Annotated in this window: 46 protein-coding genes and 1 pseudogene (2 of these 47 cut by a window edge); 13 read left to right on the top strand and 34 right to left on the bottom strand. The window is 67.8% G+C overall.

The window, feature by feature from the left end; translation table 11 throughout:
• Positions 1-296 carry the beginning of a diacylglycerol/lipid kinase family protein gene (locus OG804_RS28745; protein WP_328391763.1) on the bottom strand. 643 nt of this gene lie to the left of the window's left edge, so 296 of the gene's 939 nt are visible here — the first part of the coding sequence; the start codon lies at positions 294-296; its stop codon lies off the left edge, out of view.
• The gene (locus OG804_RS28740; protein ID WP_328398797.1) at positions 293-1,870 is read right to left on the bottom strand and encodes an FAD-binding oxidoreductase; all 1,578 of its coding nucleotides are present in this window, start codon (positions 1,868-1,870) and stop codon (positions 293-295) included. Before OG804_RS28740 ends, OG804_RS28745 begins: the two co-directional genes overlap by 4 nt.
• Positions 1,871-1,989: 119 nt before the next feature.
• Here OG804_RS28740 and OG804_RS28735 point away from each other — a divergent pair, with 119 nt between their 5' ends.
• The gene (locus OG804_RS28735; protein WP_328391762.1) at positions 1,990-2,607 is read left to right on the top strand and encodes a TetR/AcrR family transcriptional regulator; all 618 of its coding nucleotides are present in this window, start codon (positions 1,990-1,992) and stop codon (positions 2,605-2,607) included.
• A gap of 79 nt (positions 2,608-2,686) precedes the next feature.
• The gene (locus OG804_RS28730) at positions 2,687-4,240 is read left to right on the top strand and encodes a glycerol-3-phosphate dehydrogenase/oxidase (protein WP_328391761.1); all 1,554 of its coding nucleotides are present in this window, start codon (positions 2,687-2,689) and stop codon (positions 4,238-4,240) included.
• A gap of 1 nt (position 4,241) precedes the next feature.
• Here OG804_RS28730 and OG804_RS28725 read toward each other — a convergent pair whose 3' ends face one another.
• Positions 4,242-4,763: a GNAT family N-acetyltransferase gene (locus tag OG804_RS28725; protein WP_328391760.1), complete on the bottom strand. Its 522-nt coding sequence runs from the start codon at positions 4,761-4,763 to the stop codon at positions 4,242-4,244.
• Positions 4,760-5,362: an isochorismatase family protein gene (locus OG804_RS28720; protein WP_328391759.1), complete on the bottom strand. Its 603-nt coding sequence runs from the start codon at positions 5,360-5,362 to the stop codon at positions 4,760-4,762. Before OG804_RS28720 ends, OG804_RS28725 begins: the two co-directional genes overlap by 4 nt.
• A 144-nt stretch (positions 5,363-5,506) precedes the next feature.
• Between OG804_RS28720 and OG804_RS28715 the strand changes: the two genes are divergently transcribed.
• The 3 genes from OG804_RS28715 to fdhD all read left to right on the top strand — a co-directional run bounded on the left by OG804_RS28715 (position 5,507) and on the right by fdhD (position 10,531).
• Positions 5,507-6,634, top strand: a complete 1,128-nt coding sequence (locus OG804_RS28715) for an FHA domain-containing protein (RefSeq protein WP_328391758.1) — start codon at positions 5,507-5,509, stop codon at positions 6,632-6,634.
• 763 nt (positions 6,635-7,397) lie between these two features.
• A complete protein-coding gene (locus OG804_RS28710; protein WP_328391757.1) occupies positions 7,398-9,707 on the top strand; it encodes an FdhF/YdeP family oxidoreductase in 2,310 nt (769 codons plus the stop codon).
• Positions 9,704-10,531: a formate dehydrogenase accessory sulfurtransferase FdhD gene (fdhD, locus tag OG804_RS28705; RefSeq protein ID WP_328391756.1), complete on the top strand. Its 828-nt coding sequence runs from the start codon at positions 9,704-9,706 to the stop codon at positions 10,529-10,531. Before OG804_RS28710 ends, fdhD begins: the two co-directional genes overlap by 4 nt.
• Before the next feature lie 93 nt (positions 10,532-10,624).
• On the opposite strand, the gene OG804_RS28700 is transcribed toward fdhD, so the two are convergent.
• Entirely contained in the window at positions 10,625-11,797 is a 1,173-nt protein-coding gene (locus OG804_RS28700) for an FAD-dependent monooxygenase (RefSeq protein ID WP_328391755.1), read from the bottom strand.
• Between the two features lie 108 nt (positions 11,798-11,905).
• Between OG804_RS28700 and OG804_RS28695 the strand changes: the two genes are divergently transcribed.
• Positions 11,906-12,652 (top strand): TetR/AcrR family transcriptional regulator, encoded by a 747-nt coding sequence (locus OG804_RS28695; RefSeq protein ID WP_328391754.1) that lies wholly within the window; start codon positions 11,906-11,908, stop codon positions 12,650-12,652.
• A gap of 74 nt (positions 12,653-12,726) precedes the next feature.
• Here OG804_RS28695 and OG804_RS28690 read toward each other — a convergent pair whose 3' ends face one another.
• Both OG804_RS28690 and mihF read right to left on the bottom strand, forming a co-directional pair.
• Positions 12,727-13,173: a nuclear transport factor 2 family protein gene (locus tag OG804_RS28690; RefSeq protein ID WP_328391753.1), complete on the bottom strand. Its 447-nt coding sequence runs from the start codon at positions 13,171-13,173 to the stop codon at positions 12,727-12,729.
• 174 nt (positions 13,174-13,347) lie between these two features.
• Positions 13,348-13,662 carry an integration host factor, actinobacterial type gene (mihF, locus tag OG804_RS28685; protein ID WP_030523251.1) on the bottom strand — a complete coding sequence of 105 codons (315 nt, stop codon included), beginning with the start codon at positions 13,660-13,662 and terminating at the stop codon, positions 13,348-13,350.
• A gap of 453 nt (positions 13,663-14,115) precedes the next feature.
• Between mihF and OG804_RS28680 the strand changes: the two genes are divergently transcribed.
• Positions 14,116-14,493: a nuclear transport factor 2 family protein gene (locus OG804_RS28680; RefSeq protein ID WP_328391752.1), complete on the top strand. Its 378-nt coding sequence runs from the start codon at positions 14,116-14,118 to the stop codon at positions 14,491-14,493.
• A gap of 199 nt (positions 14,494-14,692) precedes the next feature.
• Positions 14,693-15,262 (top strand): carboxymuconolactone decarboxylase family protein, encoded by a 570-nt coding sequence (locus tag OG804_RS28675; protein ID WP_328391751.1) that lies wholly within the window; start codon positions 14,693-14,695, stop codon positions 15,260-15,262.
• A gap of 50 nt (positions 15,263-15,312) precedes the next feature.
• Here the strand turns inward: OG804_RS28675 and OG804_RS28670 are convergent, their stop codons facing one another.
• The 6 genes from OG804_RS28670 to OG804_RS28645 form a co-directional block, all read right to left on the bottom strand.
• The gene (locus OG804_RS28670; protein WP_328391750.1) at positions 15,313-15,771 is read right to left on the bottom strand and encodes a hypothetical protein; all 459 of its coding nucleotides are present in this window, start codon (positions 15,769-15,771) and stop codon (positions 15,313-15,315) included.
• 101 nt (positions 15,772-15,872) lie between these two features.
• Positions 15,873-17,153, bottom strand: coding sequence for an ATP-dependent Clp protease ATP-binding subunit ClpX (clpX, locus tag OG804_RS28665; RefSeq protein ID WP_328391749.1), 1,281 nt, complete (start codon positions 17,151-17,153; stop codon positions 15,873-15,875).
• A 365-nt stretch (positions 17,154-17,518) separates the two neighbouring features.
• A complete protein-coding gene (locus tag OG804_RS28660) occupies positions 17,519-18,184 on the bottom strand; it encodes an ATP-dependent Clp protease proteolytic subunit (RefSeq protein WP_328391748.1) in 666 nt (221 codons plus the stop codon).
• A gap of 88 nt (positions 18,185-18,272) precedes the next feature.
• Entirely contained in the window at positions 18,273-18,863 is a 591-nt protein-coding gene (locus tag OG804_RS28655; protein WP_328398795.1) for an ATP-dependent Clp protease proteolytic subunit, read from the bottom strand.
• 705 nt (positions 18,864-19,568) lie between these two features.
• Positions 19,569-20,945 carry a trigger factor gene (gene tig / locus OG804_RS28650; RefSeq protein WP_442941656.1) on the bottom strand — a complete coding sequence of 459 codons (1,377 nt, stop codon included), beginning with the start codon at positions 20,943-20,945 and terminating at the stop codon, positions 19,569-19,571.
• A 290-nt stretch (positions 20,946-21,235) separates the two neighbouring features.
• Positions 21,236-21,811, bottom strand: coding sequence for an FKBP-type peptidyl-prolyl cis-trans isomerase (locus OG804_RS28645; RefSeq protein ID WP_328391746.1), 576 nt, complete (start codon positions 21,809-21,811; stop codon positions 21,236-21,238).
• A 336-nt stretch (positions 21,812-22,147) separates the two neighbouring features.
• Between OG804_RS28645 and OG804_RS28640 the strand changes: the two genes are divergently transcribed.
• From OG804_RS28640 to OG804_RS28630, 3 genes are all read left to right on the top strand, one after another.
• Positions 22,148-24,610, top strand: coding sequence for a phosphoketolase family protein (locus tag OG804_RS28640; RefSeq protein ID WP_328391745.1), 2,463 nt, complete (start codon positions 22,148-22,150; stop codon positions 24,608-24,610).
• A gap of 42 nt (positions 24,611-24,652) precedes the next feature.
• Positions 24,653-25,051 carry a hypothetical protein gene (locus OG804_RS28635; RefSeq protein WP_442941655.1) on the top strand — a complete coding sequence of 133 codons (399 nt, stop codon included), beginning with the start codon at positions 24,653-24,655 and terminating at the stop codon, positions 25,049-25,051.
• Positions 25,052-25,202: 151 nt separating this feature from the next.
• Entirely contained in the window at positions 25,203-25,517 is a 315-nt protein-coding gene (locus tag OG804_RS28630; RefSeq protein ID WP_328391743.1) for a hypothetical protein, read from the top strand.
• A gap of 16 nt (positions 25,518-25,533) precedes the next feature.
• Here the strand turns inward: OG804_RS28630 and OG804_RS28625 are convergent, their stop codons facing one another.
• The 4 genes from OG804_RS28625 to OG804_RS28610 all read right to left on the bottom strand — a co-directional run bounded on the left by OG804_RS28625 (position 25,534) and on the right by OG804_RS28610 (position 30,111).
• Entirely contained in the window at positions 25,534-28,092 is a 2,559-nt protein-coding gene (locus OG804_RS28625; RefSeq protein ID WP_328391742.1) for an ATP-binding protein, read from the bottom strand.
• A gap of 88 nt (positions 28,093-28,180) precedes the next feature.
• Positions 28,181-28,753 carry a dihydrofolate reductase family protein gene (locus OG804_RS28620; RefSeq protein WP_328391741.1) on the bottom strand — a complete coding sequence of 191 codons (573 nt, stop codon included), beginning with the start codon at positions 28,751-28,753 and terminating at the stop codon, positions 28,181-28,183.
• 218 nt (positions 28,754-28,971) lie between these two features.
• Positions 28,972-29,727: a MerR family transcriptional regulator gene (locus OG804_RS28615; protein WP_328391740.1), complete on the bottom strand. Its 756-nt coding sequence runs from the start codon at positions 29,725-29,727 to the stop codon at positions 28,972-28,974.
• 87 nt (positions 29,728-29,814) lie between these two features.
• Positions 29,815-30,111 carry a WhiB family transcriptional regulator gene (locus OG804_RS28610; protein ID WP_328391739.1) on the bottom strand — a complete coding sequence of 99 codons (297 nt, stop codon included), beginning with the start codon at positions 30,109-30,111 and terminating at the stop codon, positions 29,815-29,817.
• Positions 30,112-30,258: 147 nt separating this feature from the next.
• On the opposite strand from OG804_RS28610, the gene OG804_RS28605 reads away from it, so the two are divergent.
• Positions 30,259-30,642: a DUF1707 SHOCT-like domain-containing protein gene (locus tag OG804_RS28605; RefSeq protein ID WP_328391738.1), complete on the top strand. Its 384-nt coding sequence runs from the start codon at positions 30,259-30,261 to the stop codon at positions 30,640-30,642.
• A 2-nt stretch (positions 30,643-30,644) separates the two neighbouring features.
• On the opposite strand, the gene OG804_RS28600 is transcribed toward OG804_RS28605, so the two are convergent.
• Positions 30,645-33,287, bottom strand: a complete 2,643-nt coding sequence (locus tag OG804_RS28600) for a serine/threonine-protein kinase (protein ID WP_328391737.1) — start codon at positions 33,285-33,287, stop codon at positions 30,645-30,647.
• Between the two features lie 145 nt (positions 33,288-33,432).
• Positions 33,433-34,956 carry an amino acid permease gene (locus OG804_RS28595; RefSeq protein WP_328391736.1) on the bottom strand — a complete coding sequence of 508 codons (1,524 nt, stop codon included), beginning with the start codon at positions 34,954-34,956 and terminating at the stop codon, positions 33,433-33,435.
• Positions 34,957-35,164: 208 nt separating this feature from the next.
• Between OG804_RS28595 and OG804_RS28590 the strand changes: the two genes are divergently transcribed.
• Complete coding sequence (locus OG804_RS28590; RefSeq protein ID WP_328391735.1) at positions 35,165-36,304, top strand: SPFH domain-containing protein; 1,140 nt, start codon at positions 35,165-35,167, stop codon at positions 36,302-36,304.
• 94 nt (positions 36,305-36,398) lie between these two features.
• Here the strand turns inward: OG804_RS28590 and OG804_RS28585 are convergent.
• The 15 genes and pseudogenes from OG804_RS28585 to eccB form a co-directional block, all read right to left on the bottom strand.
• Positions 36,399-39,647 (bottom strand): annotated as a pseudogene (locus OG804_RS28585) (NAD-glutamate dehydrogenase); the annotation flags it as partial.
• Positions 39,648-39,911: 264 nt separating this feature from the next.
• Positions 39,912-40,712 carry a hypothetical protein gene (locus OG804_RS28580; RefSeq protein WP_328391734.1) on the bottom strand — a complete coding sequence of 267 codons (801 nt, stop codon included), beginning with the start codon at positions 40,710-40,712 and terminating at the stop codon, positions 39,912-39,914.
• Between the two features lie 117 nt (positions 40,713-40,829).
• Positions 40,830-41,948, bottom strand: a complete 1,119-nt coding sequence (locus OG804_RS28575) for a discoidin domain-containing protein (protein WP_328391733.1) — start codon at positions 41,946-41,948, stop codon at positions 40,830-40,832.
• Positions 41,949-42,056: 108 nt separating this feature from the next.
• A complete protein-coding gene (locus OG804_RS28570; RefSeq protein WP_328391732.1) occupies positions 42,057-42,404 on the bottom strand; it encodes a helix-turn-helix domain-containing protein in 348 nt (115 codons plus the stop codon).
• Between the two features lie 23 nt (positions 42,405-42,427).
• Entirely contained in the window at positions 42,428-44,155 is a 1,728-nt protein-coding gene (gene eccE, locus OG804_RS28565) for a type VII secretion protein EccE (RefSeq protein WP_328391731.1), read from the bottom strand.
• Complete coding sequence (mycP, locus tag OG804_RS28560; protein ID WP_328391730.1) at positions 44,152-45,510, bottom strand: type VII secretion-associated serine protease mycosin; 1,359 nt, start codon at positions 45,508-45,510, stop codon at positions 44,152-44,154. Before mycP ends, eccE begins: the two co-directional genes overlap by 4 nt.
• On the bottom strand, positions 45,510-47,048 hold the full coding sequence (eccD, locus tag OG804_RS28555; RefSeq protein ID WP_328391729.1) for a type VII secretion integral membrane protein EccD: 1,539 nt from the start codon (positions 47,046-47,048) through the stop codon (positions 45,510-45,512). The genes mycP and eccD overlap by 1 nt, the downstream gene beginning before the upstream one ends.
• On the bottom strand, positions 47,045-48,745 hold the full coding sequence (locus OG804_RS28550; protein ID WP_328391728.1) for an AAA family ATPase: 1,701 nt from the start codon (positions 48,743-48,745) through the stop codon (positions 47,045-47,047). The genes eccD and OG804_RS28550 overlap by 4 nt, the downstream gene beginning before the upstream one ends.
• Positions 48,746-48,775: 30 nt before the next feature.
• Positions 48,776-49,615, bottom strand: coding sequence for an ESX secretion-associated protein EspG (locus OG804_RS28545; RefSeq protein WP_328391727.1), 840 nt, complete (start codon positions 49,613-49,615; stop codon positions 48,776-48,778).
• 52 nt (positions 49,616-49,667) lie between these two features.
• Positions 49,668-49,976, bottom strand: a complete 309-nt coding sequence (locus OG804_RS28540; RefSeq protein ID WP_328391726.1) for a WXG100 family type VII secretion target — start codon at positions 49,974-49,976, stop codon at positions 49,668-49,670.
• 52 nt (positions 49,977-50,028) lie between these two features.
• On the bottom strand, positions 50,029-50,505 hold the full coding sequence (locus OG804_RS28535; RefSeq protein ID WP_328391725.1) for a WXG100 family type VII secretion target: 477 nt from the start codon (positions 50,503-50,505) through the stop codon (positions 50,029-50,031).
• Between the two features lie 40 nt (positions 50,506-50,545).
• Positions 50,546-51,892 (bottom strand): PPE domain-containing protein, encoded by a 1,347-nt coding sequence (locus OG804_RS28530; protein WP_328391724.1) that lies wholly within the window; start codon positions 51,890-51,892, stop codon positions 50,546-50,548.
• Positions 51,893-51,920: 28 nt separating this feature from the next.
• Entirely contained in the window at positions 51,921-52,280 is a 360-nt protein-coding gene (locus OG804_RS28525) for a hypothetical protein (protein ID WP_328391723.1), read from the bottom strand.
• A 121-nt stretch (positions 52,281-52,401) separates the two neighbouring features.
• A complete protein-coding gene (gene eccCa, locus OG804_RS28520; RefSeq protein ID WP_328391722.1) occupies positions 52,402-56,412 on the bottom strand; it encodes a type VII secretion protein EccCa in 4,011 nt (1,336 codons plus the stop codon).
• On the bottom strand, positions 56,409-57,671 hold the 3' portion of the coding sequence (gene eccB, locus OG804_RS28515; RefSeq protein ID WP_328391721.1) for a type VII secretion protein EccB. 294 nt of this gene lie beyond the right edge of the window; 1,263 of the gene's 1,557 nt are visible here — the last part of the coding sequence; its start codon lies beyond the right edge, outside the window — the gene reads right to left on this strand; it ends in the stop codon at positions 56,409-56,411. Before eccB ends, eccCa begins: the two co-directional genes overlap by 4 nt.

Below are 57,671 nucleotides of genomic sequence, written 5' to 3'. Positions count from 1 at the left end.
GCCAACGGGACGCCCGAATGCGCGAGTGGGTCCAGGATCGTGGACACCAGGCCGTCGCCGCCCACACAGACGACCACATCCGGTGCGGCGCCGGCCACCACGTCACGCACCTGCCGCCGGGTCTCCGCAGCAGAGGGGGCATGGATCTCGGTGACCTCGATCCCGTCTCCGGTGAGCCGATCGATGACCGCGCGGGCCGCTTCACGCGCCTTACCCTGACCAGAACTGGGGTTGGTCACCACGGCGACCGCGTGTAGCTCTCGCGGGTCTGCGCCGTTGCGGCCGGGGTCGGTCATGGCAGCAGTGTGCCAGGATTGAGGATCCCGGCCGGGTCGATCTCGCGTTTCACCGCGCGCAGCACCCGCACGCCGAGGTCGCCGATCTCGTCGGGCAGCCAGGCCCGGTGGTCCGCGCCCACGGCATGGTGGTGGGTGATCGTGGCGCCGGCGGCGGCGATGGCGTTCCCGGCCGCCGTTTTGGCGGCCCGCCATTGGGCGATCGGCTCGTCGAGCTGTTTGGCGACCACCGTGAAGTAGAGGGAGGCGCCGGTCGGATAGGTATGCGAGATATGGCACATCACCAGGGCCGGAGCGCCCTGGGCCGAGAGCGAATCGGTGAGGGCCGCCGTCACCTTCGCTTTGAGCTCGGACAGGTCGCTCCAGGTGGTGGCGGTTTCCAGGGTCTCGCACAGCACGCCGGCATCCAGCAGCGCGTCACGCAGGTAGGGCGCGGCGAAGCGGCCGTGCTCCCATTCCCGGGCCGGGTCGGGCCCGAGTTCGGTGCCGCCGGCGGCGCGCAGCAGCGCCGCCGCCTCGGCGCCGCGGGCCGCGGTATGGGCCGCCGTGCCCTCGAAGGTGGTCACCGCGAGACAGCCGGACACGCCGGCGCCGCCGATATCGCCGGCGCGCGCCAGGTTGAGCCCGGTTTCCGCCTCGTCCGACAACCGCAGCACGGTCGGCGCGGCACCCGTCTGGACCACCGCGCGCAACGCGGCGGCGCCGGTTTCGAAATCCGGGAAGGACCAGGCCATATAGGTGGTGGTCTCGGGTGCCGGGTGGACCCGCACCGTGACCTCGGTGAGCACGCCGAGCGCACCTTCGGACCCCACGAACAGTTCGCGCAGATCCGGACCGGCGGCCGAGGCCGGCGCGCGCCCCAGCATCACGCTGCCGGTGGGCGTGGCGACCCGGATCCGCTGGACCATATCGTCGAAGCGGCCGTACCCGGCGGAGGCCTGACCCGACGAACGGGTCGCGGCGAACCCGCCGATGCTGGCGAATTCGAAGCTTTGCGGATAGTGGCCGAGCGACAGACCGTGTTCGGCGAGCAACTGCTCGGCGCGCGGTCCGGTGACGCCGGCGCCCAGGGTGGCGGTACCGGAGACAGGGTCGCAGTCCAGGAGGGCGTCGAGCCGGCGCAGGTCCAGTGCGATCACCGTGTCGAAGCGCCCGCGAACCGGGTCCAGCCCGCCCACCACGCTCGTACCCCCGCCGAACGGCACCACGGCGATGCCCTGGTCCGAACAATGGGCGAGCACGGCGGCCACCTCGTCGTGCCCGGCCGGGTACACGACCGCGTCCGGGGCGTCCTGGGGCCCGGGGTCGCGGCGGCGGAGCAGATCGGGCGTGCTCTTACCGCCGGCATGCCGGAGGCGGTCGATATCCGCAGTGGATACGTGGTCCGCGCCGACCAGGTCCGCCAGCCCGGCCCGCCGGTCCGCAGACAGCACCGCGGGCCGCAACGGCACCTCGCGCTCGACGCGACGCGGCGCCGACTCCCCGGACACGCCGAACACCTGCGTCAGCAGGCCGCGGATCCGCTCGGGAAGCGGTGAGTGCCCGGCGGGGACACCCCAGGCGTCCCACACCATGTCCGGTCGCGCGGTGCTCGGCGCCGAGTTCGCCGCGCGTTCGCCTTGGTCACTGGTCATGCGTTACAGTTTTACACGAACTGTCAAGTAGTAACCCCAACTGGAGCGAGGTCGTGCCCGTGTCCCCTGGCGCAGCCACCCCGGATCCCGACGTCGCGCCCGTCGAGCTGACCATCCTGGACGCGGCGCGCGAGTGTGTCGCCGAGTTCGGGGTCCGGCGCACCACTCTCACCGAGGTCGCGCGCCGGGCCGGTGTCAGCCGGCCCACGGTCTACCGGCGCTGGCCGGACAGCCGCGCGCTGGTCGCCGAACTGCTCGTGCGGGAATTCCGCGAGATCATCGCCGCGGCCGTACCCACCACCGGGCCCGCGCGTGACCGGCTCATCATCGGAATCGTGAACGGCGCGGCACAGGTGCGATCGAACCCGCTGTTCGGCAAGATCTTCCGCACCGATACCGACCTGATGCTGACCTACGTGTTCGGCCGGCTGGGCCGCAACCAGCGGCAACTGCTCGACCTGTTCGCGACCGGTATCCGGGACGGGCAGGCCGACGGCTCGGTGCGCGCCGGGGATCCCGGCCAGTTGGCCGCGATGGTGCTGTTGATCGCCCAGTCCGCCGTGCAGTCGGCGGTCACGGTCGCCGAACTGCTGGACGGCCCCGCCATGGACACCGAACTCCGGCACGCCCTCGATGCCTATCTCGCCCCCGCGACCCACCCGTCCAGGAAGGAGTAGCGCACGACGCACCGGACACCGTCCCCTCTGCAGACGCTGTCCGGCCCGTCCACCCGGGCGGGAGCCGTGCCGAGAACAGATGGCCGAGAATTCATTCCCTTCCGGCGGTCCGGCGTTGAACGCACGCCGCCGCGACCGTGAACTCGCCGCACTGGGTGACAACCCGGTCGTCGACCTGCTCGTCATCGGCGGCGGGGTGACCGGCGCCGGAGTCGCGCTCGACGCGGCCGCCCGCGGCCTGCGCACCGTCCTGGTGGAACGCCACGATCTGGCGTACGGGACCAGCCGGTGGAGTTCGAAACTGGTGCACGGCGGACTGCGCTATCTGGCGAGCGGCAAGATCGGCATCGCCCACGAGAGCGCGGTGGAGCGAGGGATCCTGCTGCGCCGCACCGCACCCCATCTCGTGCGACCGCTACCGCAACTGGTGCCGCTGCTCCCGGGGATCGGGTTCTCGTCGCGAGCGCTGATCCGCGCGGGCTTCCTGGCCGGCGACGCGCTGCGGGCGGGCGCGGGCACCCCGGGAGCGCTGCTGCCGCGGTCGCGGCGGGTGACCCGGGCCGAGGCGCTGCGGCTGGCGCCGACGGTGCGGCAGCACGGACTGCGCGGTGGACTGCAGGCCTGGGACGGGCAACTGGTCGACGACGCGCGCCTGGTGGTCGCTGTGGCGCGGACCGCCGCCGCGCACGGCGCGGCCGTACTCACCCGGGTCTCCGCGGAGGCGGTAGACGGCGCCGGGGCCACCCTGCGCGACACGCTCACCGGGGAAACCCTGCAGGTCCGCGCCACGGCCGTGATCAACGCGACCGGGGTCTGGGCGGACCAGGTCGACCCCAGTATCGAATTGCGTCCCAGCCGAGGCACTCATCTGGTGTTCGACGCCGCGGCCTTCGGCGGGCTCACCGCGGCGCTGACCGTGCCGGTGCCCGGCTCTGTCGGTCGTTTCATCTTCGCGCTGCCCGCACCGCACGGCAGGGTGTACCTGGGCCTGACCGACGAGGACGCCCCCGGACCGGTCCCCGACGAGCCGCGCCCCACCGCCACCGAGATCGATTTCCTGCTCGATACCGTCAACACGGTGCTGCGTATCCCGCTGACCCACACCGATATCCGCGGCAGCTACGCCGGGCTGCGCCCACTGTTGCGCACAGCCGGCGACAACACCGCTGATATCTCGCGCGAACACGCCGTCCTCACCTCTCCGAGCGGGGTGGTGACGGTGGTCGGCGGCAAGCTCACCACCTATCGCAAAATGGCGCAGGACGCCGTCGACGCCGCCGTCACGCGAGCCGGTCTCACCGCCCGTCCGTGCCGGACGGCCGATATTCCGCTGGCGGGAGCGGTCGGCGGCGCGGCGCGGGACGGGCTCGCCGCACCGCAACTGCTGATCGAACGCTACGGCGCCGAAGCGCCCACGGTCGCCGCGCTGGCCGCGGCGAACCCCGAACTGGCCGATCCGGTCTTTCCCGGCGCGGATGTGCTGGCGGCCGAGTTCGCGTGGTCGCTGGAACAGGAGGGCGCGCTCGACGCCGGCGATCTCCTGGACCGCCGCACCCGCCTCGGCCTGGTCCCGGCCGATCGCGCGGCCGCGCAGGCCGCCGCCGAAGCCGTCGTATCCGCCTGGTCGGCGTGACTCAGGTGTATTTCCAGGTCTCTACGGTGGCCCACATACAGGCGCGCGGCCACTGATCGAGCCCGTGCTCGATCTCGGCGGTGCGCAGCGCACGCAGTTGCGGGGTTTCGGCCGCCGGTTCGAGATAGCGGAACCCCAGGCGCTGGTAATACGGCCCGTTCCACGGAACCTCGGTGAACGTCGTCAGGGTTATCGCGGGCAGCCGGTGCTCGGCGGCCCAGCGCACGGCGTGGTCGATGAGGCGACGGCCGATCCGCGCGCCACGGTATTCCGGAAGTACCGAAACCTGGTCGATATGGGCGTTTCCGTCGACCGTGCTCGCGATGAGGTAGCCCACTGCGCCCCGGCCGTCCATATCCCAGACCCAAGCGCGGCCGTCCAGCACGAATTCGCCCAGCACTCGGGCCGGGAGTGGTTCGTCGCCGGCCACGGCGTCCATACCGGCCGTGGCGAACGGCTCCCCCGCCCGCACCTCGATGTCCTGCAGCACCGGGATATCCGCCACGGTGGCGTCACGGATCACGAGGCACCCGGCCGGGAGGTGCGCAACAGATCCAGGATCTCACCGGTGGACCCGGTTTCGCCCAGGAGCGGGAAGATGCGTTCGATGCTGTTCTCGTGCGACGCCGCACGGATATCGGTCATCGCGTCGACCGCGAGGGTCACGTGGTATCCGTGTTCGTGCGCGGACCGGGCCGTGGATTCCACCCCGAGACTGGTGGCGATACCGGTGAGCACGATCTGCGTCACGCCGCGACGACGCAGCTGCAGATCGAGATCGGTACCGTGGAACGCGCCCCAGGTGCGTTTGGTCACCACCAAATCGGCGGGATGACCCGCCAGTCCGGGAGCGATCTCATCCCAGCCCTCGGGCGGGGCAGGCTGCTGCCGGGCGACCGCCGACATATCGGTACGACCGGGTGTGGCATCCGCGCCGTCGGCGGCAGCGGTCATCCGGACGAGCACCACCGGTAGCCCGAACGACCGGAATGCCGCGGCGAGTTCGGCGGTGCGCGCGATGACCGTATCCACCGGATGCGGCGCGACCGGGCGGGACAGCGCCCCGCTCTGCAGATCGACGGCGACCAAAGCGGTTAGCGCGTCCAGGGTGCTGAGCGGCATGGGGGCCTTCTTTCTGCTCCGAGCGGCGCTGCGGGCGACCCTGCGCCACCCGGTCACCGAGCGATCCGTCGACACCATCTCACACGCCGGGTAACAGATTCGCATCTATGCTGGACCCGGTGGTGCGCCAGGAAGGAGCCGTGGGTGCGCGTTGATACGTCCATTATCGGTATCGCGCCGGGCGAAGGTCTGGTCGCGCGATTCGGTGATGTGGTGATCTATCTGGTGGGCGCCAACGCGTCCAGCGAACGGATACTCGGCGCCGTCGAAGCCGTGGCGAACGCCGAACATCCCGGTGCGGCCATCGCCCAGCGGCTCGCCGCGGTCGTCTTCGGCACCGGCTCGGAACCGCCACCGTTCGGCCTGATCGCCCCGACCTCCGACGGCACGCTGGTCCTCCTGCGCGGACCGGTATCGGCGATGATCTCCGGCGCCGAAGGGTCCCGGCGACTCGTCGGCGCCCGTGCCTTCACCTGGGTGGACGAGATCGTGCGCGACCCGGTCCGCACACTGGCCGTCGGCCCCGGCATCGATTCGCAGGTCACGCCGTACCCGCGGACCGACCTACGGGCCGGAGTGGTCCCCGGCGGGGGATTCGTCATCACGGCCGCGGTACGCCGCAATAACAAAAAGCAGAACCGGGCCGGTGTAGCGGCGAAACAGCAGGCGGCGGCCTACGAACCCGCCGCGACGGCGCCGGCCGGACTGGCAGCGAGCGAACCGGAACCCGAATCGCGCTCCGGGCCGCGCACCGGCCTCGCCGAATCCCCCGATCCGGAACCGCTACCCGGCACCCGGGCATGGTCGGCCGCCGCCGCGCCGATGCGCGCGCCGGCCGAGCCGCCGCACCCGGAGCCGGCCCGGTCACAGCCCGAGCCCATCCGACTGCGCAAGGAATCGGCGCGCCCGCAGTCGCACGCGCACGAGGCCGAGCACCACGCGGCCGCACCCTTCCTGGTCTCCGAGGACGGCACCAGCTATCCCCTGGATCGCGCCTACGTCATCGGCCGCGGACCCTCCGTCGACGAATCGGTGCGCCGAAAGACCGCCGCCCCGCTGGTGCTGCAGCGCGACCGGCACATCTCCCGGGTCCACGCCTACCTGTCGGTCGACGCCGGCAAGGTCTTCCTCCGCGACGCCGGCACCGCTGCCGGCACCTTCGTCTCCACCCCGGGCGAACCACGCTGGACCCGGATCAGCCAGTCACCCACGGAACTGCCGCCCGGCGGCCGGATCCGCATCAGCGAACAGGTACTCACCTATCAGTGTTGATGGCGCCGCCTCCGGCGTCGCGGGTCGGGGCCCTCGTCAACCCCGGCTGTGTTTGTTTGCCCCGCCTGCGGCGGGGCGGGGTCGGGGCCCTCGTCAACCCCGGTTCTTCACTCCGCCACTCAGTCGCTGCGCTCCCTCGCTCTGTCGCTCCAGAACCGGGGCGGGCCCCGACTGTGTTTGTTTGCCCCGCCTGCGGCGGGGCGGGGTCGGGGCCCTTGTCAACCCCGGTTCTTCACTCCTCCGCTCAGTCGCTGCGCTCCTTCGCTCTGTCGCTCCAGAACCGGGGCGGGCCCCGACCATGACAAGTCGACCACCCGACAGAAAGCCGCAACACGGGCCTGAATCTCGGCGGTCCCCGGCCTCCACCCCAGCCGGTCGGCCACTGCGCTCCTTCACTCCCTCGCCCCAGAACCGGGGCGGGCCCCCGACTGTGTGGGATTGCGCCGCCTCCGGCGCCGCGGGCGGGGCCCTATCAACCCCGGCCACGAATGAAGACCGTTCGAACGAACGTCCGCGCATTCGCGCACTGTGAACACCTGTGGTGGATCGCAGCTGTCTCATCGGGCTGCCGACAGCACGTGATCAGTCGCCGTGCTTCACTCGGCCGCTCGAGACCCTCGGCGGGTCCGGACCGCACAGCGGCCCACCATCCAGACCAAGGTGGTGTCCGTCCGCTCGCAAATGGTGAACACCTGGCCCCTTGCTGTCAGCGCGCACCGGCCCACCTTCCCCGTACGGGCATCCGCACGCGCACAATGGCGGTATGCACCGCACCGGCCCGACCGACGATATCGACGAGTCCGAACTGACCGTCACGCCGCCGAAGGCTCGGGCCGCCGGGCTGCGGGCGGTCGGTGTCGCGCTGGGGCGCGCGGTCTCCGATATGGGTGTCGCCCGTACCGCGCGCACCCTGACCCGGGTGAACCAGGTCCACGGGTTCGACTGTCCGGGATGCGCCTGGCCGGAGCCGACCGGTCACCGCCGGCCCGCCGAATTCTGCGAGAACGGCGCGAAGGCCGTCGCCGAGGAGGCGACGCTGAACACCGTGGGTCCGGAGTTCTTCGCCGAACATTCGATCGCCGACCTGGCGGACAAGTCTGGGTACTGGCTCGGCCGGCAGGGCCGGCTGACCCACCCGATGGTCGTGCGGCCGGGTGACACCCACTACTCCCCCATCTCCTGGGAGTCCGCCTATCGGCTCATCGCCGATCAGCTGCGTGATCTGGATTCGCCCGACCAAGCCGTGTTCTACACCTCCGGCCGCACCGCCAACGAGACCGCGTTCCTGTACCAGCTGCTGGTCCGCAGTTTCGGCACCAACAACCTGCCCGACTGCAGCAATATGTGCCACGAATCCTCGGGTGCCGCGCTCACCAGTTCGATCGGGATCGGCAAGGGTTCGGTGACCATCGACGATTTCGCCGCCGCCGACCTGATCCTGGTCGCCGGACAGAATCCGGGCACCAACCACCCCCGGATGCTCAGTGCGCTCGCCGACGCCAAGAAGGCCGGGGCACGGATCATCGCGATCAATCCGCTGCCCGAGACCGGGTTGATCAACTTCCGCGATCCGCAGACCGTGCGGGGTCTCACCACCGGGGTGGATATCGCCGACGATTTCCTCCAGATCCGGCTCGGCGGCGACATGGCCCTGTTCCAGGGGTTGGCGAAGCTGCTGTTCGAGGCCGAGGACCGGGCCCCGGGCACCGTTCTCGACCGGGCCTTCATCGATGCGCACACCGCCGGATTCGCCGACTACGAGCGGCATATCCGTGCCGTCGACCTCGACACCGTCGGTACGGCGACCGGACTCACCCGCGCCCAGCTCGAACACACCGCCGCCCTGCTGGCGCGGTCCGAGAACACCATCGTGTGCTGGGCCATGGGCCTCACCCAGCACAAACACGCGGTGGCCACCATCGAGGAGGTCACCAATCTGCTGCTGTCGCGCGGCATGATCGGCAAACCGGGCGCGGGCGTCTGCCCGGTACGCGGGCACTCCAATGTGCAGGGCGACCGCACCATGGGCATCTGGGAGCAGGTTCCCGAATCCTTCCTCGCCGCCCTGGATCACGAATTCGGAATCACCAGTCCGCGGGCGCACGGATACGACACGGTGGCCGCCATCCGCGCTCTGCGCGACGGACGGGCCCGTGTCTTCTTCGGTATGGGCGGGAATTTCGTCTCCGCCACCCCGGATACCGCGGTCACCGAGGCGGCGCTGCGCGGGTGCGCTCTCACGGTGCAGGTCTCGACCAAACTCAACCGCAGCCACGTCGTCCACGGCGGCACCGCACTGATCCTGCCGACCCTGGGCCGCACCGACCTGGACGTCCAGAACGGTGCGCGCCAGCAGGTTTCGGTGGAGGACTCGATGTCGATGGTGCATCTGTCCACCGGCCGTTTGGATCCGGTGAGTCCGCAGCTGCGCAGTGAGGTCGCGATCGTCTGCGAACTGGCCCGCGAGCTGCTGGGCGCCGACCACCCGGTGCCGTGGGAACGGTTCCGTGCCGACTACGACCGGATCCGCGACGCCATCGCCCGGGTGGTGCCCGGCTGCGCCGACTACAACGCCAGAGTCCGGCAGCGCAACGGCTTCGTGCTCCCGCATCCGCCGCGCGACGCCCGCGAATTCCGCACCGGCACCGGGCGAGCCAATTTCGCGGTGAACGAGCTGAGCTGGGTGCCGGTACCACCAGGGCGGCTGGTCCTGCAGACATTGCGCAGCCACGATCAGTACAACACCACCATCTACGGTCTCGACGACCGCTATCGGGGTGTGCACCACGGCCGCCGGGTCGTGCTGGTGCATGCCGACGATATCGCCGAACTGGGTTTCCGCGACGGCGATCTGGTCGACCTGGTCTCGGAGTGGACCGACGGGGTCGACCGCCGGGTCGAGGGGTTCCGCCTGGTCGGCTATGCCACGCCGCGGGGCAACGCCGCCGCCTACTATCCCGAGACCAACCCCCTGGTCCCGCTGGATCATGTTGCCGAGCGGTCGAACACACCGGTCTCGAAGGCGGTCACCATCCGGCTCGAACCCCACGTCCATCGCCACGAGTCGCGATGACCAGGGTGACCGCGCAACGCCGGATGCGACGCATCACCTCCGCCGGCGAGATCGACCGCCCCGACACCCTGGCTGTCGAAGAGCCCCTGGAGATCCGGGTGCGCGGTGAATCGCTCACCGTCACCATGCGCACCCCGGGCAACGATATCGACCTGGTGCACGGCTTCCTGTTCGGTGAAACCCTCATCGCCGAGGCCGCCGATATCCACAGCGCCCGCTATTGCGCCGGTACCGACGACGACGGTCGCAATACCTACAACGTGCTCGACGTGGGGCTGCACCACCCCGTGGTCCTGCCGGACCGCCCGTTCCTCACCACCGGCGCGTGCGGTCTCTGCGGCAGGACCGCCCTGGACGAGGTCCGGCTGCGCACCCGCTATCCGTTATCCGCTCCCGAACCACTGGTCGACGCCGCGGTTCTGGCCGCACTCCCGGAAAGTCTGCGCAGCCGTCAATCGGTGTTCGACGCCACCGGCGGCCTGCACGCCGCGGGTCTGTTCACCGCCGACGGCACCGCGCTGGTCGTGCGGGAGGACATCGGCCGCCACAACGCCGTGGACAAGGTGATCGGCTGGGCACTGCGGGAGAACCGGATTCCGGCCGCCGATCTGGTGCTCGTGGTCAGCGGCCGGGCTTCCTTCGAGCTCGCGCAGAAGGCGGTCCTCGCCGGAATCCCCGTTCTCGCGGCTGTTTCCGCACCCAGCTCGCTGGCCGTCGATCTGGCTGCGGAGTCCGGTCTGACCCTCGCCGGTTTCGTGCGCGGCGAGACGATGAACATCTACAGCCATCCCGAGCGGATCCGGCGGTCCGACGGCGCCGGGTAGCGACGCCCGCCGGGCATCCGTCCCTGCGGTACCGGTGGCGCCGAGGTCGCCGGGCGAGTAGCGCGGTGGCCCCGGATCCATCGGGCGCACCGACTACCGCGTAAGCGCCGCGGAATAGTCGACCAGCTCGATATCGTCCTTGGCATCGCCGGCATACTTGTCCATCATGTCGAACAGGCGTGACCCCAGGAACCAATTGCGCAGCCGCAGACCGTAGGCGGTCTTGGGCGCCAGGAAGCGGCCCGGACTGCTGCTGCCCCCCAACTTCGCATAGTCGCGCATGATCTCGTCGTACCGGGCGAAGGCCGCGGTGTGGTCGCCGCCGGCGGCGGCGAGTTCGCCCGCCAGCACGTAGGCGCCGACGATCGCCAGACCGGTACCGAAGCCGCCCAGGGTGTTGCCGTAGGCGCTGTCCCCCACCAGGGCCACCCGCCCCGAGACGGAACTGGGCACCCGTACCCGGGCGAGCGCGTCCAGGTAGAAATCGTCGTAGTCCCGCAGTTCGGCGAGCATCTCCGGCACCTGCCATCCCAGACCGGCGAATCGTTCGGTGAGTACCCGGCGCTGCGCGGTCTCGTCCGCGAAGTCGAGTTCGGGGGAGGCGAACATGTACATATGCTGTGCCTTCGGCCCGCCGCGGACCGCCAGCAGGCCCGGAGCGCTGCAGGCATGCGATACCCGGCGGCGCGGCTCGTCGCGGTGCTCGGCGGCCTGCGGTGTCCCGGCGATGGCGTAGTAGTAGCCGCGGTGTTGCACGAACTGCCGCTCCGGACCGAACGCCAATCGCCGCACCCTCGAATGGATGCCGTCCGCGCCGAACACCAGATCGAACCGGCGCGCCGGACCGTGCTCGAATTCGACCTCGACGCCTGCACCGGTATCGCGCAACGCGCTGATCGAGTCGCCGAAGAGATAGGTGCAGCGCTGCGCCGTCCGCGCGTAGAGGATTTCGGCGAGGTCGCCGCGCAGGATCTCGATATCGCCGCCGCTGAAATCGCCCGACATCCGGGCCCGCTCGCGGCCCCGCGCATCGACGAAAACCATATCGGTGGCGCCGGTACTGCGGCGCTGGATGTCATCGAGCACGCCCATCCGCTCCAGCACGGTGCGATGCACGGCGCCCTTGAAGTCCACCGCTTGTCCGCCCGGCCGCAGTGACGGGGCGCGCTCGATCACGGTGACATCGAATCCGTAGCGGTCGAGCCAGTAGGCGAGCGCGGGTCCGGCGATGCTCGCGCCGGAGATGAGGACGGTCCGGTTGCGCATGACGATCTCCGTTCAATGAATTGCGTCCTTCGGAAACTGTTTCCGATGGACGCTGTTCAGCGTATGGTAGACACAGTTCCACGTCAACCACCTTCCGAAAGGCCCCCGATGGCGACATCGACCGTGCTCGAGCTGCTCTGGGGAACAGACCGGCGTCCCACCCGCGGGCCCAAACCCACGCTGTCGCGCGCCGCGATCATCGCCGAAGCGATCGCCCTGGCCGATACCGAAGGCCTGGCTGCGCTGTCCATGCAGCGACTGGCCGATCGACTCGGCTACACCAAGATGTCGCTCTACCGCCACCTGCCGGGCAAGGCCGAACTCACCGCGTTGATGGTGGAAGCGGCCCTGGAGAAGCAGCCGGCACTCGACACCTCCGGACCCGAACCGTGGCGGACCGGCCTGCGGTCGTGGGCACTGCTGACCTTCCAGTGCTACCAACGCCACCCCTGGGTGATGGAGCTACTGGTCGGAGCGCGACCGACGGGCCCCAACGAACTCGGCTGGACCGAGGCGGCCCTCGCTGCGCTCGCGGATATCCCGCTGACCGGCCCGGAACGCCTGGACACCCTCGTCGTACTGAACGGGCACGTGCGCAGCCTCGCGCAGCAAGTGGTGGGCCCCGGCACCACCGAGAAGGACTTCACCGGGGCGATGGCCGCGGCGCTGGAGCTGGCGGGCGACCGCTTCCCGCACCTCATCGCGGCCGTCTCCGAGAGCACCGGGGAGCCCGAGGCCGATGCACGGCAACGCGATGCCGCGCTGGGATTCGGAATCGAACGCATTCTCGACGGCGTGGCGGCGCTCCTGAACGGACGCGAAGCCCCGGCGAACAGCGCGCCACCGCCTCCGTAGCACGCGTGAGCACGCGCGCCCCTCGCCCCGCACCCCTCGCCGGTCCCTTGCCCCTCGCCGGTCGCGGTCGCCGGTCAAATACCCGGTAGCTGGAGTCCCTTGTCCGCGGCCAGGCGCGACAGTTTCGCCGCCTCGTCGATGGCGACTGCGACGTAGGTATGCCAGCCATCGTCGTCGCGGCGCAGCACATACTCGTAGTCGCTATCGGTGAGCAGTTCGTCGTCACCGTCGTAGAAATGCCAGCGCACCCGCGCTCGCATCAGCGATTCGGTCAACTCGGCGAGATCGAGGACCGTGTGATCCACCCGGGAGAGCCCGAGCATCTGGTAAATGGGATGCGCCTGCGCCAGACCCCGGGCCATTTCCTCGCGCGAATGCAGCGCACCCACGAATTCATCGCTCACGATCGTGCCCGGAGTCCCCCACAGCGCGGCGGTGCGCTCGGCGTCGTACGCACTCAGGGTGGACTGGTATTCGCCGAGGAACGATTCCAGTTCTTCGCGCAGGGCCGTGCCCGTCACGGTGACCACACTCCCCGATTCAGAGCCGCGAACCCATACGGATCGGCGCGGCAGGTCCATACAGGCGGCCGGGCACACGGCTCGCGGCAGCCCGCCGGGCCATGCCGGTCGTTTCACCGACCGGCTCGGCCGCGGCCGGAGTTCGGAGCGTCCGCTGCCGGACGCTCCCCCTCCTCAGTTGGCCAGTGCCTCCAGCAGCGCCGCGCGCTGCCGGGCGCCCAGGCCGCCGATCCGGCGATCTTCCGGGATATCCGCCTGATCCATCAGCTTGGCGGCCTTCACGGGACCGACGCCGGGCAGCGCCTTGATCACGGCGACCACCTTCGTCTTCTTGACCAGTTCATCACTATCGGCCTTGCGCAGCAGGTCGGCGACCGAGACTTTGCCGTCTTTCACCTGACCGATCAGTTCGGAGCGCGCCTTGCGCACCGCCGCCGCTTTGGCCAGAGCCTCCGTGCGTTGTTCTGCGGTCATCGTTGGCAGTGCCATATCTCCTCCGCTTTCACTCATCGCTCGAACATCTGGTTGACCGGGTCGATTCAACATCACAATACCGACACCGAACGGCCGACACACCGTCCGGACCTGCAGTCATAGCAATGTTTTCTGATTCATATCCGGGCCGAAGCCCCGACAACGGCGGCTCGGATGCCCGGATTCGGCGAATTCGAGAGCCTGGAACACGTAACACTTGCACCCGCCATAGCGAAAATCCCAGCAGACGCACACCAGCAAGGCGGCGGTTCAACGGCGAACCGAGGGATCAGCGGCGATACCCGCCCGCTCTGCAAGGTCGGTGCTTCTACCAGGTATTTCCCCACCACACCGGCGTGGCGGGCGCAGCTGCAGATGTTGCCGTTGCACGCCGATTCCGACGCCGGACCCACACACAACTGCTACGCTCCCGAACCTAGAACACGTTTCATTTCGGTAGGAGTGGTAATGGCACGGGAGATCCGCGACGTCGTCGAGCAATACGTGAAACTGGTCGGCTCGGGACCGACCGAAGAAATCGTCGATCTCTACGCACCCGATGCCGTCATCGAGGACCCCATCGGCACCGAGCCGAAACAGGGCCACGACGCCATCCGCGAGTTCTACGACGTGATCGCGAGCCTCGACCGGGAGACGAGCCTCGCCCCGGAAACCGTCCGGATCGCCGACAAGCATGCTGCCTTCGTCTTCACCCTCGTGACCAGGGCGGGTGGGCACCGGATGACACTGAGCCCGATCGATGTCATGGAGTTCGACGACGAAGGCCGGATCACCCGGATGCGCGCCTATTGGGCCGCCGAGGATATGGCCGTCGAACCCGAGTGAGCCGAGGTGCGGTGACTCGACTGCGCTGAGCCGCCGCACCGCCCGACGGGCCGCCCACGACCGGCCGGAGTTTCGAAGCGCGTCCCGGCCGTCGCGGGCCACGATCCGTCCGGCCGACACCGTGAGCGCCCGGGCGTCACGCGGAAGGCCGGTATCTCGTCCAAGTGGTAGCAGACAACCACACGAACGAGGAGAACCGATGAGCACTTCCCGTATCCCCGCCGTCGCCCCGACGGACGCGGGCCTGCTGACCCGGGTGATGTACTGGTTCGCGCGCCGCAAGGTCGGGGAAGTGCCCGAACCCTTCGCGGTCACCGCCCACCACCCCGGCCTCCTGGTCGCCGGCGGCGTGCACGAACTGCTGGCCGAGCGGGTCTCGAAGAAACTGCCCGCCGATATCCGCGAAATCGCCGTATACCGGACGGCGTGGACCGTCGGCTGCTCCTGGTGCGTCGACTTCGGCACCATGCTGCAACGCCTGGACGGACTCGATATCGACCGCCTCCAGCACATCGACGAATACCGGACCTCACCGCACTACACCGACGACGAACGCGCCGCCATCGCCTATGCCGATGCCATGACCGCCACGCCGATGACCGTCGACGACGACCAGGTCGCCGACCTGGAACGCCGCTTCGGCCGGGCGGGAGTAGTCGAACTGACCTACCAGATCGCCTTGGAGAACTCCCGGGCACGAAACAACCACGCCCTCGGCATCACCGCCCAGGGATTCAGCACCGACTCCTGCCGGGTGCCGTGGTCCTGATGGCCGCGACCCGGATCCGACGCTCCCGGATTCGGCGGTCCTGAGCCCGCTCAGATGACCCAGCAGGCGTAACCGATGTGCTCACCGCGACCGACGAACACCGACACATACGGGGCCTGGCCGTCTCCGGCCTGAACCGCCTGCAGGGTGTGATCGCCCTCGTAGGCAGGAATCCAGTGCGTCAGCGCGAGCCCGCCGCCATCGGGCGCAACCGTGGTGAACGGGACCCCGTTGTCGAAGAAGGTCACCTCGCTCACCGCTTCACTGAGCCAGGCCCGCACGGTGTAGCTGCAACCGGTGCCGTAGTTGGTGCGGATCCCGGCGTTCAGGTCAGGTGTCACACTGACCTCGAGCACGGTGGCCTGCGCCGACGGCGCGGCGAGCAGCACCGGAACCAGCACCATTGCCATCACCGACAGCACAACGCCCACGCGGCTGGGCCGCGTGGGCGATCCGGCGCTATCGCGCCGCTCGAATTGTGTGCCTCCCGCAAGCAGCTGTGTCGCCATGACCTGCTCCTACATCGCACGAATGTCGAGTGGTCACCGAGCGTACTGCCGGCGGGACCCGGACCAGCCCCGATCCCGCATCGGAACGGTTGCGGCTGCGCTCAGGCCGACTTCTCGCGGCGCTCCGGCCGCTCCCGCTTACGCGGCACGATCGTGGGCAGCACATTGTCGCTCACCGTATCCGCGTCGACGACCACCTTGGCCACATCGTCACGGCTCGGGATATCGAACATCACCTGCTGCAGCACTTCTTCCATGATCGCGCGCAGACCACGCGCCCCGGTGCCGCGCAGAATGGCCTGATCGGCCACTGCCTCGAGCGCGTCGCGAGTGAACTCCAGGTCCACACCGTCCATCTCGAACAAGCGAATGTACTGCTTGACCAGCGCGTTCTTCGGCTCGGACAGGATCTTCACCAGGGAATCCTTGTCCAGGTTCGTCACCGAAGCCACGACCGGCAACCGGCCGATGAACTCGGGGATCAGCCCGAACTTGATCAGATCCTCCGGCATCACCTCGGAGAAGTGATCGGTGGTGTCGATCTCGGCCTTGGAACGCACCTCGGCGCCGAAACCGATACCGCGGTGCCCCGTGCGATCGGAGATGATCTTCTCCAGGCCCGCGAACGCGCCCGCCACGATGAACAGCACATTGGTCGTATCGATCTGGATGAATTCCTGGTGCGGATGCTTACGCCCGCCCTGCGGCGGCACACTCGCCTGGGTGCCCTCCAGAATCTTCAACAGTGCCTGCTGCACGCCCTCGCCGGACACATCGCGCGTGATCGACGGGTTCTCGCTCTTACGCGCGATCTTGTCGACCTCGTCGATATAGATGATCCCGGTCTCGGCGCGCTTCACGTCGTAATCGGCGGCCTGAATGAGTTTGAGAAGAATATTCTCGACGTCCTCGCCCACATAACCCGCTTCGGTGAGCGCGGTGGCGTCGGCGATCGCGAACGGCACATTCAGCATTTTGGCCAGCGTCTGCGCCAGATAGGTCTTACCGCAGCCGGTAGGACCGAGCATCAGAATATTGGACTTCGCCAATTCGACGCTCTCGCCGCGCGCGTCACGGCCCTTGTCCCCCGCCTGAATACGCTTGTAATGGTTGTACACCGCCACCGCGAGCGTGCGTTTGGCAGTATCCTGCCCGATCACGTAGTTCTCCAGGAAATCCCGGATCTCCGCGGGTTTGGGGAGCTCGTCGAGCTTGACCTCGCTGGACTCGGCCAGCTCCTCCTCGATGATCTCGTTACACAGATCGATGCACTCGTCGCAGATGTACACCCCTGGTCCCGCAATGAGCTTCTTGACCTGCTTCTGGCTCTTTCCGCAGAACGAGCATTTGAGCAGATCGCCGCCGTCGCCGATGCGCGCCATCTCGTGGGTCCCTACTTCCTTGTTCGCGTGCAACCAATCCGTCCAGCTTCCAGCCGTCCGCCGCCTGCGGTGGAGCGAAATCCGGCCGTATCACCCGGATCGAAGGGCGGTGCTGTCAACCGGGAACAAAGGTCCCTGGGTTTGACCGTACCCGGTGAGTGCGATGGAGGTCGACAACTCGGGCAGGTTTCTCGTCGCGGTTGTGCGGGGATTCACGCGGATACCGCGTCGCGGCACGTTTTCCGGGCGTCGTAGTGCCCGGGGGCGTGTCGTGATCACGTCGCGCGCAATCCACTCGGCCGGGACCCGCCGCCCGGCCGGCCCGGCGTACCGCGCTCATGCGGCGCGCCGGACCCGGACACGCCTTACTTCTGGGCGCTGAGCTTGCGGTAGTCGAACACGGTATCGATGATCCCGTATTCCTTGGCCTCCGCGGCCGTCAGGATCTTGTCGCGGTCGGTGTCCTTGCGGATGACATCGGCTTCCTTACCCGTGTGATACGCGAGCGTGGACTCCATCAACCGGCGCATACGCTCGATCTCGGCCGCCTGGATCTCCAGGTCCGACACCTGCCCCTGGATACCGCCCTCGACCGACGGCTGATGGATCAGCACGCGGGCGTTCGGCAGGCAGGCACGCTTACCGGGGGTACCGGCGGCCAGCAGCACCGCGGCGGCCGACGCAGCTTGCCCGAGGCAGACCGTCGCGACATCGGCACGCACATATTGCATGGTGTCGTAGATGGCCATCAACGAGGTGAACGAACCACCCGGCGAATTGATGTACATCGTGATGTCACGATCGGGATCCAGCGATTCGAGCACCAGCAACTGGGCCATGATGTCATTCGCCGAAGCATCGTCGACCTGCACGCCGAGGAAGATGATGCGCTCCTCGAACAGCTTGTTGTACGGGTTGGACTCCTTGACGCCGAAACTCGAATGCTCGATGAACGACGGCAGGATGTAGCGCGACTGCGGGCCCGCCGGGGCGATACCGCCGAGGCCGCGAGGATCGATCGGATTGGCCATATTCGTCTCCAAGTCTGTGAGTGAGCTGTCCGCCGGACGGATTCGCGAAACCGGCCGACGGCCCGGGCCGGGATTCGCGGACGACGCCCTAGTTGCTGCCCGTGCCGCCCGCCTGGCGCGCATTGCTGATCACACGGTCGATGAAGCCGTACTCCAGCGCCTGATCGGGCGTGAACCAGCGGTCGCGATCCGCGTCGGCGTTGATCTGCTCCACCGGCTTACCGGTGTGCTGCGCCTGCAACTCGTTGAGCTCACGCTTGGTGTACGCGAACTGCTCGGCCATGATCGCGATATCCGCGGCCGAACCGCCGATACCGGCCGACGGCTGATGCATCATGATCCGGGTGTGCGGCAGCGCGAAACGCTTTCCCGGTGCACCCGCGGTCAGCAAGAACTGCCCCATGGACGCAGCCAAACCCATCGCGGTGGTCGCGATATCGCATTCGGCGTACTGCATGGTGTCGTAGATCGCCATACCCGCGTTCACCGACCCGCCCGGCGAGTTGATGTAGAGCGAAATATCTTTGGTCGGGTCCTCCGCCGACAGCAGCAGGATCTGCGCGCAAATCTTGTTCGCGATGTCATCGTCGACCTGCGTGCCGAGAAAGATGATGCGCTCACGCAGCAGGCGCTCGTACACAGAATCGCTGAGGTTGAGCCCAGCGGTCGGAGCTGTCATGACCTCGGCTTGGTTGATTGTCACGGATACCTGCCTTCTCTCGCCGGCTCGTTGCTGTCACAAACATTAACGAAACAGGGCGGAACCGAACTCCCGGTACCACCCCGATTCGCTCAGAGCGCAATATTGTCTGCCCCGCCTTCGGCGGCGCGGGTCGGGGCCCTTGTCGACCCCGGTTCTTCACTCCTCCGCTCAGTCGCTGCGCTCCCTCGCTCCGTCGCTCCAGAACCGGGGCGGGCCCCGACCACGGATGACGACCATACGGAAGAAGCGTCGGGCACAGGCAGGCACACACTGCCGGCCCCTACAAGCTCACGACCCGGCAGATGCTCAACGGATTCCCGCTCCCCGGCACCCATCAGCACACGCTCGGCCGCCGTAGCAAAAGGGGGCCGACCGCCGGCTATGAGGGTCGACTGTCCGGAGCGCATGCAGGGGTGTGTGCCGTGGACCGGTGCACCTCGTCGAGAGCTTCGGGCAGCAGCACTCATGAGCCGTGGATACCGTCTCGCGACGGCGAGTCTGCCCGCATAGTGCGAAGCCCCAGGGATGCCGACGCCGGAGTTGTCCCGCCCTGCGCGGAAGAAAGAAGCCCTGAGGGCCGGGGCGTGCGCGCACCGAGGACAGTGATCGTTCGTCTTCTGTCTTCGGATGGCCAACACCGCCTAGGTCTCAGGGCTTCCTATCCGCGATTCTCGCGTGGGGTCACTCCGCGTCCGCGATGGTGGACTCCTCGCTGGTCGGCTCGTCGGATTCCGCGGCGTTGCCGAACATTTCGTCGGTGTCCACGGTGTTGCCCGCCGAATCGGTCACCGTCACCTGGCCGACCACACCGGCCAGGGCCTTGCCGCGGCGGACGTCGGCGAAGACGGCGCCGAGCTGGCCGGCCTGCTGCACCTGCTGGATGAACTGCTCCGGCGCCATGCCGTAGCGCTGGGCCTGGAACAGGATCCGCTCGGTGAGCTCTTCCTGCCCGACCTGGGTGCCTTCGGCCTCGGCGACCGCGTCCAGCAGCAGCTGGGTCTTCACCGACTTCTCGGCGGCCTCCTTGGTATCGGCGTCGAACTCTTCGCGGCTCGAGCCCTGCGCTTCCAGCGCCGCGGCGAACTTGGCCTCGTCGTGATCGAACCCGTGGACGGCGTCGTGCTGCACGGCGTCGATCTCGGCCTTCACCACGGCCTCGGGCAGCGGCACCTCGACGGTTTCCAGCAGCTTCTCCAGCACCTGGTCCCGGATATCGCCGGCCTGCTCCACCTTCTTGACCCGCTCGACCCGCGACCGCAGATCGGCCTTCAGTTCCTCGATGGTGTCGAATTCACTGGCGAGCTGGGCGAATTCGTCGTCGGCCTCGGGCAGCTCACGTTCTTTGACCGATCCGACGGTCACGGTGATCGTGGCCTCCTGGCCGGCGTGATCGCCCGCGACCAGCGTCGAGGTGAACTCCTTGGACTCGCCGGCCGACAATCCGATGACGGCCTCGTCCAGGCCCTCGATGAGCTGGCCCGAACCGACCTCGTGCGACAGCCCGGTGGTCGCGGCCTCCGGCACCTCTTCGCCGCCGACGGTGGCGGAGAGGTCGATGGATACGAAATCGCCGTCCTGCACCGGCCGTTCGACACCGCTGAGGGTGCCGAAACGCTGGCGCAGCGACTGCAGCTGCTCATCGATATCGTCATCGGTGATCTCGATGGCGTCGACGGTGACGGCGATGGTGCTGTAGTCCTCGGGCAGGGCGATCTCCGGACGGATATCGACCTCGGCGGTGAAGGCCAGCTCCTGGCCGTCCTCGATCTTGGTGATCTCGATTTCCGGCTGTCCGATGACTTTCACCTCGGAGGCGGTGACGGCCTCGCTGTAGCGGCCCGGCAGCGCGTCGTTGACGACCTGCTCCAGGACCGCGCCGCGGCCCAGGCGCGCCTCGAGCAGCTTGGCCGGCGCCTTGCCCGGGCGAAAGCCGGGAATGCGCACCTGCTTGGCCAGGGCCTTGTAGGCGCGATCGAAGTCCGGCTTCAGCTCCTCGAAGGGCACCTCGACATTGATCCGGACCCGGGTCGGGCTCAGCTGCTCGACGGTGCTCTTCACGGACATGCTCCTTGTTCTCGTCGGTTCGTGTTCGCCGGCCCGCACTGTATTCGTGCTGGTGGCCGGGTGATGGCGCGTGGTCTGGCGACGGCGCGCGGGGTACGCACCCTCGGCGTACCGTCCGAAGCGGCGAGCACCTGCGGTTTCACGCGCTCGGGATACGCATCCCGACCAGGGTAGTTGACCGGCTCGAGCGACCTTCAGGCCGGTCGCCGTGTTCCTGGTGGCAACTCCACCCGCACCTTCCGAGGAGGGCGGCGCTCGACGCTACCGGGTGCGGCGCCGACGGTTCACCCCTGCGGTACCGCGACCGCATCGGTGACGAAGACCAGCGTTTCGTTCGGCTTCACCCCGTTGCCCCCGGCGCCGTAGCCCAGGTCCGGTGGGACGATCAGCAACCGGCGGGCACCCTGCTGGACTCCTACGAGACCCTGTTCCCAGCCGGGGATCACCATGCCGTCGCCGAGGGTGAGTTCGAAGGGTTCGCCGCGGTCGAACGACGAGTCGAGTTGTTGTTTGTCCGACCAGGTGACCAGCGCGTAGTTCATGGTCAGTTTCTGGCCGGGGGCGGCGCCGGGGCCGGATCCCGGGACCAGGTCCTTGACCACCAGCTGTTTCGGCGGGTCGCAGTCGTCGGGGATGGTGATCTGCGGGACCTCGCCGAAACCTCCCTTCACCTCGATATCGTCGGCCACGCATTCGCGGCCTTTCGATTCGGTGGGCCCGGCCTGGTTCGGGGCGCCCGACGGATCGGCCGCTGTGCTGCTCGTCGTGGTGTCGCCGGTGTCGCCCGAGCCGCATCCGGTGAGCCCGAGGGCGGCCACGCCGACGGCGGCGACAGCGATGATCCTGCCGATTGTCTGCATGCGCCGCACCCTACCGCCGCCGGACGGGGCGCCCGGCGGCGGAGACTCGGCCGGCAGCGGATACGGCTCGGCCCACGGTCCGCCGTCACGGTCGGCGCGGGCGCCGGCGGAATGGTCACGTCCGGTCGCCCAGGCCGGCACCGCACCGGGTCACGGCGCGGCACATCGGTTTCCGTCGCCTCCGCGGGTAACGCAGCCGATGAGCAGCCGGAGATTTCGCCGGGCGCCGTCTCGCGAACCGAGGCCAAGGCGGCACACCTCCAGCTATCGTATTGGCAGACCGTGCTCGGCGGGCGGGCGACCCGGCGCGACCACGACCTCCAGGAGGTTCGGCGTATGACGCAATCGGCGAGTGCAGGTGGGGATACCGGTGCCGACAATGTGGGCGGTCACGGTGGGCAATCCGTCGCGCCCCGGCCCTACGTGTTGTCGGAGACCGCGTCGGGTCCGTTGGATGCCGATGAACTGGAAACCCTGGACGCGTGGTGGCGGGCCGCCAATTATCTTTCGGTCGGGCAGATCTATCTGATGGGCAATCCGCTGGTCCGCGAACCGCTGGCACCCGAGCACATCAAACCCCGGCTGCTCGGCCATTTCGGCACCGTGCCGGGCCTGAATCTGGTGTGGGTGCACGCGAACCGGGCGATCACGGCGCGGGATCTGAACGCGGTGTTCGTGGCCGGCCCCGGGCACGGCGGCCCGGGCCCGAACGCGTGCGCGTGGCTGGAAGACACCTACTCCCACCTCTACAGTCATGTGCCCCGCGACGGCGAGGGGATGCGGGCCCTGTTCGCCCAGTTCTCCTTTCCCGGCGGAGTTCCCAGTCACTGCGCACCGGAGACGCCGGGCTCGTTCCATGAGGGTGGGGAGCTGGGTTATTCGCTGTTGCACGCGTTCGGCGCGGCCCTGGACAACCCGGATCTGACCGTCTTCTGCGTGGTCGGCGACGGCGAGGCCGAAACCGCGCCGCTGGCGGGCAGTTGGCACGCCAACAAGTTCGTGAACCCGGCTCGCGATGGGGCGGTACTACCGATTCTCGCGTTGAACCAATACAAGATCGCCAACCCGACCCTGCTGGCACGGATTCCCGAGGCCGAGCTCATCTCGCTGCTGCGCGGCTACGGCTATGAACCGCTGATCGTGGCCGGTAGCGATCCGGCGCAGGTGCATCAGGACATGGCCGCTGCGATGGATGCCTGCCTGGAGCGAATCGCGCAGATCCAGCGGGCCGCCCGCGACGGCTCCGATCCCACCCGGCCGCAGTGGCCGATGATCGTGCTCCGCACCCCCAAGGGCTGGACCGGGCCGCCGGTGGTGGACGGCAAGCCGGTGGAGGGCACGTTCCGCGCGCATCAGGTTCCGCTGCCGGCCGCTCGTGACGACGCGGCGCATCGGGCGGTGCTGGAACAGTGGCTGCGTTCCTATCGCCCCGAAGAGCTGTTCGACGAATCGGGCGCACCGGTGTCGGAGCTGCGGCAACTGGTCCCGGTCGGCACGCGGCGGATGAGCGCGAACCCGGTGGCCAACGGCGGCGCACTGGTCCGCGACCTGCGGTTGCCCGATTGGCGTGAGTACGCGGTGGATGTCCCCGCGCCCGGCCGGACCGTCCACGAGGCGACCCGGGTACTGGGCGGCTGGTTGCGTGAGGTCACCGTGGCCAATCCCGATAACTTCCTGACCTTCGCCCCCGACGAGCTGGCCAGCAACCGGTTGCAGGACATCCTGGAGGTCACCGGACGCAACTGGCAGGAGGAGATCGGCGTCCACGACGAGAAATTGGATCGGGCCGGCCGAGTGATCGAGGTGCTCTCCGAGCACATGTGCCAGGGGCTGCTGGAGGGATATCTGCTCACCGGCCGACACGGGGTCTTCACGTGTTACGAAGCCTTCGTCCACATCGTGGACGCCATGTTCAATCAGCACGCCAAATGGCTCGACGCGAGTGCCGCGGTGCCGTGGCGGCAACCGCTGCCGAGCCTGAACTATCTGCTGTCGTCGCATGTGTGGCGGCAGGATCACAACGGCTTCACCCACCAGGACCCCGGCTTCCTCGACGTGGTGTTGAACAAGAAGCCGGAGATCGTGCGGGTGTACCTGCCGCCGGACTCGAACACGCTGCTGTCGGTGTACGACCACTGCCTGCGCTCGCGGCACTATGTGAACGTGGTGGTGGCCGGTAAACAGCCGCAGCCGAATTGGCTCTCGGCAACCGAGGCCGCACTGCACTGCGCCCGGGGAATAGGCATCTGGGACTGGGCGGGTCACCGCGACGAGCCGGCCACCACCCCCGATGTGGTCCTGGCCTGCGCCGGCGATGTGCCGACCCTGGAAACACTTGCCGCCGCGGCGATCCTGCGCGAGCATCTACCGTGGTTGCGGGTGCGGGTGGTGAACGTGGTCGACCTGATGCGACTGCTGCCGACCGAGGAACATCCGCACGGGCTACCGGACCGTGAATTCGATACGTTGTTCACCCGCGACTCCCCGGTGATCTTCGCCTTCCACGGCTACCCGTGGCTGATCCACCGGCTCACCTACCGACGCACCAATCACGCCGGTCTGCATGTGCGGGGCTACAAGGAACGAGGTACCACCACCACGCCCTTCGATATGGTCATGCTCAACGACCTCGACCGGTACCACCTGGTCATGGACGTGATCGACCGTGTCCCGGCACTGCGCGAGCAGGCGGCGGGACTGCGACAGGAGATGGTGGACGCGCGCCTGCGAGCCCGGACCTGGACCCGTACGCACGGCGCGGATATTCCCGAGGTGGCGAACTGGCACTGGCCCGGTTAGGCACGCCGTGTACGGGGGCAGGCGCCGGGCCGTGAATCTGCCTTGCCGCGCCGATACCGCTCGGCATCTGGTGGCCCGTTATGCCCGCACCCGGTACTCGACGGCGCCGAACACTACCGGCTCGGCGTCGGCGAGGTGGACAAGTTGCTACGGGCCGGCGGCGCGTGGCCGGCGGCCCACCCCGAGTGCGGCTGGATCACCCGCCGGTATCTGGCCCGCCGCCGCGCGCTCGTCCGGGTAGCAACGCGCGCCTCGCCGAGCTCGACGAATCGGACCTGGAGGAGCTGGGCGCGGTCGACGAGGCGCCGCTGCGCAACCAGTACGCGGCGGTCGGCGCCGCCGCGCGCGTCGGCGGGAGCCGCCACGAATGTGCTCGCGGCCGCCGCCGCACGGGGGCAGGACGTGGCGTCCCTGCGGGACCGGATGGCCGGTCGGCTGTAACCAACCCTTTTCCCATTTCTGGGAAATGCGTACCCGCTTATCCAAACACTCGTGTACCGTACCGTTAGACAGCGGCACATAGAACTACGGACCCTCATACATCGACTCACCGTAGAAGTTCTATCCGCGGGACAATGAAACGGAGCACACCATGACCATCGCTCGTAACCACGGACTCGTGAAACGACTCTTCGCCGCCGTCGCCCTGGCCGGCGCCCTCGCCGTGGTCCCCGCCACCCTGGCGACGCAGTCTGCCGCGGCCGATACACCCGGCCACAGCCAGCGCGACGACAGCCATCCGGGCCACGGCACCTACAACGACACCCACGACCTCCCCAGCGATCCGAGCAACCGCAGCGAGCCGGTGCACGCCATCCCGGCCGAGCGCAGCTTCACCTACGACGGCGACCAGGGCGGATACCTCGATATCTGCGCCTACAAGCCGTACTACTACGCCTGTCAGTGATTCGGAACGCTGGTGATCACTGCCCGTCCGGCAGCCCGGTCACCCGCCGCCGGTTCCGCGACCGACCGGCGGCGGCAGCGCGCTCCGCACGAACCCGTTCGGCCAAGCCAGCGGGAATATGATCGGGAATTCGCCGTCGCGAGGCGATCAGCAGCTTCTGACGGATACTGGCGACCTGCGCGTCCACGGTGCGAACAGAACTACCACGCCGCTCGGCGATGGCACTGTTCGGCCAGCCCGCGGCCGCCAGCACCGCGACCTCGCGCTCGGCCGGCGACAGTGTCTCCCAGCGTGAATCAGCTCGTAGGTCCGGTTCCGATTCACCGTGCCCGGTTTTCGCCGACGCGGTGAGCGTACGCACCGGCCAGTGGCTGCGCAGGTACTGCCGGACCGCGTCACTACCCGATCGGAACTGGCCGCCCCGCCGCTCGGCGGCGGCGAAATCCGCCGCACCGAGGATCGCGGTGGCGGTTTCGGTGGCACGGCCGACACCCGCGGCCACCATCGGCACCCGCTCGATACAGATCCCCATCGTGCGGTGGCAGGCCCGGAAAACACCCACCAGCCAGGCCAGTTCCGTCGCGCGTACCCGCGCGGCCGACGCGGCGCCCAAGGCCGCGGGATCCGCGGCGAGCAGGTGTGCCAGCACGAGCATGCACACCGCGACCGTCCACGAGGTCATCCAGGTATCACGGCCCGCCCCGTTCCCGGAGACCACCGTGCGCGCCGGTTCCAGGGCGGCGGCGGGGTCGTCGGAGCGGGCGAGCGCCAGCGCCAGCGCGACCCGCGCCCAGTGTGCGGCCAACGCGGATTCCGAGGCCACGGAGCGTTCCAGATGTCGCCGGGTCGTCCGCTCGGCCTCGGCCGGGTCGCCCAGCATCGATGCCGCGAGCGCCGCGAAGACCAGTCCGCGTTCCACCCCGACCCGATCGCCCTGCGCGGTGAACTTGCGGCCCGCCCGCTCCAGAACCGTGATCGCGCGCGGGTCGAGCCGGAACAACATCAGCTCCAGACCCCATATCCATTCCACCGAGGCGGGCAGTCCGATATCGGTTTCCGGGGTATCGCGCCAGGAGCCGTCGCCGAACTCGGCCGGCATACACCCGGCGACGCATTCGTCGAGCAGGGCCGCGGCCCGGTCCGCGTCGCCCTGCCACAGGTAGTACCAGCCCAGCAGGGCAGTGGCCCGGATGTGGTGGCCGGTGACGCCCGCACCACGGGTGACGTCGAGTGCCGCCGCGGTGAGCCGGGTCAGCGCCCGGCTCCCGCCGTTGATGAACGGCACCCATACCGACAACAGGACCGACGCCGTCTCGAGTCCGATCAGCGCCTCGCCGGGGTCGGCGATACCGGTTTCGATACCGATGAGGATGTCGTCCCAGGAGGTGCGCGCCCAGTCGAGCCAGGATTGTTCCTGCGGCCCGTACCACAGCGACCGGGCCTCGACGACCCGATCCCGGTAGTAGCGGCGGTGTCGGCCGGCCACCCGGGCCGCCCCGGCCGAGTCACGACGCAACCGGTCACCCGCGAACAGGCGCACGCTCTCCACCAGGTACCAGCGCACACTGGTCTCGGTGCGAAAAGTCGAGACCAGCGAACGTTCGGCCAGTCGTTCCAGCAGCGGCGCCACTCGCTCGGCCGGGAGCGTTCCGTCCGCGCAGACCGCGACTACGGCGGCCAGTTCGACCCCGTTGCGCTGCGGTGCGACGCCGTCGGTTTCGTAGCCGGCCGCGAATACCGACATACGTTGCAGCAGTAGTTGTTCCTCGGCCTCGCACAGGTCGAAGGACCAGGCAATCACGTCGTAGACGCCGCGATGCCGCCGCTCGGTGCCGGCGCGCGCACTCTGTGACCATTGCATTCGCTGGTCGGCGGCGTCGCCGGTGAGTTCGGCCAGCACCATCGCCGGCGGTTGATGCCGCAGGCGCGCGGCGGCCAGCCGGATGAACAAGGGGCTGTGCTCGACCCGGCGGCAGATGCTGCGCACGATCGCGAGCTGATCCGGATCGTCGCGGACCGGGCGGCCGGTGAGTTCGGCGCGGCGCCGGAACAGCTGCAGCGATTCGAAGGAGGACAGCGGTGGCACGGTGAGGATGTACTCGTCGGCCCAGCCGATGGGTTCGCGGCTGGTGGCGAGAATGGTCAGCCCGGGTGTGGTGGCGAGCAGGTCGATCACCACCCGGCCGACCGCCCCGAGTACATGTTCGCAGTTGTCCAGTACCAGGATCGCGTTTTCCGCGATGGCGCCCCCGCGGGGCCCCACACCGACGTCGAGGGCGATCGGGTCCCTGGTGTCGGTGCGAACCACGGATCGCAGCACGTTCTCGGCACGATCACCGCAATCGCGTTCGAGTTCGGCCAGCCGCGCCCAGTACACGGGCCGACCCGGATCGACACGGCGCAGCGCCTCGGCGGCCAGGCGGGTCTTGCCGATACCGCCCTGTCCGACCAGGGTGATCAGCCGCGCGGCCCCCGAACGCAACAGGTCATGAAGGCGCGCAAGCTCCCGCTCTCGACCGAAGAACTCGGTCACCGGCGCGGGCGGGGCCGCACCGTTCGGGTAGATCACCGCCATAGGAACGTAAATTAGTGCACGTCACCACGCACCGTACGACTAACCCGGTCATTTCACGATCGCTTCGCTTTCGGGAAATACGTGACGCTCAGCACATCACGCACGCGGCCTGGCGATAATGCATCTGAACCACCGCACTGTCGAAGGTCAGCACATCCATCAGGCGCAGTCCGGTGGTGTCGACGGGCGACCGGAACAGGGGCACCCCGCCACCGAGCAACAGGGGATGGACGAACAGCCGGAACTCGTCGATCAGTTCGTGTTCCAGGAAACTGCGCGCGGTTTCGGCGCCACCGAACAGCACCATATTCTGACCTGCGCTCTTGCGTCGGCTCACCTCGTCCACCAGGTCCGGGCCGATCACCCGGGTGTTCCACGCGGGGTTGCGCAGTGTGCGCGATACGACGAGTTTCGGTGCGGCGCGCCAGAATCGGGCGAAGTCGACATAGAACGGGGAGACGGGGGCGAGATCGGCGGTGGGCCAGAACCTGGCCATGATCTCGTAGGTTTTTCGTCCGTAGAGCAGCAGATCGGCCCGGCGGAGTTCATCCAGGTATTCGGTACAGAGTTCCTCGTCTACGACCGGCCAGTGGACCGCCTCGTCGGGTCCCTCCGTGAACCCGTCGAGGGATATCTGCATCCACAGTGTCACGCTTCCCATTGCCATGCCTCATCTACCGCGTCAGGTGCCAAGAAGCAGATTCTGCACCCGAGCGGGTCCGCGCGCATCCGTAGACGGCGAAAATTTACCTAAGTACATGGTTTCACCGAACTGTTGTCCGTCCGGCGGGAGAGCCGCTGTCGAATGTACCGTCATCCAGCGAAATGCTCGGACGGTCGTTTCCCAGGCTCGGGAAGATGATCGCGGGCGGCGGGCGATCAGCTCTCCGCGGGAAGCTCGGCCAGTTCGCTGTCACTGTCGATGTAGTGGGCGACGAACCGGTTCACCAGCTCCGCGGCCGCCTTGCCGGGCAGGGTACGAGCCAGCTGGAGTTGCAGGGTCAGTTCGGCCAGGTCGTCGGTGCCGCGATCGGAATTCTGGTACTTCTGCCAGGCGGTGCGATGGAAGAGGTCGACGAAGCGGCGGGCCATCCGGTCGGAATCGGCGCGGATGCGCTCCAGCTCGCCCAGCACTTCGGCCTCGGGGACGCCGGCGGCGGCCAACTGCTCGGATATTCGGATGAGCTGCCGGTCGGCGGGTCGATAAGTGGCGGCATCGACTGGTTCGTAGAGCCCGGCGGCGACGATGCGCGCCAGCCCGTTGGGTACCGACGCATACCGTTCCTGCAGGTCGGTGGCCGGGATGGTGTCGGTGGGCGTTGCCGAATCGTCCGTGGACGGTTCATCGGATTCCATACCGCCGAGCAGCGGGCCGACACCGAGGATATCGCCGAGATCGTCACCGCGGTCCCAGGCCTTGAGAAGTTCTTTGATCCCGTTCAGCTTGATTCCGCGATCGAGCAACCTGCTGATCGTGCGCACCCGATTGAGGTGATCTGGACTGTAATAGCCTGTCCGCCCCTTGACCTGCGGCGGGGGCAGAACCCCCCGTTCGTGATAAACCCGCAGGCTGCGCACGGTCGTGCCGGCGGCGCGCGCCAGTTCATCGATCGTGTACTCCACACCAGCAGCCATGTAACAAGGAAACCACAAAGGCGCGCCGACGACCCGCGCCGGACACGGCCGAAAGATCCGCCTCAGCCCATGTTGGGGTGAGATTTGCTAGTTCGTCGACCTGGAAGTAACGGCCCGTTGGGTATGTGTGCGGCGTTCGTCCTCCGACATACCACCCCACACCCCGTACGGTTCGCCGACCGCCAGCGCATAGCTTCGGCATCGGTCCAACACCGGACAGGTATCGCAGATCTGCTTGGCGCGCCGCACCCGAGCGGCGCGGGCCCGACCGCGCTCGCCTTCGGGATGAAAGAACACAGTCGATTCCAGGCCGCGGCAGGACCCGTTCATTTGCCAGTCCCATGCCTCGGCGGCCGGGCGCCGAGGCTGGATCACGGTGGACATACACAACTCCTCTGCCCGCAATTCTGTTAGGCCAGCGTAATTACTCCCCAGACCTGGGAATCAGGAGTCGCGTGTCGCCGACCGGCTTCCCGGCAGTGGCGAACATCCACCCGACCAGGACCACGGAAACCGTCCTATGCTGCGAGTATGAGTGAGCTACCGGGCGCGCGGATCACCGTTGCGGAGCGCGATCGCGCACTGCGGGAACTCGCCGAACATCTGGGCTCGGGTCGGCTGACTCTCAACGAATTCGAAGAGCGCACGGCCGCGGTGACCGCGGCGCGGACCACACCGGAACTGGCCGCACTGTTCGCCGATCTGCCCGCGCCGCCCGCACCGTCGGCTCCACCCGACTCCACCGATCCCGCGGTCGGTTTCGCACTGCTGGCCGGCGGGTCAGCGGTATTCGCCCTCATCCTGGCGCTCGTGTTCGGCGGCTGGCTGTGGCTGCTGCTGCTGGTGATCGTCCTGGTATCCGCACCGCTGCTACCGGCCGTGCTACGGCGCAACCGGGTTCCGGGACAATCCTGACCTCACCAGCGGGTATGCGGCCGCACGCTATTGGCCAGGTCCACCAGCCGGTAGCGGTGCAGCCGCCCGGGCGCGGTCCGGGCCAGCGCACGCAGGCGTGATTCCAGCCCGCTGCGCAATCCCGGCACGGTCAGCGGATAACCGAGCAGCGTGGTGTCGGCGGAGGCGGGACGCATCCGGGACCGAAGCCATTCCAATGCCGCCCCGACCACCACGACCTGCATCTGCAGTGCCCGCGGTTCGTCGGCGATCTCCAGCCGGGAGGCCGCCTCGCGCAGGTCGATCTCGGTGATCTCGCGGTGCGGCCGCGATACCAGCAGCAGGCTGCCGGTCATCCGCGCGGTGCCGTGGTGCCGGGACGTATCGGGCACCCCGTCCAGAACCTGCACGGCCTGGAGCAGCTCACCGTCGGCGGCCAACCGCCGGGCCAAGCCGAAAGCCGCGCTGACCACGCCGTGGTTCGTCTGCCAGACCAGCCGGTAGAACTCCGCGGCAGCGGTGTGCCAGCGATCGGAATCGGCCGGATCGGCCAGCGCCTGCAGGACGAGTTCGGCCGTGGCGGCCAGGGCCAGCGCGGGCGCCAGCTCACCGGGCAGCATCGTGTGCACCTCGTCGAAGTGCAGGTACGCGCTCTCGTAGCGCTCGTCCAGCAGATCGGTGACACCGGTGAACCATTCGATCCGCCAGTCGGTCGTGGTGCGGGGCCGCAGCGCTTCCAGCAGAGCGAGCGCCGGACTCAGTTCACCCAGGTCGAGATGGGCGCGAACGGCGGCGAGCGCGCCCTCCACCTCGAAAGTCTCCGGTGCGTCGATGGTGCCGGCCGAGATCCGTTCAGAGGTCTGTCGCAGGGCGTCCAGCGTCTGCCGGGCGTCCCCGTGCAGCAGCGGCGCGAGCAGCTCGACGCTGGGGTCGTCGGCATCGATCAGCGGGATCGGCAGCGTGGCCACCACCGCGGCGGCGTCCAGGCCGAGACTCCGGTGCCCGCCGTCGACCATCCCGTCGGTCTGACCGATCAGCGCGTCGATGCCGAAATCGCCACGCAACGACCCGAACTCGACGGAAGCCTGGGGATGCTCACGACTCGAATCCGCGGCCAGCACCATCCGCAGGACCCCGGCCAGCTGGCAGTACATGGCGTAGGTGGACGGGAACCGGCGGGCCGGATCCGTATGAGTCGCCCGGACCAGCAGCCGATGCAGGCACGGATACTGCCGCAGGAGCGGGAATTCGTCGGGCGTGGGCATCTCGGCGCGGTAATTGCCGTGGGCGTCCTTGCGCAGGTCGAGAATCAGCGCGGCCAGGGTGCGGCCGGCCGCGTAGACGTCGGTGGCCACGGTGGGACCGGTCTCGATGATCTCCGGCGCCTGATAGCCGGGGGTGCCGTAGATGCTTCCGTAGGACTCCATCGCCGCCACGGCTCCGAGGTCGATGAGCTTGACCTCGTCATCGGTGACCATGATGTTGTCCGGTTTGAGATCGTTGTAGGCCAGCCCGAACGAGTGCAGATAGTCGAGGGCGGGCAGCACCTCCATCATGTACGCGATGGTCTGGGCCACCGGAATACGTTCCGGCCCCGCCATATCCAGCATCTTCTTCAGCGAACGCCCGCCGACGTACTCCATGACGATGTAGCCGTCGGCCACCTCACGATGGGAGCGGTGCTTGACGAAGTTGTAGATCTTGACCACACCGGGATGGGTGATCTCGGACAGGAACTGTCGTTCGGCCAGCGCGACGACGTGCGCCTCGAAGTCCTGAGGATTCTGGAGCCCCTTGAGCACCACCCAGCGATCGCTCACATTGGTGTCGACCGCCAGGTAGATCCAGCCCAGGCCACCGTGCGCCAAACAGCCCTTGACCACGTATTGCTCGGCGACCACTTCGCCGGCGGACAGGGCGGGCAGGAAGTTGTAGGCCGAACCGCAGCGCGCGCAGTCCCCCGCGACCGCGCCGGGACCGTCCGGACCGGATCGGCCGTTGGGTGCCTGGCATTTCCAGCAGAAGCGTTTGTGCTCGGGCACCATCGGATCCGCGAGGACAGCCGTGGCCGGGTCCACCGGGTCCACCCGCGGCAGCGCGACCAGCCCGGCGCCGAGCCGCCGGACACTCGGACGGGAGCGGCCGGTGCGGCCCGACAGCTGCTCCTCCTCGAATCCCGCGAACGGGTCGGGATCGGCGAAGTCGTCGTCCTCGTCCTCGTCCTCGTCCTCGCCGAGCAGGAGGTCGTCCAGATCGTCGTCGGGCCCGGCGAGACTGTTGAGCCGAGCGATATCGTCGCCGGTCAGCGCCGCGATGGCCCGGTCGAAGTCCGACAGGTCCGGTGTCACGGGTGCGCTGTCCGATGGTGGCGGCGCCGCGACAGCGGGCACGGAACCGACGGTGACCGGCACGAATACCCCGGACCCGCTGGGGACCGCCGCGGCGTCGGTGGCGCTGCGCGGACCGGTGTCGCCGGATTCGGCGAGTAGTTCCTCGGCGGCGCGGGTCAGATCGGACTCCGCGGCGCGTTGCACACTCTCGCTGCTGTTGGTGCGCAGCGTGGACCAGGTGTGGGCGCCGCGCCGGGGCATCTCGGCCCCGCGGACACGACGCTTCGACCAGGGCGGTGGGAGCGGACGCTCGGATGAGCTGGGATGCTCTGGCATGCACGACCTCTCAAACCCGCGGACGAACCGAGAGTCTATTGTGATCCCGCTCCGCGGGCACGTGGAAGGTTAGCCGTTCCCGTCCCTGGGAATGCGAAATACCCCGGGTTTGCTACCCGGGGTATTCGCGGTACGGCCTGCGGTCCTACTTGTCCTCGGGCTCGTCCAGGATCCGGACGGTGTCGCCGGATTCCGCGGCCGGGGCCGAAGCCGCAGACGCGGCGATCGTGGCACGCGCTGCGGTGAGCTCGCCGACCCGCTTGCGGGCCAGGAACCAACCGCCGACCAGAGCCGGGACGCCGATCACCAGCATCGCGATCACGGCGAAACGCTGTTCGACCTCTTCGCTGAACAGCATCAGCAGGACCACGGCGACCAGGAACACCAGGGTGGCGTAGCTGGTGTACGGCGCGCCGGGCAACCGGAACTTGGGCCGCTCGATCTTGCCGTCCCGAGCCCAGCGCCACAGCTGGAGCTGGCAGAGCACGATCGCCGTCCACGAGAAGATGGTGCCCAGCGCCGAGACGTTCAGCACGATCTCGAACGCCTTCTCGGGAACGACCGCGTTCAGTCCGACGCCCACCAGTGCGATGGCGCCGGTAGCGAGAATGCCGACGTAGGGAACACCGGTCGTGGACATTCGGGACGCGATCTTCGGTGCGCTGCCGTTCATCGACATCGAGCGCAGGATGCGTCCGGTCGAGTACAGGCCGGCGTTCAGGCTGGAGAACGCCGCGGTCAGCACCACCAGGTTCATGACCGAACCGGCGCCGTCGATACCGATCCTGGAGAAGAAGGTGACGAACGGGCTCTCACCGGACTTGAACACGGTGTAGGGCAGCAGCAGCCCGAGCAGGACCAGCGAACCGACGTAGAACAGCGCGATACGGGCGATCACCGAGTTGATGGCGCGCGGCATGATCTTCTCGGGGTTCTCCGCCTCACCGGCCGCGGTGCCCACGAGTTCCACCGCGGCGTAGGCGAAGACCACACCGGTGGTGACGACGACCAGCGGCAGCAATCCGGCCGGGAACAGACCACCGTTGTCGGAGATGACGCTGAAGCCGGTGGGGTTACCCTCGATATCGAAGCGGCCGGCCAGGAAGACGGTGCCGATGATCAGGAAGGCGACCAGGGCGACGACCTTGATCAGGGCGGCCCAGAACTCCAGTTCACCGAACCACTTCACCGAGACCATATTGATCGCCAGCACGATGGCCAGGGCGATCAGTGCGATGGTCCATTGCGGGATCACCTCGAAGGCGCCCCAGAAGTGGACATAGGTGGCGATCGCGGTGATATCCACGATGCCGGTCATGCACCAGTGGAAGAAGTACATCCAGCCGACCGCGAAGGCCAGCTTCTCGCCGTAGAACTCACGCGCGTAGGACACGAAGGACCCGGAGGACGGGCGGTGCAGGACCAGCTCGCCGAGGGCCCGCAGAATGAAGAATACGAAGATGCCGCAGACGGCGTATACCAGGAACAGGCCGGGTCCGGCGTCGTGCAGCCGGCTGCCGGCGCCGAGGAACAGGCCCGTTCCGATGGCTCCGCCGATGGCGATCATCTGGAGCTGCCGGGGGCGCAGCGACTTGTGATAGCCCGCGTCTTCGGCATGCAGACTCTCCGCCGGCGCCGCCTGTCCCCGAGGCTCTTGAACAGTTGTCATCGTCTTGTTGCCTTTCGAGTGGCGCAGATCATGTCTGCGAGCAATATACCGCTAGACAGCGGCACGATCAATAGGGGGCCGCTAGGTGTAACGCAGTGGAAACCAGGAACTTTGACGAAATACGAGGTCGGCCGCAGTGTAAGAGCCATTGATCGAGCCGCTGAACGTCGATACGCTGAACACGTCATATCGCTGAGGGAGCATCCAGATGGCCTGGTTCGAACGCGAGTTCATCGCCGTCCCGGAGACCGGTAAGAAACAACTCGTCTACAAGTGGCCGGACGTGAGCATCCGGCGGTACTCCCGCGCCATCGTCAATGCCGACCAGACCGCGTTATTCGTCAAATCGGGGCAGGTCGTGGGTGTCCTGGGCCCCGGCCGGCACCGCATCGACGCGGACGAACTACCCCTCCTCGGCGCCCTCGTGGACACCTTGTCCGGCGGGAACTACTACCGTGCCGAGCTCTACTTCGTCTCCACCCGTGAATTCGCCGGGATCAAGTTCGGCGGGCGACTGGCCGATATCGCCGACCCGGTGAGCGAGCAGATCGTCACCCTGCGGGTCTTCGGCGAATTCGCCCTGACCGTGCGCGACTCCGGACAGCTCATCACCTCGCTCGCCGGAAGCACCGATCTGCACGATCCGACCGGTATCGAAACCTGGAGCGCCGATCTGCTCCTCAAAGCGATGAAGGTCGCGGTGACGCAGGGCGTCTCACAGGGCGAATGGCCGGTGCTGGGCCTGTCCGGGCTGCTGCCCGCCATCGAGGACGCCGTCGTGCGGCAGACCAATACCGCGCTCTACGAGTACGGCCTGCGGATCCCCCGGCTCGGCAATTTCGACATCACCCTGGCCCCCGAGGACTCCGACCGACTCAAACGGCTCGCCAAGGACGTCACCTATATCCGGCTCGCCGGCGATTTCCGGCAGTACGCGGCCGGGGAGATGGCGCTGGGCGCCGGGCAGGGACTGGCATCGGGCCACGGCCACGACGGCGGCTTCCTGGGCGCCGCACTGGGCATCAACGCCCTGCAGCAATCGAGCCCACCGGCCGGCGGCCAGTTCCCACCCGCCCCCGCATCACCCTGGCAACAGCACCAGCAGTCCCGGGAGCCGCAGGCAGCGCTGCCGTCCGCGGCACAGCCGGCCGAACTGGCGCCCGCGGCCTCCGAACGGCCCGTCTGCGCGGTCTGCGCCACGGCCAACCCCGCGGGCGCCAACTTCTGTGTCGACTGCGGTAGTCGCCTCGCCCCCGCCGAACCCGCCCACTGCCACCACTGCGGCGCCGAACTCGCCGCGGCGGCCAAGTTCTGCGCGTCCTGCGGTACCCGGGCGCACCGGGCCTGAACGACTCAGCGCCGCACGAACATCGCACGATCGGGCAAGAACGCCTGCGTCCGCCCGGCCGGAGCCGGACGGACGCAGGGTGAGATCGCGCTGATCAGGCGACGATTCCGGACTCCGCGCTACCCGCCAGACTGCGGACCTGACGGGCCGCGACCGACAGGGTCGCCAGATCGTGCCGGGCGACGCCGAAGATCTCGGTCAGCGCGGCGCGGGCCCGGGTGAGCCGTGAGCGATTCGTCTGCTCCCAGTAGTCCAGCTTCTCCGTCACCGGATCCTCCGGATCGGTGGCCGTGGCGATGTCCAGCGTCAGCAACCGCAGCGATTCGTAGAGATCGTCACGCAGCGCCAGCCGGGCCAGGCCGGGCCAGCGCTGGTCGTGGTCGAGATCTCCGACTGCGCTGATCAGCCGGGTGATCTCCAGATGCGCGTTGAGCGCGAAATAGAGTTCGGCGATCTCACGCGAGTCACGCTCGGCGATATCGGCGATATCCAGCACATCCAGCAGCGGGAACAGGTGGATCAGCCGGTAGACCTCGGCGGCCAGATCGGCCGGTGCACCGTGTTCGGTCGCCTCCGTCGCATGCGCCGCGACACGTTCGGCGAGCGGCTTCGGCAGCCAGCCGGGAACCCGGTCGGCCAAGGCGCGCACACCGTCGCGATAACGGGTGATGTCCGCGCCGATGGCGATCGGCTGTGGCCGGTTCAGCAGCAGCCACCGCGCGGCGCGTTCCAGCATGCGGTTGCTCTCCATCTCGAGCTGGTCACGCACCGAGGTGGGCATATCCGTCGTCCGGATGCGCTGCCAGAGCTCACGCAGACCGAAGATGTCCACCGCGGCGGTGAAAGCGCGCACCGCGTCATCGGTGGTGGCGCCGATCTCCTCGGACAACCGGAAAGCGAAATTCGCGCCGCCGAAATCGACCATCTCGTTGATCACCACGGTGGCCACGATCTCGCGGCGCAGCGGATGCCGGGTGATGGCGCCGGCGAAGCGCTCCCGCAGCGGAGTCGGAAAGTAGTCCGGCAGTACCGCGGCGAACGTGGGGCTGTCGGGCAGGTCTCCGGCGAGCAGATCGGCCTTGAGCGCGAGCTTCACGTGGGCGATGAGCGTCGCCAACTCCGGGGAGGTGAGGCCGGCGCCGATGGAGATCCGCCGCTCCATCTCCGCGTCCGTGGGCAGCGCCTCCAACGTGCGATCCACCCCACGCCGGGTTTCCAGTTCGGTGAGCAGCCGCCGGTGCACCGGTCCGCGCCGGCCTGCGCCGGCGCGGGACAGACCGATCCGGAAATTCTGCGAAATATTGTCACGCAGAACCAGTTCGGCGACCTCGTCGGTCATTTCGGCGAGCAGTGGATTGCGATCGGCGAGCTCGAGCTCCCCCGCCGACACCACACCGTCGAGCAGAACTTTGATGTTCACCTCGTGATCGGAGCAGTCCACCCCGGCCGAATTGTCCAGCGCGTCGGTGTTCATCTTCCCACCGTTACGGCTGAATTCGATCCGGCCCAAAGCGGTGGCACCGAGATTACCGCCCTCGCCGATCACCTTCACCCGCAACCGGTCCGCATTCACTCGAACCGCGTCGTTGGATTTGTCGCCCACATCGGCGTTCGTTTCCGAACTCGCCTTGATATAGGTGCCGATACCGCCGTTCCACAGCAGATCGACCGGGGCCTCGAGGATCGCGCGGATCATCTCCGGCGGGGAAAGCCGGGTGATGGATTGCGGAAGTTTCAGTGCCGCACGGACTTCCGGGCTCACCGGAATGGCCTTGGCGGTGCGGTCGAACACTCCGCCGCCAGCACTGATCAACGAACGATCATAATCCGCCCAACTCGACCGAGCCAAACCGAACAACCGCTCACGCTCACCGAACGACGACCCCGCATCCGGATCCGGATCCAAGAAAATATGACGATGATCGAACGCCGCCACCAAACGAATATGCTCCGACAACAACATCCCGTTACCGAAAACATCCCCACTCATATCCCCCACACCCACCACAGAAAAATCCTGCGACTGAGTATCCACACCCATCTCCGCGAAATGCCGCTTCACACTCTCCCACGCCCCCCGCGCAGTAATCCCCATCGCCTTGTGGTCATAACCCGCCGAACCACCCGACGCGAACGCATCCCCCAACCAGAACCCATACCGACCCGCAACATCATTCGCGATATCGGAAAAAGTCGCCGTACCCTTATCCGCCGCCACCACCAGATACGTGTCATCACCGTCACGCCGCACCACCCGGTCCGGCGGCAAGACGGTGCCGGTGCCGTGCTCGACGTTATCGGTCAGATCGAGCAGGCCGGAGATGAAGGTCCGATAGCACGCCACGCCCTCGTTGAACAGGGCCTGACGGTCGGCGGCGGCGTCGCCGGTGGCGGCCGGCGGGCGCTTCACCACGAAACCACCCTTCGCACCCACCGGCACGATCACCGCATTCTTCACCGCCTGCGCCTTCACCAGACCCAGAATCTCGGTCCGGAAATCCTCCAACCGATCCGACCAGCGCAAACCACCCCGCGCCACCGCACCGAACCGCAGATGAACACCCTCCACCCGCGGCGAATACACGAAGATCTCGTACTTCGGCCGCGGCTGCGGCAGCAATGTGATCGACTGCGGATCGAATTTCAGCGAAAGGTGCGCGGACGGTTCGCCCTCGGCATCGCGACGGAAGTAATTCGTGCGCAGGGTCGCGGTGACCATGTTGAGCACCGCGCGCAGCACCCGGTCGGTGTCCAGGCTGACCACGGCATCGATTTCGGCTTCCAGCCATTCAGCGATTCCCGCGGCCGAATCGGCGCTGCCATCGGGATCGAAGTACGCCTCGAACAGCCGCACGAATCCACGCGACATATCCGGATTGGCCAGCAGCACACGGGTTGTTCCCGCGGCGCCGTAGGAGAATCCGGCCTGCTTCAGATATTTCGCGTACGCCCGCAACACCACGACCTGCCGCCAGTGCAGACCGGCCCGCAGAATCAATTCGTTGAGTGTATCGACGTCGGCATGCCCGAACCACATGGCTTCGAACGCCGCCGTGAATCTCTGTGCGATTCCCTGAGCACCGGGACTCTCGGGCTGAGCTAGATCGGCCTCTAACTCGGGGTCCAACTGAGTGCGTAAAACCGCTGACACCACCCGTAACCGGAAATCATAGATCCAGTCGGATTGCTCGTTTTCGGAATCGAGCTGGTAGGGCCGCTCGTCCACGACCTCCACACCGAGGCTGTGCAACACCGGCAGCACCCGGCTCAGCGAAACGCCCTCGCCGGCGGCGTAGAGCGTGAATCGCCACTCCCCCGGCGGGGCATCCGCTGTGCGGTACAGCGCGGTACGGAAACGCGCCGACCCCAGTTCGTCCGGATCAATCCGGAATCGCATCGGCGAAACTGTGTCCTGCAATGTCGTCACCGTAATCCGCGCCTTTCCGCTTCGGTTTCGATTTTTCTCTACCAGGGCACTCTACGCGTTTAATGTGCCGTTGTATAGCGGTACGTTACGTATGTGTAACCAATCACCGGGCGGTGACCCTCGGGAAGAAAGCGCAGGGTCGACGTGTTCGCGGGAGAATCGGCTTCGGGGGGCTCGGCGTTACGGCTGCAACAGCCCGGATCGCACCAAGAAGGTGCGGGCTCCCGCACTGTCGGCGAACGCCCCGGTATCGATTCGCAGACCTGATCGCGTATCGGCGAACCAGACCGCGGAGGAGGCACTGATCGCGGCGAACACATCCCCGTCGGCCACCACACTGCTCCCCGCCGAACGCCACTGCGCGACAGCCTGGGCCAGCACACCGGACGGCGCGGTCTGCACCTGGAACGCCAGCGGGCGACCATCGGTGATATCACCCATCAGCAGCGGACTGCCGACGTCGAGCACACAGCTGCGCACACCGTCGGTCTCGGCGTGCGGGCGGCAGGAAGCGGACTGCAATGGACCCGGCAACGCGGAGACGGGGTCGCCGGCCGCGACCGGTCCCCCCGGCCCGGCGAGCCCGGCCGGTCCGGTCAGTTGCGGGGCCGTCAACGCACACGATTTGACCATCAGGAAAGCCAAGACCAGCAGTACCGCGACCGCGACACCGCTGGCCGCGCGCCACTGCCATTTCGGATGATGCTTCTGGACGACGGCTTCCGCTTCGCCGACCCACCGGGAACGCAGGGAACCGAGGATTCCCCCGTGCCGGTGCTGATGATCGACCTGCCCTTGGTCACCAGCAGCCGGATGCGCCGGGCCGGCCGCACCGTACAGATGTTGCTCGTGCGAACCCGGCCGGACGCCCAGCGCGCCGGCCACACCGCTGATCTCGGCCACATGCGCGCTCAGCCCGCCGTGCGAACCGGGGCCGCCGTGCGGATGTCCGGGCGCCACCGACGCACCCGAGGGCGGCATCGCGGTATGCGGCAGCGGTCCACCACAATTCGCGCATGCCGCGGCTCCCGGGGCCGCCGAGTGTCCGCAGTACTGGCACCGCACCGTCATCCGCGCACCCCGAGCTTCATGCAGGCCTCACTGCCCGGTTATCACGATGGAAGAGATGGCCACACTGTTGTTGGAGTTGTCACCGCTGGATTTCAGTACCGTCAGCACGATCTCCGACGCCTTGATCGGCGGGTCGATCTGAGTGACCACCATGGACCGCTGGTCCAACGTCTCCTGGGTGTAGGTGGTCTTGTCGTCATCGTTCAACTGGTACGAGACGCGGTTCACCGTACGGTATTTCATCCATTGATCGGCGCCGTCGGTGCCCACATGGTCCCAGCCCGGCACGATCGCGATCGAATCGATCTTGTACTCCTTGCCCAGGTCGATTCGCAGTACCTGGCCGTCGATTTTGTAGGCGCGCGGACAGGACCAGGCTTTATCCGGTTCCCCGGAGAACGCGTCCATGCCGTCGGTCCCCCCGGCGGGACATTTCGCCTCGGCCGATTCAGGTTGGATGGTGCCGCTGGCGGCCTGTTCGGTGGTCTGCGGCGCCGGTTGAGTCGGAGCCGGCGTGATCGCCAGCGGTTGGGTTTCCGAATCGTCCTTGCCGCCGGTCACCACCAGCAGGACCACGATCAGCAACGCGACCACGGCGGCGACGGCCAGCGCGACGCGCGGTTTGCGCAGCTGGTCGGCTACCTCGCGGGCGATCTCCTGTGGCGACTGCCGCTCGGCACGGTTCGGGTCGGGCGCGGTCGCGGGCGGCGGCTCGGCCTCGGGAGCGGCGGTGGAGTTCAGTCGATCGGCGACGCGTTCGGCGTTCTCATTGGCGTACGACGAGGACTGGGTATCGGGCGCCTGCCCGCTGAGCAGAGCATTGATCCGTTCACTCGCCGAAGGTCCGGCGGTGGAACGACGCGGCCGCGACACCGCGGGAACGGAATCCGGCCCGCCCGCGACCGAACCCACTCCGACCGGCTCCGGCACGTCGGCCGAGAGGTCGCGTTCATAGGGGGCCGCGGAGAGTAACGATTCGTCGAACGCGGCCTCCGGCCCGCCCGGACCGGAGGCCGGTTCGGGCTCGGGCGCGAGGGCTGTGCCGGAAGACTCCGTGTTGAGCCCGAAAGCCGGATCTGCCAGCAGGGCATCCAGAATCGCACCTCGATTGCGGAGAAATACGTCTCCGGAATCCGCATCGGGCATAGCCGAAATGGTATCGGTTACCGGCAGTCCGACCGCTCCATCATTCCCACCAGTGGGAGTGTCGCCCAGCGCCCCGGGCCGGTAGCCCGGGCCCGTCGACGGTCGGGATCAGCGCGTCTTCTCGGCCGTCACGAAGTACTCCGGCGGCACATCGAACACCCGCGCCAGCGCGATGATCAGATCCAGCCGCGGAATGGCATCACCGTGAATGAGCCGATACAGACCCGACTGCGACACCGGAACATCGGGATACGCGAGCTCCAGGTGCTGGGCCAGCGAATACAACGTCAGACCTCTAGTCGAGCCGTCCTCGGTGGACACCACCGATTCGGCGATGAGCTCCGAGAGCCGGCTGGAGAATATCGACGCGGCGGCCTGCCGCGGTGTCTGCTCCTGCGCGCTGTCCGGGTTGTCGAATCTTCCACTGTCCGGTTCGGGATCCGCTACCACGGTCATCGAGATTACCTGTTCTGCCCTAGTCAACGGGTGGGATATCCATGTGGTCGTGTCACCGGAACGGTGCGCTCGGAATTACCCGGCGGCGGGGACACCGTCGGGGGGCGTTCGCTGTGGTCGAGATAGCGCGTCTCGCCGCGCGGTTCGACCAGGTTCACCCGCACGGTGCGCATCGGAATCCGCACATCCAGCTGTGAATCGCCGACCTGCTCGATCGCCAGATCCACCGAACCGCGGCGCGGACTGCCCGGATCGCTGATGGACACCGTCGTCGGCGCCGACGACGCCTGCGGGGGCAGCTGGTCGAAAACCGTGATGGTCGCCCGGGCCCCCGGTTCCGGATCGTCGGTGTTCGCCAACCGCAACGACTGGGCGTCACCGACCGCGCTGACCAGATGCTGCCAGCGCTGCGGACGATTGGTGTGCACCTCGATATCCGCGCCGACGACAGTGGCGCGCAGCACCAGCTGCTGAGCAACAGGCAGCATCGCGTGCACATCCACGGTCCGCCGACGCGGATTGTAGGGGGCGGGATCGAAGAGGGGCAGCGCGAGCTGATGGCGGGTCTGCCCGCTGATCGCGCCCAGGATCTGCCCGTTGGGGCCGATCGCGACCGATAGCCCGGCGCTCAGCTCGGCAGGTGCTTCGTCCACGGTTCGCTCATCGCGCGTCAGCGCCCGCAGGGAGATCCCGGTGGGCAGGCTGGCCCGCAGCGCCAGCGACTGACGCCCGGGCAGCCGACGCAGATAGTCCGGCAGCGCCTCGGTCATCGCCGGACCGATATAACGCACCAGCGCCCGGGGACCGTCGGCGCCGGACAGACTGACCACCATCGTCGTGCGGCCGCTGTTCCAAGTCCAGCAGTCGTCGAGCCCCGCATCGTCGAGCTGTGACCAGTCGATGCCGAAACTCGTGACGAAACGGCCGGGCACCGAGGTCTTCAGACGATCCCACCGCTCGGTCAGATCACTGAGTTCGGCGCCCGCGTGCAGCAACCGGGTGGCGTCCAGCAGGGCAGCGCCCGGCAGCGGATGCGCGGCCACACCGCGCTCGCGCAGGCGACCGGCGATCCGGTGCGCCGCGGTGGCCAGCGTCCGCGGCCCGACCACCGCGCACGGTCCGCGCCGGGCCAGCACCTTCAGGTTGCGTTCCTGGTCCAGTCGCAGCACCAACCAGGTCAGCCGGTTGCCGACGACCGGATGCGACCCGATCAACTGGTCGTAGAGCATGCTGTAGCTGCCGGCCGACCTGACCCGCTGGCCGGTGGTGACGATATCGATATCGACACCGATGCCGTACTGGTCGAGCATCGGCAGCAGACTCTCGACCGAGACGGTGTCCTCGGTGTAGATGGTCTGTTCGGCGATCACCGTGGGCAGGTCCAGATTCGGGGCGAGCTGGATCATGGCGACCAGCACATCGCCTTCCTGCGCGATACCGCAGATACCCGCCGGAACGTCGATATCGCGGATCGGGATCTGCTCGTTGAGCAGGACAGCGCGTCCGGACCTTCCGGTCCGGAAATCGAACCAGTCCAGGAACCACCGCACCGGCGTGCGGCCCCCGATCCGCACCACCACTGCCAGTAGTAGACCTGCGACGATCAGGGCCGCGCCCCATAACGGTAGATACGCGGACAATCCGGCCATCACCACACTGCCTCCGATCGCCATCACCGCGAACGGGCCGCGCTCCACCCCGGCGACCCGGCGGTCCGGCGCGCGCACCGCCCGTTCCGCCGTTATCGTCACCGCTGCCTCCGGCGCGCGTTCACGCCATAGGTCACGCCCGCGCCGACCAGCACCGCCGCGACTATCACGATCGCCGCGGTGAGACCGGGTTTGCCGTCCGGCGGCCGTGGCGGTTCCGGCAACTCGAGCCCCGCCGCCTGGAACAGGCCTTCCGGGGGCTCGGGCGGGGTTCGGTAGCTCAGCGCCTCGAGCGGATCGATGAGTCCCGCACCGACCGTGTTGTCGATACCGCGCGCGGGGGCGTGCGCGCTCGCGGTCAGCCGCGCCGTGATCTGCGCGGGTGTCTCGTTCGGGTACCGGGAGCGCACCAGAGCCGCCACCCCGGCGGTATAGGCGGCGGCGAACGACGCGCCGCCCACCGGAACGAGTTTGTTCGGCGCCCCCACGCCGTTGATCAACCCGGTGGTGTCCGGGCCGAGCGATTCGATACCGGTGCCCGGCGCCGCCACGCTCACCCAGGGGCCCATCAGCGATTGATCGGTGACCCCGCCGTACGCGGTCGTGAACCCGGTGGTCAGCACCGAATCACCGAAAACACCGGGCACCGAGGCGGTCTGCACGTATTTCCAGTTCCGCGGGTCGGACGGCCGGCCCGGATCGAAGTCCGGATTCTGGGCGCCGCAGCCGGGGCTGTCGGTATTCCCCGCGCCGGCGACGATCAACGAGCCTCGCGTATGCACGGCGTAACCGACCGCCTCGGCCACCACACCGAGGTCCACACCCGATTCCACCGGCAGGCACACCGGCAACGGCACCACGATGATGCCGGCGCCCAGATTCGCGGCGTGTGTGATGGCGCGCGCCAGGGTCCGCACTTCCAGCGACAGCCGTTCCCGTTGCTCGCCGGAACTGCGTTCGACGCGGAACGCCGAGGACCGGTAACGAATGGAGATTATCCGCGCGTCCGGCGCCACCCCGGCGAAACCGTCGGCGGGATCGGCCGCGCCGCCGATGATCCCGGCGATGAGAGTGCCGTGCGCGTCGCAGTCCTGGAGACCGTCTCCGCCCGCGGCGACATAGTCCCCGCCGCCGGACAGATTCGGCAGCCGCGGATGCGGCGACACACCGGTATCGATCACGGCGACGGTGACACCGACGCCGCGGCTGAGCGTCCGGGCGTCGGACAGGTTCAACGCGATCTCCGACGGAGGCGTCCGCGAGACGTCGGTATCCTTCAGCACACCCGACGACAGACAGCCGCTTTCCTGTTTCGTGGGCGTCTCCGGTCCCGGCGGACCGTCCGGTGGCGCCACCCCGACCACCACCTCCGGCGGAACGATCGCGGCGGCCGACCCGGCGCCGGTGGCCAGCACCAACACGGCCAGCACGACGGCAGCGGCCCTGCCCAGACCCATCAGATCCCTCGCATGGCCGTGTAGATCCCCATGATCCAGAACGCGATCACCGGGACGACGAGAATGAGGGCGTACTCGATCAGGTCGGTGATCCGCCGGGTTACCGGGGTCAGCCGTTTGCCGGGCAGTCGCAGCGCCGCGGTCACCGCAGCCGCGGCGATCACCGCGACCACTACCACCACCGTGAGTCGGGAGAAGGAACTCCCGTAGGCGGTCACCTCCACCGCCGCGATCCCGAGCACGGTGATCACCGCGCCGATGACCAGTGCGATGGCCTGGACCCGGTCCGGATACCAGCGTGAGCGCATGGCCAGGATCCCGGCCACCGCCGCGCCCATCACGATCTCGCGAATTCCGCTCGGGCTCACTGCCGCGCAGATCACCGTCGACACCGACAGCAGCGCGGAGACGGCCACCACGAGACCGCGCAGGCTGGTGACCGCCAGTCGCGCCCGGCTTTCGATGCCCGCCTCGTGCGCGTTCCGCGTCTCCTCCGCGGCGGCGGCGATCTCGGCATCCTGTTCCACATCGCGGTGGGTCTCGGCGTCGAAGATATCGGTCAGGGTGGCCGGGTTCACCTCGTTGCCCGGATCGGGCAGGTCCGGCGGCCGGATACGGGCGATCACCACGGCTATCCGGGGGGCCACGGTGAGCAGGATCAGTCCGACGAACACCGCGCCGCCGGCGACCTGCCGGGTCACCAGATCGAAATAGGCCAGCGGCAGCACCACCACGGTGACGGTGATTCCCAGCACCGCGACACTCATCAGGGTGGCGATACCAGAACCCGTCAATCGCATCATCGCCATGGCGGCGACAGCGCAGACCACCGCACCCGCCACGATATTGGCGGGTGCGAACGGGCCCGGTTCGCCGTAGGCGGGCGGCACCAGCATGGCGCTCCCGGCGAACAGCAGCGGAATCGCGGCCAGCGCGGCGCCCAGCGTGAGGCGGCGAGCCGCGCCGCGGCCCCGCAGCGAAACCGCGGCCACCCAGCACAGGACGCCGAGCAGCAGCGCGGGCAGACCGCACCACAGCAGCGAACCCGACTGGGTCCACGCCCAGGAGAGCATCGCGGCGATCCCCACCGCGCCGATCCCGAAAACACCCAGGCCCACGACCGCGGCGGTATCGGGGTCGAATTCGGCGAATTCACGTTCGTTGATGAGCGCCAGCGCGTCGGTGATGTCCTCGACCACCGGGGTGAAGACCTCGGCCGACTCCACCGGAGCCAGCATCAGCACGGTGCCGTCGACGATGTCGTGGTCGCCCAGGCTGCGCCAGCGTGGAATCGGCGGCTCGCCGGGGCGGGCCAGGCTCCACTGGCCGAGCGGCGGGGTGAAATCCACTTCCTCGTCGCCGATCGCGTTCGCCAGGACCGCTACCAGATCGTCGATGAAAGTTTCCACGGTGAACTTGGTCGGCACCACGACGTCCACCTGGTACGTGGCGACCATTACCGCGATCCGGGCACGCGCGACCTCGGCCGGCGCCGCGCCCCCGGCCGGGGGCTGCGGCGCCGTCTGCACAGCGGTCACCGCATTCCCCCGTGGTCGCCGCCCGACGGCTCGGCGACATAGCCGGGAAAGTCGTCGGCCAGTCCGGCCGCCATTTCCTCGAAGGCCAGCACAGTCTCTTTCTCCAGCATCCGCAGATCGATCTCGCCGCCTTCGGCGAGATGCGGATCGAACGGTACCTGAATGGTGGGGCGCTGTGCAGAGGCGAACAGCTTCTCGATGGCCTCGATGTCCACGGTCGGCTTGGCCGGATGCTGCCGCACGATCGCGACCACGGAGGTGGCGATCAGATGGTCGAACCCGTGGGAGCTGAGCCAGTTGAGTGTCGCGACCGCGCCGGTGACACCGCCGACCGTTGCGGGGGTCACGACGACTACCGCGTCGCTGGTGCGCAGCACTGTATCGGTCGACGAATCCAGCACTCCCGTACCGCAGTCGACGACCAGCAGGTTGTAGTGGCGGCGCAGCGTCTCCACACCGGCCTGGTATTCGCTTCCCGACAGCGCCTCGGACGCGTCGGTGCTCCACGGGGAGGCCACCACCGCGAGATCCGAGGTATTGACCGCGGTGTAGGAGTGGACCGACGAGAACGAATCCAGCCGGCCCCCGGCCTGGGCGAGGTCGCGCAGGGTGAGACCGAACTGGTGCCGACTGGTACGGCTCGACAGGTCACCGAAATCAGGGTTGGCGTCGATGGCGACGACGCGGTCCGGGCGCAGCTTCGCGAAGGTCGAGCCGAGACCGGCGGCGGTCGTGGTGCGGCCGACGCCGCCCTTCACACTCACCACCGCGATCTGGTAGGGGGCGGTGAGCTGGCGGCGGATCCTGGTGCGCCGGTTCTCGGCGGCCTGCTCGATCGGTGAGAGGCCCAGGTTGAACCCGACCTTGTTGAGCGCCCCGCGCATCCCTTTGGACGAGCGCAGATGCGCTTGTCGTACGGCGGCGATCTCGGCGAGCAGCTCCGCCGAAGCCAGCGCGGGCGGCAGCACCTCGATGCGTCCGGCCGATCCGTAGGCCGGACGGTGGATCCGGTCAGGGACACGCGAGGCATCGGCGGCGGGTTGAGCCGGCGAGGTGGACCCATAGCCGGAGTACTGGGCGGGCCCGGCGTAACCGGGAGCCGCCGAGTAGCCGGCGGCCGGGCCCGATTCCGCCGGTGGGGCGGCCGCACTCTCCGGAGGCGCTGCCCATCCCTCGGTTCCGGCAGCGGCCGGTTCCGCCGGCGCCGGCGCGCCGACGGGCGACGACGCGGGCTGCCCCTGCGGATTCTGCTGCTGTCTGCGCGCTATGGCCTGCCGCTCCTGTTCGGCTGCCTGCTGGTGCGCGGTCGCCGCGCGCTGCCGCAGATCGGCCAGGTCTTCGTCCACGGGCGCGCCGGGCGCCCGCAGCTCGGTGAAGGATTGTGGGGGCGGCGCGGAGACCGCCGACGGCGTACTGCTGATGGACGAGGGACCGGTGGCGGAAGGCGGAGCCGGATCCGGCGCGGCTACCGGACGCACCTGATCGGGAGGCGGTTCCGGTGTGGCCGTGGGGCCGGACGACACCGTAGCGGCCGTCGGCGGCGTCACCTCGCCGGGCTGGGCACCAGATGTATCGGGCGGGGGCGAGGCCACCTCGCTGCCTCCAGGACGATCGTCGAGCTGTGCGAAATAGGCGTCGTAGCCGCCTTTGGCGAGCGCCGCCGAGGCGTCGCCGTTGGTTATCGATGCCCGGTTCATCTCACCGTCCTCTCATCCAGCATTGGAACGTCAACCGGTGCGTGCGGTATCGAACCAGCTGCGTCCGGGCAACATCTCCACCAGAGCGTTGATACCACTCTGCAGGGCGAGGTCGTCACCGGGCCGGAAGGTCGACCAGGTCTGCCCGTCCAGCGCCGTGCTCGGCGTCACCACCAACCGGCCCGAGAGCGTGTCCACCACATTCATGCAGGCTTTCAGATCAGGGATGGCGGAGCCGCCGTCGCGGTGTTCGATCATGATCACCTCGGCTCGGCGGACGACCTCCGACATCGCCCGGGTGAGCACATTCGCGGTATGGGGCACCGCGCCGAGCTCCCGAAGCGCCGACCGCCGTTCATCCGGGCTCGACGGGACCTCCTCCAACTCCGCGGCCGGAAAAGTGACCGAGTCGAAACTCAGCACCGGATAGTCGCCGAGCGCCGATTTCACGACCGCCGCCAGCGTATTCAATTGTGTACCTTCGTGGAACACCGACTGAATGATCACGTGGTCGTCATGACGCACGGCCAGCACATGTGTCCCGCCGGTACGCACCAACGACATACGCAATATCCCGAGCTTCTGCCCGTCGCCGCCGTTGTCGAGGATCTGGACCATCAGTTCGGTATCCGGCCGGGCTAGGCGCCGGAGCCAATCGGCCACTACGGGATGGACCTCGTCACCGGAGATGATCCCCGCCTCGGTGAGTTCTTCCCGTACGACCTCCCACACCCGGTTCCGGTCCTCGATCCGGTGGATATTCGGCCGGATCGCCAGAACCGCAGGATAAGTGTCGATGCCGACCATGTCCCGAAGGACAAGGGCGGCATCGACATTCAAATCGATGGAAACCGGATCGGTATCCGCCATTTTCGGCGTCTCGGTTTGGTCCGAGGTCTGGCCGAACAAATTACCGCACGCCTCAGACGAGACCCATGAACTTGTTGGCGATATTTCCATCCTCTACGTCGAACCTGCCGCCCTTGGTCGCCACCTCGATCACCTTGCCATTGAGACCGGTGAGGCTGGCCTCGTAGGAGTCCAGGCGCTTCTCGAGCTCATCCGCGACGGTCTGGAAGCCGCCGGCACCGGAGCCCTTGAACTCGTCCAGCAGTTGCTGTTTCATCGTTCGCAGGTCGGCTATGTTGTCGGTCATGCCGCTCAGCACTGCCTTGACTCGCGCGGTTGTATCGTAGATCTGCTCGTAATTGGCAAAAATCGGATTGGTCACCGGAACCAACCTCTCTTTCTTTGGTATTGAACGGGGATAGACGGATTCGTGGTCAGAAGTTGAGCGTAACCTTGCTCATATCCCGCTGACCGACGTTTTCCACGGCGCCGTTGTTCCAGTTACCGGTGGCCTCGCCGAAGTCGCCCGTGCCATCCGCACCGAAGCGTGCGGCGCCCTCGAGATCGAGATCACCGAAGCTCACGCCGCTGGCCTGGATGGTGTTCATGATGGACTGCAGGAATTCGGCAACTTTCTTGCCGGTCTCATAGGCGTTACCGAAAGAGTTCTGGACCGCGTTACCGGTCGTCCCTTTCAGTGCGGCGCTCAAATCCTGCTGCGAAGTGGCGAGAGCCTGCAGATGCCCCTCGAGCGTACCCAGCGGACCCGCCATTTTCGTGGCCGCCGCTTTCAGGGTGTCTTCGCTGGCCTGGGTGATGGCACCGCCACCCAGGCCGGCGCCCAGGGTATCGCCCTGATGGAAAGCCTCGCCCGCGTTGTAGACGCCGGGTGTTGCGTCAGCACCAGCCATGATGTTCTCCTTTTCGATGTTTCCTCAGCGACCCGGAAAATCACCGGGAACGCTCTCCATTGTCTTGTTCCGCCTCGTCGTCGAGGCGATCGAGTACTCCCACGAGTGAGGAGTCGACCAGCAGTTCCTCGTCGAGTTCGTCGTCCTGGTACTCGATGACCCCGATCGCCGGAGGCCGCTCGAGCACGGGCACCTCGAACTGCTCGCCGGGAGTGAAGACCTTGCCGGTCCGCTCTTCCTCCTCCTTCCTGCGCCGCCGCATCCGCGCGGTCGGCGCCGACACCCGCCGGGGCGCGTTGCGCACCGGCGCACCGCTGGGCGCACCGGAGGTAGCACCGAACGGGGTACCGGTACCCGGCGCCCAACCAGCGGGCATCCGGAAACCTGTGGCGGCGCCGGGCATCGAGCCGATGCCACCGCGCATCATCCCGAGAGCTACGAGACTGCCCACACCGCCGTTGAGACCCGCGAGGGTGGAGGACTGCGGGGCGCCGAGCAACTGGTCGGTCAAGGAAGAAGGCCCGTCCGTACCCGAATAACCATCCGCGGGAGACGACCCGATATCGGGGGTAGCCTGCTCGGGCAGTGTCTGCGACGGATCCATACCACTCGAGTCCCCGCCGCTCGGGTCCGAACCGCCGCCATCGCCACCCGAGTCGCCGCCACCCGAGTCCGAACCGCCGCTGTCACCACCCGATTGGGTGCCGTCTCCCGTGGGTTGGGCAGGGTGGTCGGACAGCAGTTGGCTGTTGGGACCGTTCTCCGCCAGATCCCGCAGCGGCCCGGAGGGATCGAGGCTCGGCGCGAAACCCCCACCGGTGGGTACGACGATCGCCGGCGGCGGCACGATCGGCACACCGGCCATCTCACTTACGATGGCGACCGCGCCGACCTCGTAGTACGCCATCGACAATGCGGCTTGGTCCCACACGTCCATATACGCCCCGAGGGCTATTGCGAGCTTCGCACCCGCCACGATCTGCGTCGGGCCTCCGGTCGACCCGATGAATTCCGCGACAGCCTCCACGAGATTTGTTTCGACCAGCGTGATCAGCGGCAGCGAGGGCATCAGGCCGAGAACGGTCGTGTGCAGTTCCGCACCCGCGTCGGCCAATTTCGCCAGACCTTCGGCGATCATCGTCTGGCCGCGCACCCACTCGTTGTGATTGCGGAAGGCCGATTGCGCACTTTCCGAACCCAGACCCCCCGGCCACGCGGCGGCGAGCTCGGACAGCGAGCCGTCCGTGCTGGACGCCGCGGCAGCCAAGGCGGACTCCACACCCCGGTAAGCGGCCGACGTATTGACCAGCGGCACGGCACCCTGCCCGCTGTGCAGGATCGTCCAGTTCACCCGCGGAGGGCTGGCCCCATACTCGACGAACGGCATAGCTACTCCGCCCTGAACCGGTTATCGATCAGTTGCCGAGGATATCGTCGGCAACAGCCTTTCCGGCAGCGGCGATGATCGCTTGATCACTAGCACTGACGCTGACGGAACCGGCCGTATCGGTGGCTTCGAAGCTGACGCTCACGGGCACGAGCGCCTCACCTCCGCGCAGCTTTTCCAGGACACCGGCGTCGAGGTTGGTGAAGTACGCCTCCTTCATCGCCTTGAAGCCGGCGGCGAGAATGGCGCCGGGCATATGCGGCCCGGTGGGCTGCGACGCGGCGAAAGGACCCACGGAGGTCAGGACGGACGAGAGCGTGGACTCCTCGATCCCTAGCTTTGCGCTGATCGCGGGAAGCTGTTCGCTGAAAACTGAAAAGGGGACCATCGATGACTCCGATCGACTGTTGCCTGTTTCCGCATCCGCGCGGTACACCAAGAACGCTAGGCCATTCCCAATCTTGGGGAGTCCCGCTGATCGGGCAGATCCGGCGCTTATGCGCCACTTGTTATTCGGGTATCCAGGCTGCCTGCACGAGGTCCTTGCGCGAAGTCAGGGGTTCGACCAGAATACCGCGACCCACTGGCTGTTTCGTGGGTTTCACATCACCGATGAGCATTCCGTCGAGCTTGGATCCGTCCATGATGAAGCCCGAGGAATTCAGGTTCTTGACCTGCCCGAGCACACTGTCGTACATGGCCGAGTCGGCCTGCGCGATATTGCGTGCGGCGACCAGATGGAAGCCGGTGTCACGGCCGTCCACGATGAGATCCTTGATCGGGTCCAGCGGATTCATCTGTCCGCGCTGGGCCACCATGTGGTAATCGTCGACCACTACGAAGATCTCCGGTCCGCTCCACCAGGACCGGTCCTTGAGCTGCTGGGAGGTCACCCCGTCGGGCGGGCGGCGGGTACGCATCTTCTGCACGAACGGCGGCAGGTTCTCCACCAGATCGCGAGCGCTGGTGAGGTATCCGACCAATTGCTCCTGTGGCAGCGCGTCCATGTGCTGGCGGCGGTAGTCGACCAGTAGCACCCGGGCCTCGTCCGGGGTGAAGCGTGTCCGGATGGATTCCAGCAGTGCCGACAACACGGTCGATTTACCGGAACCCGACGATCCCAGGATCACGAAGTGAGTGGAGACGCCGAAGTCGATGACAGCGGGGGCCAGATCGGACTCGCGAATACCGAAGGGAACCGCCAGCCGCTCGGCCAGATTCGTCGGATGCGGAACCCGGGCCAGGATCTCCGGCATCGTCACCTGGTTCGGCAGCAACCGGACCTCGGGCGCACGACGACCTGAGAAAGTCTGGCTCACCTGAGTTATCGCCGCGCTCAGTCCGGCCGACGCGGTCTCGTCGTCGCCGTTGCCGTCGATGCGCGGCAGCGCGGTGAGCAGATGGAGGGCTTCGCTGGACACACCCCGGCCGGGCCGGTTCGGGGGCACCGCCGCCACCACGGCACGGTGGGTGTTGAACACCGTATCGGTGAGATCACCGAGCCGCATTTCCAGGCGCGTCTGGATCAGGTCCTTGATGGCGGGCCGGATGGCCGCCCACCGGGAACTGCTGATCACCAGGTGCACACCGTAGTTGAGTCCCTGCAGCGCGAGGGACTCCATGGTCGGCATGTACTCGTCGTAATACGGGCCGTTGATGGCGAACCCGATGTCCCAGCCGTCCACCACGACGAAGACATCCCCGTGCTCGTCACCGTAGGACGTCAACTCCGCGGAGCCTTCCGGCGTGGTCCGGCGGCGGCGGAACTCGCGCATGGAGTCGATGCCGAGATGGTCGAACAGCGCCTGCCTGGACCCCATCAGATTGCGGATCAACGCGAAGGTCCGGCGGATCCGGTCCACATCACGGCCCGCGGCCACCGCGCCCACATGCGGCAAGGCGCGCATCCCGGAGAGACCGCCGGAGAAATCGAAGCAGTAGAACTGCACCTGTTCCGGCGTATGCGTCAGCGCCGCCGACATGATCAGCGTCTGTAGCGCAGTGGATTTACCCGATTGCGGCCCGCCGACGACCGCGACGTGCCCGCCCGCGCCGGAAAGGTCCACCGCCCAGACGTCCTGGCGCTGCTGGCGCGGCCTGTCCACGATCGCCCACGGCAGATTGAGCACGCCGGGTTCCACCGCCGGGATCAACTTGTCCAGCGTGGGCGGCACGCCGAGCGGCGGCAGCCACATCTTGTGCGCCGGGCGGCCGTGCCGCGAGAACTGCTGCAGCACCGTTTCCATCACGGTCACCGGTTCGCTGTCGTTGTCCTCGGGTTCGACCGCCGCCACCGGCTCGGCCACCTGAACCGGCCGCACGTCGGCGATGTAGGCAGAGGTGAACCGCTGCGGTGGTTTGTATCCGCCGCCCGGACGCCGGGCCCGCTGCGCGCTGGAGGTGCTCGCCTGCGCCGGCGCGACATACGGTCCGCCGACATATGCGGCCTGGAAACGCTGGAGATCGCCCGCACCGACCCGCAGGTAGCCGGATCCGGGCTTCTTCGGCAGGTGATAGGCATCCGCGGTGCCGATGGCGTCACGGGAGTCGCTGGTCTGGTTGGTCCGCAGGGCGATCCGGTACGAGAGATGCGCCTCGAGTTCACCCATCCGGTTGGCCGGTACCTTCTGCGAGGACAGCAGCAGATGGATCCGCAGCGACCGGCCCAGCCGGCCGATGGCGACGAACAGTTTCGAAAAGCTCGGATGCTGCTCCAGCAGTTCCGCGAATTCGTCGAGGATGATCAGCAGAGTCGGCAGCGGCTCCAGGCGCGCACCCTGCTCCCGGGCCTTCTCGTAGTCGGCGACGCTGGCCAGGTTCCCGGCGTCACGCAGGATTCGTTGCCGGCGCGACATCTCGCCGTTGATCACGTCTTCCATACGAGTGACGAGATCGGCTTCCTCTTCCATGTTGGTGACCACCGCGGTCACATGGGAGAGACGGTCGAATCCGAGGAAGGTCGCGCCACCTTTGAAGTCGACCAGAAGCAGGTTCAGCACATCCGGGGAATGGGACGCGACCGCGGAGAGCACCAGCGTGCGCAGGAATTCCGACTTGCCCGACCCGGTGGCGCCGATGGCCATGCCGTGCGGGCCCATGCCCTCTTCGGCGGATTCCTTGATGTCCAGGTGCACCAGCTGGCCGGTCGGGTCGTGGCCGAACGGGATGTTCAGCCGGTTACGGTCGGCATCGCGACGCGGCGGCCACTGCCGGTCCACCCGGACATTGCCCGGGTCGGTGATACCGACCATGTCCTCCCAGGACGTGCTTCCGCTGGCTTGTTCGGCGGCGACCGCCTCGACCACCGTGGACAGCCGATACGGGGAGATGCTGCGGGCCACCGCCGTGGCCTGCGGCACGGACATGACGTCCGCGGAGCCGACCAGCCGGGTGCTGCGGGGAGTCTTCTCCTCCAGGGTCCGGTCCGCGGCGACATCGAATTTCAGCGACCGCGGCAGCGACTGCTCCGACTCCCCCAGTCGCAGCCAGGTACAGCCGTCGATACCGGAGATATCGCGGTCGGTGTTCGCACCACCGGATTCCACCAGCAGGACGAAATGCGATTTGTCCAGCGCCGGTTCGTTGTTCGCCGAGAACGGGCCGCGATTGAGGCCCGCCAGCACCTTGGTGCGCAGTTCGGCCACAGTCCGATACACCATCCGGCTCGAGCCGACGGCGTCGGTCTCGGCGGGATGCTGAGTGTGCGGCAGCCATTTCAGCCAGGACCACTGCGGGGAATCCGGATCGTCCAGGACCGCCGCTATCGCCACCTGATCGGGCCCGTGCAGCACCGCGATCTCCGCGAGCATCGCCCGGGCCAGGCCCGCGACGGCCGTCGGATCACCGTCCAGCCCGACCAGCGGCGCGGACAGCAGGTTGATCGCCACCGGCATCCCGCCGACCGTCGAATAGGCCTTCGCGAACCGGGTCAGTTCGACCACGCCGACCGGATCCAGGTCGGAGGTCGGCGCCGCCTCCGGCACGATCACCCGCACCTGGTTGGCGATACGCCCGCGACCCATTCGGACCCGCAGGAACTGCGGGTTTGCGACCTGCACCTCCCACATCCGCTTCCCGCCGACCAACCGGCTCAGACCCGCGGGCCCGGGATGGGTGTAGGAGAGGTAGTCGTACAGTTCGGTTTCGGCCTCGTGCACGGTCTTGCGGTTATCGGTGATCGAGCGCAGGTAGTCCTTGCGCTCTTCGTTCAGCCCGGCCGCGGTGCTGTTGGCGCCGCCGCCGCCACCGAGCTGCCCGCCGACCATGCCGAACATCGACACGATCATCATCATCGGGAACATCAGCATCATCGGCGACATGGCCCGGCCGCCGCTGAACATCATGGCCATCATCCCGACCATGGCCGCCACCATGATCACGGGCATGATCATCTTCATCTTGGACAGCGGCACCGGCCGAGGCAGTTCGGTCGGTGGCTGCAGCCGCAGTTCGGTGACGGCGGGCGCCTTGGGCCCCCGCACCATTCGGGCGGGCCGGACGAACCGCCGGGTCGCGGTCATTTGTTTCCCGTCATCTGCACACCCGTCAAATTCGGCGGTATCCCGTCGTGCTGGATCATCGCGTCACCGATCGAGAGAGTGGGGCCGACCGCGAACAGCGAGACAATGCTCCACGGCGCGGGCACCGGATCCCGTAACCCCAGCGCGGACAACGTCGGATCATTGCGCGTACCGCCCTTCATATTCGCCGCGACCCCGTACCGGACACCGCTGTCGGAGATCCAGAACAGTGATTCCCGCAGCGGCGAACCAGGTTCGGAGCCCGTCACCTGCACGAACTTGCCCGACGTCCGGGGCAGGTAGGCGAAATCGGCGGTGGCGCCCCCGGACCACTGCGCGGTGACCAACTGCACGGTCCGTCCCTGTTCCACCTTGACGAGCGGGAGCTGGCGGCCGAACAGCAGCCGGGTGTGCGCGTCGGGGTCGGATCCCGTGCGCGACCACTGGTAGCAGGTGATGAGGTCGCGGACCGGGTCGAGGATTTCCACCGGTTCGGCCGGATATGTCGCCGTTCCCGGCCAGTCACCGGGCCTGAGATTGGCCGCCGCCACATCGGGACTGATCGTGCTGGTGGCGACGGCGCCGTGCGAGTTGGCGTTGCGCACGATCGAAGCCAGTACCGCACTGACGCGCACCAATCCCGCATTGGACACCAGATAGTAGGTAGCGGGCTGATTCGGTGTCGCCACTGTGACGATCGATCCCACCACCGAGTCCAGCGCCGGTTTCAGAGTCGCCGGACTCCCCGCGCCCGGAACGTCGGGCACGCGGATCGGCGCGACCTCCGGAATCGCGCCGAGCAGACCCGGCGACGCCGCGGCCACCTGGGCGGTGCTGTCGATCCCGAGCGCCAGCATCACCGGCGATTCCGCGAGATTGATCTCGGCTCGTACCACACCCTGCACCGGGTCGGAATAGACCAGCCAGGTCGCGTCCTCCCCGCGCAGTATTCGCGCCTGCCGGCCGCCCAGTTCGTGCACGGCGTCGTCGTCCACAGTGAGGGGGCCCGCGATGGCCGTGGTGAGCACCGCGGAACGGGACAGCGTGGGCAGGCCGGTTTGCTGGTCGACCGGTGCGGCCGCACCCGTCCGAGCGGTATCACACACCGTCCACTGGGAATCCTTCTCATCCTCGTCGGTGATCTGTCCGGGCGCACCGGGTATTCCGACCCATGCGCCGCGCGGGTACTTACCGAGCTCGGCTTTCGACACTTCCACCGGGTTCGCCGCCTGGCCCACGATCAACCGCGCCGAAGTGAG

Source organism: Nocardia sp. NBC_00416 (assembly GCF_036032445.1).
Taxonomy (GTDB): Bacteria; Actinomycetota; Actinomycetes; order Mycobacteriales; family Mycobacteriaceae; genus Nocardia.
Note: the sequence above shows the minus strand (reverse complement) of the source record. Positions and strands in the feature narration are given on the sequence as shown.

Excerpts from the sequence above, each read along its gene's own strand:
- OG804_RS28740 (WP_328398797.1), bottom strand. The coding sequence starts at position 1,870 with ATGGTGTGGGACGCCTGGGGTGTCCCCGCCGGGCACTCACCGCTTCCC.
- OG804_RS28730 (WP_328391761.1), top strand. The coding sequence starts at position 2,687 with ATGGCCGAGAATTCATTCCCTTCCGGCGGTCCGGCGTTGAACGCACGC.
- OG804_RS28720 (WP_328391759.1), bottom strand. The coding sequence starts at position 5,362 with ATGCCGCTCAGCACCCTGGACGCGCTAACCGCTTTGGTCGCCGTCGAT.
- OG804_RS28710 (WP_328391757.1), top strand. The coding sequence starts at position 7,398 with ATGCACCGCACCGGCCCGACCGACGATATCGACGAGTCCGAACTGACC.
- fdhD (WP_328391756.1), top strand. The coding sequence starts at position 9,704 with ATGACCAGGGTGACCGCGCAACGCCGGATGCGACGCATCACCTCCGCC.
- OG804_RS28700 (WP_328391755.1), bottom strand. The coding sequence starts at position 11,797 with ATGCGCAACCGGACCGTCCTCATCTCCGGCGCGAGCATCGCCGGACCC.
- OG804_RS28695 (WP_328391754.1), top strand. The coding sequence starts at position 11,906 with ATGGCGACATCGACCGTGCTCGAGCTGCTCTGGGGAACAGACCGGCGT.
- mihF (WP_030523251.1), bottom strand. The coding sequence starts at position 13,662 with ATGGCACTGCCAACGATGACCGCAGAACAACGCACGGAGGCTCTGGCC.
- OG804_RS28680 (WP_328391752.1), top strand. The coding sequence starts at position 14,116 with ATGGCACGGGAGATCCGCGACGTCGTCGAGCAATACGTGAAACTGGTC.
- OG804_RS28675 (WP_328391751.1), top strand. The coding sequence starts at position 14,693 with ATGAGCACTTCCCGTATCCCCGCCGTCGCCCCGACGGACGCGGGCCTG.
- OG804_RS28670 (WP_328391750.1), bottom strand. The coding sequence starts at position 15,771 with ATGGCGACACAGCTGCTTGCGGGAGGCACACAATTCGAGCGGCGCGAT.
- clpX (WP_328391749.1), bottom strand. The coding sequence starts at position 17,153 with ATGGCGCGCATCGGCGACGGCGGCGATCTGCTCAAATGCTCGTTCTGC.
- OG804_RS28660 (WP_328391748.1), bottom strand. The coding sequence starts at position 18,184 with ATGGCCAATCCGATCGATCCTCGCGGCCTCGGCGGTATCGCCCCGGCG.
- OG804_RS28655 (WP_328398795.1), bottom strand. The coding sequence starts at position 18,863 with ATGACAGCTCCGACCGCTGGGCTCAACCTCAGCGATTCTGTGTACGAG.
- OG804_RS28645 (WP_328391746.1), bottom strand. The coding sequence starts at position 21,811 with ATGCAGACAATCGGCAGGATCATCGCTGTCGCCGCCGTCGGCGTGGCC.
- OG804_RS28640 (WP_328391745.1), top strand. The coding sequence starts at position 22,148 with ATGACGCAATCGGCGAGTGCAGGTGGGGATACCGGTGCCGACAATGTG.
- OG804_RS28630 (WP_328391743.1), top strand. The coding sequence starts at position 25,203 with ATGACCATCGCTCGTAACCACGGACTCGTGAAACGACTCTTCGCCGCC.
- OG804_RS28625 (WP_328391742.1), bottom strand. The coding sequence starts at position 28,092 with ATGGCGGTGATCTACCCGAACGGTGCGGCCCCGCCCGCGCCGGTGACC.
- OG804_RS28620 (WP_328391741.1), bottom strand. The coding sequence starts at position 28,753 with ATGGGAAGCGTGACACTGTGGATGCAGATATCCCTCGACGGGTTCACG.
- OG804_RS28615 (WP_328391740.1), bottom strand. The coding sequence starts at position 29,727 with ATGGCTGCTGGTGTGGAGTACACGATCGATGAACTGGCGCGCGCCGCC.
- OG804_RS28610 (WP_328391739.1), bottom strand. The coding sequence starts at position 30,111 with ATGTCCACCGTGATCCAGCCTCGGCGCCCGGCCGCCGAGGCATGGGAC.
- OG804_RS28605 (WP_328391738.1), top strand. The coding sequence starts at position 30,259 with ATGAGTGAGCTACCGGGCGCGCGGATCACCGTTGCGGAGCGCGATCGC.
- OG804_RS28600 (WP_328391737.1), bottom strand. The coding sequence starts at position 33,287 with ATGCCAGAGCATCCCAGCTCATCCGAGCGTCCGCTCCCACCGCCCTGG.
- OG804_RS28595 (WP_328391736.1), bottom strand. The coding sequence starts at position 34,956 with ATGACAACTGTTCAAGAGCCTCGGGGACAGGCGGCGCCGGCGGAGAGT.
- OG804_RS28590 (WP_328391735.1), top strand. The coding sequence starts at position 35,165 with ATGGCCTGGTTCGAACGCGAGTTCATCGCCGTCCCGGAGACCGGTAAG.
- OG804_RS28580 (WP_328391734.1), bottom strand. The coding sequence starts at position 40,712 with ATGCCGCCCTCGGGTGCGTCGGTGGCGCCCGGACATCCGCACGGCGGC.
- OG804_RS28575 (WP_328391733.1), bottom strand. The coding sequence starts at position 41,948 with ATGCCCGATGCGGATTCCGGAGACGTATTTCTCCGCAATCGAGGTGCG.
- OG804_RS28570 (WP_328391732.1), bottom strand. The coding sequence starts at position 42,404 with ATGACCGTGGTAGCGGATCCCGAACCGGACAGTGGAAGATTCGACAAC.
- mycP (WP_328391730.1), bottom strand. The coding sequence starts at position 45,510 with ATGGGTCTGGGCAGGGCCGCTGCCGTCGTGCTGGCCGTGTTGGTGCTG.
- OG804_RS28550 (WP_328391728.1), bottom strand. The coding sequence starts at position 48,745 with ATGAACCGGGCATCGATAACCAACGGCGACGCCTCGGCGGCGCTCGCC.
- OG804_RS28545 (WP_328391727.1), bottom strand. The coding sequence starts at position 49,615 with ATGGCGGATACCGATCCGGTTTCCATCGATTTGAATGTCGATGCCGCC.
- OG804_RS28535 (WP_328391725.1), bottom strand. The coding sequence starts at position 50,505 with ATGGCTGGTGCTGACGCAACACCCGGCGTCTACAACGCGGGCGAGGCT.
- OG804_RS28530 (WP_328391724.1), bottom strand. The coding sequence starts at position 51,892 with ATGCCGTTCGTCGAGTATGGGGCCAGCCCTCCGCGGGTGAACTGGACG.
- OG804_RS28525 (WP_328391723.1), bottom strand. The coding sequence starts at position 52,280 with ATGGTCCCCTTTTCAGTTTTCAGCGAACAGCTTCCCGCGATCAGCGCA.
- eccCa (WP_328391722.1), bottom strand. The coding sequence starts at position 56,412 with ATGACCGCGACCCGGCGGTTCGTCCGGCCCGCCCGAATGGTGCGGGGG.